The organism is Cronobacter sp. HA18006, from assembly GCF_011605445.1.
Taxonomy (GTDB): domain Bacteria; phylum Pseudomonadota; class Gammaproteobacteria; order Enterobacterales; family Enterobacteriaceae; genus Cronobacter; species Cronobacter sakazakii.
In genome coordinates, this window is sequence record NZ_JAANQB010000021.1 from 1 (window position 1) to 57,101 (window position 57,101).

The 57,101-nt window shown below is 56.5% G+C and carries 52 protein-coding genes, 1 tRNA gene and 2 rRNA genes (1 of these 55 running past the window's edge); 28 read left to right on the forward strand and 27 right to left on the reverse strand.

The annotated features are described in order from the left end of the window. Positions 1-3: 3 nt before the first annotated feature. From rrf (G9X48_RS12155) to rrf (G9X48_RS12165), 3 genes are all read left to right on the forward strand, one after another. A 5S ribosomal RNA gene (gene rrf / locus G9X48_RS12155) occupies positions 4-119 on the forward strand. Between the two features lie 14 nt (positions 120-133). Further along, positions 134-209: transfer RNA gene (locus G9X48_RS12160), tRNA-Thr, on the forward strand. 37 nt (positions 210-246) lie between these two features. Continuing rightward, positions 247-362: ribosomal RNA gene (gene rrf / locus G9X48_RS12165) — 5S ribosomal RNA — on the forward strand. Between the two features lie 405 nt (positions 363-767). Here the strand turns inward: rrf (G9X48_RS12165) and G9X48_RS12170 are convergent. From G9X48_RS12170 to G9X48_RS12200, 7 genes are all read right to left on the reverse strand, one after another. Continuing rightward, positions 768-1,526, reverse strand: coding sequence for an amino acid ABC transporter ATP-binding protein (locus G9X48_RS12170; RefSeq protein WP_097640650.1), 759 nt, complete (start codon positions 1,524-1,526; stop codon positions 768-770). 8 nt (positions 1,527-1,534) lie between these two features. Further along, on the reverse strand, positions 1,535-2,632 hold the full coding sequence (locus G9X48_RS12175) for an amino acid ABC transporter permease (RefSeq protein ID WP_004385333.1): 1,098 nt from the start codon (positions 2,630-2,632) through the stop codon (positions 1,535-1,537). 2 nt (positions 2,633-2,634) lie between these two features. Next, positions 2,635-3,816 (reverse strand): amino acid ABC transporter permease, encoded by a 1,182-nt coding sequence (locus tag G9X48_RS12180; protein WP_097640651.1) that lies wholly within the window; start codon positions 3,814-3,816, stop codon positions 2,635-2,637. 69 nt (positions 3,817-3,885) lie between these two features. Further along, positions 3,886-4,911, reverse strand: coding sequence for an amino acid ABC transporter substrate-binding protein (locus tag G9X48_RS12185; protein WP_004385331.1), 1,026 nt, complete (start codon positions 4,909-4,911; stop codon positions 3,886-3,888). A gap of 480 nt (positions 4,912-5,391) precedes the next feature. Beyond that, the gene (locus tag G9X48_RS12190) at positions 5,392-5,613 is read right to left on the reverse strand and encodes a hypothetical protein (protein WP_007766599.1); all 222 of its coding nucleotides are present in this window, start codon (positions 5,611-5,613) and stop codon (positions 5,392-5,394) included. A gap of 348 nt (positions 5,614-5,961) precedes the next feature. Continuing rightward, entirely contained in the window at positions 5,962-9,081 is a 3,120-nt protein-coding gene (locus G9X48_RS12195) for an efflux RND transporter permease subunit (protein ID WP_097648061.1), read from the reverse strand. A gap of 9 nt (positions 9,082-9,090) precedes the next feature. After that, the gene (locus tag G9X48_RS12200) at positions 9,091-10,233 is read right to left on the reverse strand and encodes an efflux RND transporter periplasmic adaptor subunit (RefSeq protein ID WP_014729783.1); all 1,143 of its coding nucleotides are present in this window, start codon (positions 10,231-10,233) and stop codon (positions 9,091-9,093) included. A 380-nt stretch (positions 10,234-10,613) separates the two neighbouring features. Here G9X48_RS12200 and envR point away from each other — a divergent pair, with 380 nt between their 5' ends. Next, entirely contained in the window at positions 10,614-11,255 is a 642-nt protein-coding gene (gene envR / locus G9X48_RS12205; protein WP_007872730.1) for an acrEF/envCD operon transcriptional regulator, read from the forward strand. Between the two features lie 51 nt (positions 11,256-11,306). On the opposite strand, the gene G9X48_RS12210 is transcribed toward envR, so the two are convergent. The 13 genes from G9X48_RS12210 to G9X48_RS12270 all read right to left on the reverse strand — a co-directional run bounded on the left by G9X48_RS12210 (position 11,307) and on the right by G9X48_RS12270 (position 23,501). Further along, positions 11,307-13,403, reverse strand: coding sequence for a bifunctional diguanylate cyclase/phosphodiesterase (locus tag G9X48_RS12210; RefSeq protein WP_007872731.1), 2,097 nt, complete (start codon positions 13,401-13,403; stop codon positions 11,307-11,309). A gap of 323 nt (positions 13,404-13,726) precedes the next feature. Next, a complete protein-coding gene (gene fis, locus G9X48_RS12215; protein ID WP_000462905.1) occupies positions 13,727-14,023 on the reverse strand; it encodes a DNA-binding transcriptional regulator Fis in 297 nt (98 codons plus the stop codon). Positions 14,024-14,048: 25 nt separating this feature from the next. After that, positions 14,049-15,014, reverse strand: a complete 966-nt coding sequence (gene dusB / locus G9X48_RS12220; RefSeq protein ID WP_004387847.1) for a tRNA dihydrouridine synthase DusB — start codon at positions 15,012-15,014, stop codon at positions 14,049-14,051. A 99-nt stretch (positions 15,015-15,113) separates the two neighbouring features. Further along, positions 15,114-15,377, reverse strand: coding sequence for a hypothetical protein (locus tag G9X48_RS12225; protein WP_014729781.1), 264 nt, complete (start codon positions 15,375-15,377; stop codon positions 15,114-15,116). Between the two features lie 214 nt (positions 15,378-15,591). Then, positions 15,592-16,473 carry a 50S ribosomal protein L11 methyltransferase gene (prmA, locus tag G9X48_RS12230; protein WP_041460620.1) on the reverse strand — a complete coding sequence of 294 codons (882 nt, stop codon included), beginning with the start codon at positions 16,471-16,473 and terminating at the stop codon, positions 15,592-15,594. Positions 16,474-16,481: 8 nt separating this feature from the next. Continuing rightward, complete coding sequence (gene panF, locus G9X48_RS12235) at positions 16,482-17,936, reverse strand: sodium/pantothenate symporter (RefSeq protein ID WP_032989006.1); 1,455 nt, start codon at positions 17,934-17,936, stop codon at positions 16,482-16,484. Continuing rightward, positions 17,926-18,168 (reverse strand): YhdT family protein, encoded by a 243-nt coding sequence (locus G9X48_RS12240; protein ID WP_004387843.1) that lies wholly within the window; start codon positions 18,166-18,168, stop codon positions 17,926-17,928. Before G9X48_RS12240 ends, panF begins: the two co-directional genes overlap by 11 nt. Before the next feature lie 105 nt (positions 18,169-18,273). Then, positions 18,274-19,623 (reverse strand): acetyl-CoA carboxylase biotin carboxylase subunit, encoded by a 1,350-nt coding sequence (gene accC, locus G9X48_RS12245; RefSeq protein ID WP_007704799.1) that lies wholly within the window; start codon positions 19,621-19,623, stop codon positions 18,274-18,276. A 10-nt stretch (positions 19,624-19,633) separates the two neighbouring features. After that, positions 19,634-20,110: an acetyl-CoA carboxylase biotin carboxyl carrier protein gene (accB, locus tag G9X48_RS12250; RefSeq protein ID WP_004387841.1), complete on the reverse strand. Its 477-nt coding sequence runs from the start codon at positions 20,108-20,110 to the stop codon at positions 19,634-19,636. A gap of 21 nt (positions 20,111-20,131) precedes the next feature. Further along, a complete protein-coding gene (gene aroQ, locus G9X48_RS12255) occupies positions 20,132-20,584 on the reverse strand; it encodes a type II 3-dehydroquinate dehydratase (protein ID WP_004387840.1) in 453 nt (150 codons plus the stop codon). Positions 20,585-20,815: 231 nt separating this feature from the next. Next, entirely contained in the window at positions 20,816-21,418 is a 603-nt protein-coding gene (gene msrQ, locus G9X48_RS12260; protein ID WP_166499954.1) for a protein-methionine-sulfoxide reductase heme-binding subunit MsrQ, read from the reverse strand. After that, positions 21,419-22,423, reverse strand: coding sequence for a protein-methionine-sulfoxide reductase catalytic subunit MsrP (gene msrP / locus G9X48_RS12265; RefSeq protein ID WP_012125991.1), 1,005 nt, complete (start codon positions 22,421-22,423; stop codon positions 21,419-21,421). It abuts the gene before it with no gap. Between the two features lie 103 nt (positions 22,424-22,526). Further along, entirely contained in the window at positions 22,527-23,501 is a 975-nt protein-coding gene (locus tag G9X48_RS12270; protein WP_097640654.1) for an MDR family oxidoreductase, read from the reverse strand. A 233-nt stretch (positions 23,502-23,734) separates the two neighbouring features. On the opposite strand from G9X48_RS12270, the gene csrD reads away from it, so the two are divergent. The 8 genes from csrD to tldD all read left to right on the forward strand — a co-directional run bounded on the left by csrD (position 23,735) and on the right by tldD (position 36,035). Beyond that, on the forward strand, positions 23,735-25,675 hold the full coding sequence (gene csrD / locus G9X48_RS12275; RefSeq protein WP_032989002.1) for an RNase E specificity factor CsrD: 1,941 nt from the start codon (positions 23,735-23,737) through the stop codon (positions 25,673-25,675). A gap of 307 nt (positions 25,676-25,982) precedes the next feature. Then, complete coding sequence (mreB, locus tag G9X48_RS12280) at positions 25,983-27,026, forward strand: rod shape-determining protein MreB (protein ID WP_004385136.1); 1,044 nt, start codon at positions 25,983-25,985, stop codon at positions 27,024-27,026. Between the two features lie 61 nt (positions 27,027-27,087). Continuing rightward, positions 27,088-28,095 (forward strand): rod shape-determining protein MreC, encoded by a 1,008-nt coding sequence (gene mreC / locus G9X48_RS12285; protein WP_007872749.1) that lies wholly within the window; start codon positions 27,088-27,090, stop codon positions 28,093-28,095. Next, complete coding sequence (gene mreD, locus G9X48_RS12290; RefSeq protein WP_004385134.1) at positions 28,095-28,583, forward strand: rod shape-determining protein MreD; 489 nt, start codon at positions 28,095-28,097, stop codon at positions 28,581-28,583. Before mreC ends, mreD begins: the two co-directional genes overlap by 1 nt. A 9-nt stretch (positions 28,584-28,592) precedes the next feature. Then, positions 28,593-29,168 carry a nucleoside triphosphate pyrophosphatase gene (locus G9X48_RS12295; RefSeq protein ID WP_097648065.1) on the forward strand — a complete coding sequence of 192 codons (576 nt, stop codon included), beginning with the start codon at positions 28,593-28,595 and terminating at the stop codon, positions 29,166-29,168. Positions 29,169-29,173: 5 nt separating this feature from the next. Beyond that, complete coding sequence (gene rng / locus G9X48_RS12300; RefSeq protein ID WP_004385132.1) at positions 29,174-30,643, forward strand: ribonuclease G; 1,470 nt, start codon at positions 29,174-29,176, stop codon at positions 30,641-30,643. A 60-nt stretch (positions 30,644-30,703) separates the two neighbouring features. Then, positions 30,704-34,504 (forward strand): AsmA2 domain-containing protein YhdP, encoded by a 3,801-nt coding sequence (gene yhdP, locus G9X48_RS12305; RefSeq protein WP_097640656.1) that lies wholly within the window; start codon positions 30,704-30,706, stop codon positions 34,502-34,504. Between the two features lie 85 nt (positions 34,505-34,589). Continuing rightward, positions 34,590-36,035: a metalloprotease TldD gene (gene tldD, locus G9X48_RS12310; protein ID WP_007888214.1), complete on the forward strand. Its 1,446-nt coding sequence runs from the start codon at positions 34,590-34,592 to the stop codon at positions 36,033-36,035. Between the two features lie 40 nt (positions 36,036-36,075). On the opposite strand, the gene aaeR is transcribed toward tldD, so the two are convergent. Beyond that, entirely contained in the window at positions 36,076-37,020 is a 945-nt protein-coding gene (gene aaeR / locus G9X48_RS12315; protein WP_004385129.1) for an HTH-type transcriptional activator AaeR, read from the reverse strand. A gap of 174 nt (positions 37,021-37,194) precedes the next feature. Here aaeR and aaeX point away from each other — a divergent pair, with 174 nt between their 5' ends. The 5 genes from aaeX to G9X48_RS12340 all read left to right on the forward strand — a co-directional run bounded on the left by aaeX (position 37,195) and on the right by G9X48_RS12340 (position 42,167). Then, a complete protein-coding gene (gene aaeX / locus G9X48_RS12320; RefSeq protein ID WP_004385128.1) occupies positions 37,195-37,398 on the forward strand; it encodes a p-hydroxybenzoic acid efflux pump operon protein AaeX in 204 nt (67 codons plus the stop codon). Between the two features lie 7 nt (positions 37,399-37,405). After that, positions 37,406-38,338 carry a p-hydroxybenzoic acid efflux pump subunit AaeA gene (gene aaeA, locus G9X48_RS12325; RefSeq protein ID WP_097640657.1) on the forward strand — a complete coding sequence of 311 codons (933 nt, stop codon included), beginning with the start codon at positions 37,406-37,408 and terminating at the stop codon, positions 38,336-38,338. Between the two features lie 5 nt (positions 38,339-38,343). Then, positions 38,344-40,311, forward strand: coding sequence for a p-hydroxybenzoic acid efflux pump subunit AaeB (gene aaeB / locus G9X48_RS12330; protein WP_097640662.1), 1,968 nt, complete (start codon positions 38,344-38,346; stop codon positions 40,309-40,311). An 83-nt stretch (positions 40,312-40,394) separates the two neighbouring features. Beyond that, on the forward strand, positions 40,395-41,849 hold the full coding sequence (locus G9X48_RS12335; protein WP_004385125.1) for an NAD-dependent succinate-semialdehyde dehydrogenase: 1,455 nt from the start codon (positions 40,395-40,397) through the stop codon (positions 41,847-41,849). 45 nt (positions 41,850-41,894) lie between these two features. Then, complete coding sequence (locus G9X48_RS12340; protein WP_004385124.1) at positions 41,895-42,167, forward strand: hypothetical protein; 273 nt, start codon at positions 41,895-41,897, stop codon at positions 42,165-42,167. 70 nt (positions 42,168-42,237) lie between these two features. Here G9X48_RS12340 and yhcN (G9X48_RS12345) read toward each other — a convergent pair whose 3' ends face one another. The 3 genes from yhcN (G9X48_RS12345) to argR form a co-directional block, all read right to left on the reverse strand. Further along, complete coding sequence (yhcN, locus tag G9X48_RS12345) at positions 42,238-42,504, reverse strand: peroxide/acid stress response protein YhcN (RefSeq protein ID WP_004385123.1); 267 nt, start codon at positions 42,502-42,504, stop codon at positions 42,238-42,240. A 114-nt stretch (positions 42,505-42,618) separates the two neighbouring features. Next, on the reverse strand, positions 42,619-42,882 hold the full coding sequence (gene yhcN / locus G9X48_RS12350) for a peroxide/acid stress response protein YhcN (RefSeq protein WP_004385122.1): 264 nt from the start codon (positions 42,880-42,882) through the stop codon (positions 42,619-42,621). 361 nt (positions 42,883-43,243) lie between these two features. Then, positions 43,244-43,714 (reverse strand): transcriptional regulator ArgR, encoded by a 471-nt coding sequence (gene argR / locus G9X48_RS12355; RefSeq protein WP_004385120.1) that lies wholly within the window; start codon positions 43,712-43,714, stop codon positions 43,244-43,246. A 436-nt stretch (positions 43,715-44,150) separates the two neighbouring features. Between argR and mdh the strand changes: the two genes are divergently transcribed. After that, positions 44,151-45,089: a malate dehydrogenase gene (gene mdh, locus G9X48_RS12360; protein WP_004385118.1), complete on the forward strand. Its 939-nt coding sequence runs from the start codon at positions 44,151-44,153 to the stop codon at positions 45,087-45,089. A 61-nt stretch (positions 45,090-45,150) separates the two neighbouring features. On the opposite strand, the gene degS is transcribed toward mdh, so the two are convergent. The 3 genes from degS to zapG form a co-directional block, all read right to left on the reverse strand. Further along, positions 45,151-46,218 carry an outer membrane-stress sensor serine endopeptidase DegS gene (gene degS, locus G9X48_RS12365; protein WP_004385116.1) on the reverse strand — a complete coding sequence of 356 codons (1,068 nt, stop codon included), beginning with the start codon at positions 46,216-46,218 and terminating at the stop codon, positions 45,151-45,153. 90 nt (positions 46,219-46,308) lie between these two features. Further along, on the reverse strand, positions 46,309-47,676 hold the full coding sequence (degQ, locus tag G9X48_RS12370) for a serine endoprotease DegQ (RefSeq protein ID WP_004385114.1): 1,368 nt from the start codon (positions 47,674-47,676) through the stop codon (positions 46,309-46,311). A 172-nt stretch (positions 47,677-47,848) separates the two neighbouring features. Continuing rightward, complete coding sequence (gene zapG, locus G9X48_RS12375; protein ID WP_004385113.1) at positions 47,849-48,247, reverse strand: Z-ring associated protein ZapG; 399 nt, start codon at positions 48,245-48,247, stop codon at positions 47,849-47,851. Positions 48,248-48,450: 203 nt separating this feature from the next. Between zapG and zapE the strand changes: the two genes are divergently transcribed. From zapE to nanQ, 10 genes are all read left to right on the forward strand, one after another. Then, on the forward strand, positions 48,451-49,587 hold the full coding sequence (gene zapE / locus G9X48_RS12380; protein WP_166499955.1) for a cell division protein ZapE: 1,137 nt from the start codon (positions 48,451-48,453) through the stop codon (positions 49,585-49,587). Between the two features lie 250 nt (positions 49,588-49,837). Beyond that, positions 49,838-50,266 (forward strand): 50S ribosomal protein L13, encoded by a 429-nt coding sequence (rplM, locus tag G9X48_RS12390; RefSeq protein ID WP_002437467.1) that lies wholly within the window; start codon positions 49,838-49,840, stop codon positions 50,264-50,266. Between the two features lie 14 nt (positions 50,267-50,280). Next, complete coding sequence (gene rpsI, locus G9X48_RS12395; RefSeq protein ID WP_000829818.1) at positions 50,281-50,673, forward strand: 30S ribosomal protein S9; 393 nt, start codon at positions 50,281-50,283, stop codon at positions 50,671-50,673. Between the two features lie 313 nt (positions 50,674-50,986). Continuing rightward, complete coding sequence (gene sspA / locus G9X48_RS12400) at positions 50,987-51,628, forward strand: stringent starvation protein SspA (protein ID WP_004385111.1); 642 nt, start codon at positions 50,987-50,989, stop codon at positions 51,626-51,628. Positions 51,629-51,633: 5 nt separating this feature from the next. Then, positions 51,634-52,125 (forward strand): ClpXP protease specificity-enhancing factor, encoded by a 492-nt coding sequence (gene sspB, locus G9X48_RS12405; RefSeq protein ID WP_004385110.1) that lies wholly within the window; start codon positions 51,634-51,636, stop codon positions 52,123-52,125. A gap of 99 nt (positions 52,126-52,224) precedes the next feature. Beyond that, positions 52,225-53,016, forward strand: coding sequence for a transcriptional regulator NanR (gene nanR / locus G9X48_RS12410; protein ID WP_063265433.1), 792 nt, complete (start codon positions 52,225-52,227; stop codon positions 53,014-53,016). Between the two features lie 134 nt (positions 53,017-53,150). Next, positions 53,151-54,053: an N-acetylneuraminate lyase gene (nanA, locus tag G9X48_RS12415; protein ID WP_063265434.1), complete on the forward strand. Its 903-nt coding sequence runs from the start codon at positions 53,151-53,153 to the stop codon at positions 54,051-54,053. A gap of 96 nt (positions 54,054-54,149) precedes the next feature. Further along, positions 54,150-55,640: an MFS transporter gene (locus G9X48_RS12420; RefSeq protein WP_097640658.1), complete on the forward strand. Its 1,491-nt coding sequence runs from the start codon at positions 54,150-54,152 to the stop codon at positions 55,638-55,640. 154 nt (positions 55,641-55,794) lie between these two features. Then, positions 55,795-56,670, forward strand: a complete 876-nt coding sequence (locus G9X48_RS12425; RefSeq protein WP_097640659.1) for an N-acetylmannosamine kinase — start codon at positions 55,795-55,797, stop codon at positions 56,668-56,670. Then, on the forward strand, positions 56,667-57,101 hold the 5' portion of the coding sequence (gene nanQ, locus G9X48_RS12430; protein WP_012125977.1) for an N-acetylneuraminate anomerase. Its footprint extends 30 nt past the window's final position; 435 of the gene's 465 nt are visible here — the first part of the coding sequence; its start codon is at positions 56,667-56,669; its stop codon lies off the right edge, out of view. The genes G9X48_RS12425 and nanQ overlap by 4 nt, the downstream gene beginning before the upstream one ends.

Genomic DNA, 57,101 nt, shown 5'->3' on the forward strand with positions numbered 1-57,101 from the left:
TTGCCTGGCGGCTGTAGCGCGGTGGTCCCACCTGACCCCATGCCGAACTCAGAAGTGAAACGCCGTAGCGCCGATGGTAGTGTGGGGCCTCCCCATGCGAGAGTAGGGAACTGCCAGGCATCAAATTTAGTGTGCTGATATGGCTCAGTTGGTAGAGCGCACCCTTGGTAAGGGTGAGGTCCCCAGTTCGACTCTGGGTATCAGCACCAGTTTTTCGGTTAATGTTCGGCATTTAAAAAGAATTTGTCTGGCGGCTGTAGCGCGGTGGTCCCACCTGACCCCATGCCGAACTCAGAAGTGAAACGCCGTAGCGCCGATGGTAGTGTGGGGCCTCCCCATGCGAGAGTAGGGAACTGCCAGACATCAAATAAAGCAAAAGGCCCAGTCTGTCGACTGGGCCTTTTGCTTTTGCGTTGCTTGTCGGTGAATCGCCAGCTTAAGAAGAATAAATCCACCACACCTGGATTTTAACGTTTCGAGCAACGCTCCCGAAGATAGCGAACAGAGCACTGGCTCCAGCGTCTCGACATTAACAGAAAATCTTTCAGCCCAATTGTGCAGGGTTTTACTTTTGAGCGCTTCACCGCTTCATTGTAAAAGCCGACCGATCAACTTCCCGCCTTATCCCTGTTCTTACACCTGAATAGCAGGACACGTTCTCCAAACGCTAATTCGAAACGGCAAAAAAACGGCGCACTCCAGCCACATCGTCACGGTAAAAGAAAAAAGAGAGTACGCCCCACCAGAACGGCAGGGCGAAAGACCGATTAATGAATAACCTGAGAGAGAAAAGCGCGGGTACGTTCTGACTGCGGATTTGAGAAAAATGTCTGGGGCGGTGCCTGTTCGACAATCTCGCCGCGATCCATAAAGATCACCCGGTCTGCCACCGTGCGCGCAAACCCCATTTCATGCGTGACACACAACATCGTCATACCTGACTCCGCGAGACCAATCATCGTGTCGAGTACCTCTTTGACCATCTCCGGATCGAGCGCTGATGTCGGCTCATCAAACAACATAATTTTCGGCTTCATACACAATGAGCGAGCTATCGCCACGCGCTGCTGCTGTCCACCGGAGATCTGCCCCGGAAATTTATGCGCATGTTCTGCGATGCGTACTCTTTCCAGATAATGCATCGCCAGCGCTTCCGCCTCTTTTTTCGGAAGCTTACGCACCCAAATCGGTGCCAGCGTACAGTTCTGCAATACGGTCAGGTGCGGGAACAGATTAAAATGCTGAAACACCATCCCCACTTCTGTACGAACTTTTTCGATATTGCGCAGATCGTCGTTCAGCTCAATGCCATCGACCACGATGCGCCCCTGCTGATGTTCTTCCAGATGATTGATACAGCGGATCGTGGTCGATTTACCGGAGCCGGATGGCCCGCACAGTACGATGCGCTCCCCCTGTTTCACCTTCAGGTTAATATCTTTCAGCACGTGAAACTGACCGTACCATTTATTCACGTTTTCCAGCGTAATCATCGTGTCGGCAGGCTGCAGTGTAATTTGACTCATGGTTATCCTCAGTGCGGCGTACGCCCGGTGTGAAAGCGCTTTTCCAGATGCTGGCTGTAGCGCGACATGCTAAAGCAGAAGATCCAGTAGATCAGCGCGGCAAAAACATAGCCCTCCGTCGACATCCCGAGCCAGGCGGGATCGACGGTTGCTTGCTGGACGCTGCTGAACAGATCGAAAAGCCCGATAATAATGACCAGACTGGTGTCTTTAAAAAGGGCGATGATGGTATTGACCAGGCCCGGTATCACGAGTTTCAGCGCCTGGGGCAGGATCACCAGCCCCTGCGTTTTCCAGTAGCCCAGCGCCAGCGATTCCGCGGCCTCGTACTGGCCTTTGGGAAGCGCCTGCAGGCCGCCGCGAACCACTTCGGCCACATAGGCGGACTGGAACAGAATCACCCCGACCAGCGCGCGGATAAGCTTATCGATGCTTGTCCCTTCCGCCATAAAGAGCGGCAGCATGACAGATGACATAAACAGCACCGTAATAAGCGGAACGCCGCGCCAGAACTCAATAAAAATCACTGACAGCACGCGCACCACTGGCATCCGGGAGCGACGCCCCAGCGCCAGCAGGATCCCCAGCGGCAGCGCGCCGGCTATCCCCACCGAGGCGATAATCAGCGTCAGCGTAAGCCCGCCCCACTGACGGGTTTCAACCCGCTCAAGGCCCAGAAAACCGCCATACATCAGCCACCACACCACAAGGGGATACGCGATGGCCCAGCACGTGATGTAACGACCACGCTGCGGCAGGCCTTTCCAGAACATCGGCACAATCGACACCAGACCGACAATCAGCGCCAGATTAATGCGCCAGCGTTCGTCATGCGGATAAAGCCCATACATAAACTGGCCGAAGCGAGCGTGAATAAATACCCAGCAGGCACCTTCTTTGGTGCAGTCGGCGCGGGTGCTGCCCACCCAGTTGGCCTGCAAAAACGCCCAGTTCAGCAGCGGCGGGATCAGCTCCCACATCATCCAGAGACAGAACAGGGTCAGCAGGCTATTACTCCAGCTGGAGAACAGATTTTTGCGCATCCAGACCAGCGCGCCGCGGTTAACCGGACGCGCAGGAGCAGGCGATATCGCATTCGTCGTCATGATTAACGCTCCACCAGGGCTATACGCCGGTTATAAAGGTTCATCAGCAGCGAAATCGACAGGCTGATAATGAGATACACCGACATCGTGATAGCGATCGTTTCAATCGCCTGTCCGGTCTGGTTCAGCACCGTACCGGCAAACAGCGACACCATATCGGGGTAACCGATAGCGGCCGCCAGCGACGAGTTTTTCACAATGTTCAGATACTGGCTGGTTAACGGTGGAATAATGACGCGCATCGCCTGCGGGATAATGACCTGGCGCAGCGTGACCGGGTTTGGGAGACCTAACGAGCGGGCCGCCTCATGCTGGCCGTGCGGTACAGATAAAATCCCGGCGCGGATAATCTCAGCAATAAAGGCAGAGGTATAAACCGAAAGCGCCAGCGTTAGCGCCGCCAGCTCCGGTATAAGCGCCAGCCCGCCGTTGAAGTTAAATCCGCGCAGCACAGGCACATCCCAGTGCAGCGCCGGGCCGAATATCAGATGCGCCAGCAGCGGTAGCACGACAATCAGCAGTAAAAGCGAAGGCCAGGTACGCCGCAACTGGCCGGTTTTCATCTGGTGTTTCTTATTGAAACGATACATCCCGGCGGACAACGCGACCGCGATGACCAGCGCCGCCACAAAAGCCAGCGCGCCTTCCCCCGCCTCGGGCGAGGGCAGGTAAAGCCCGCGGTTGCTTAAAAACGCCAGATCGAACGCGCTGACTGCCTGCCGTGGGCCTGGCAAGTTGCGCAGCACTGCGAAGTACCAGAAGAAGATCTGTAACAGCGGCGGAATATTGCGGAACGTCTCAATATAAATCGTAGAGAGTTTACGCAGCAGCCAGTTATCAGAAAGCCGCGCAAGGCCGATAAAAAAACCGAGAAACGAGGCGAAAACGATACAGAGCGCGGAAACCAGCAGCGTATTCATCAGACCGACCAGGAAAACGCGGCCATACGTATCGCCTTCCTGGTAATCAATCAGATGCTGAACAATGCCAAACCCGGCGCTGCGATCGAGAAACGCGAATCCTGAGGTAATGCCCCGATTATTCAGGTTAGTAATGGTGTTATGAATTAAATACGCGGCGATGCCAAGCACGACAGCAATCGCCACAATCTGGTACAGCCATGCGCGAACCGCAGGGCTGGAAAGGGAAAGAGGGCCTTTCACGCCAGGGCGTCGATGGAACATAGGTAAACCTCAGGCAACCATAACTCTGGGCTGGGCGCCGCAACCGCGACGCCCGTAACGGCATACTGCTTAACGTACCGGCGGCGCGTACTGAATCCCGCCTTTATTCCAGAGATTGTTCTGGCCACGTTTGATCTTCAGCGGGCTTTCCTGGCCCACGTTACGCTCGAAGATCTCGCCATAGTTACCGACCTGCTTGATGATGTTATATGCCCACTTATTGTCGAGCTTCAGATCCTTGCCGTAGTCGCCTTCTTTGCCTAACAGGTGCGCCATATCCGGTGTGGAAGGGTTAGCCGCTTTAGCATCGACGTTTTTAGAGTCGATGCCCATCTCTTCGGCGTTCAGCATGGCAAACAGCGTCCAGCGCACAATGGAGAACCACTCGTCATCGCCGCGGCGAACGACCGGGCCCAGCGGCTCTTTGGAGATAACTTCCGGCAGAACAATCCATTCGGCCGGGTTGCTGAGCTTAATGCGCAGCGCGTAAAGCTGAGACTGGTCAGACGCCAGCGTATCGCAGCGCCCGGATTCCAGCGCCTTGGCTGACTCATCGGAGCGATCGAAAGTCACCGGCGTATATTTCATATTGTTGGCTTTGAAATAATCCGCCACGTTCAGCTCGGTGTCGGTACCGGCCTGAATACAGACGGTCGCGCCATCCAGCTCTTTTGCGCTTTTAAGGCCCGCTTTGTTGTGGGTCAGGAAGCCGATGCCGTCGTAATAGGTAACGCCGGTGAACGACATGCCCATGCCTGCATCACGGGATGATGTCCAGGTCGTGTTACGGGACAGCACATCCACTTCACCGGATTGCAGCGCGGTGAAACGCTCTTTCGCGGTCAGCGGGGTATATTTCACTTTTGAGGCGTCGCCAAAGACAGCAGCAGCCACGCCGCGGCAGACATCAACGTCAATACCGGTAAACTTGCCGCCGGCATCCGCATAGGAAAAGCCCGGCAAACCGTCACTGATGCCGCACTGTACAAAGCCTTTCTTTTTCACACTGTCCAGCGTGGCGCCCGCATGGGCCTGGTTAGCAACGGCGAACAGCGCGCCCGCGGCGGCCAGAGTGGCGATCATCATCTTCTTCATAATGCATCCTGTGTGGCGAGAATTATCGTTATAGATATAAGGCGACCGGGAGGCGCCAGTTTGCTGTCTGTGGCATAAGCCGCAGGGGATAAAGCAAAGGGAATGCCAGGTTTACATCAGGCATAAAAAGCCGCGCGCTGATGTAATAAGCGAAGTGTAGACAGAAAAGAAAAAAATAAGCGCACTGAAAAAGTGCAAAAAGACAATGCGCGCCACATTTTGGAGCAAAATAAGGAGCGTTTTATCGGTGCGGGAATAAAGATGATTCCCTGCGTTAATATTGCGGGGTCAATTACAGAAGAAACCTGTGAGATAACTCACGCAGGGAATTAAATTAACAATACATTCAGTCTTAAAAACGCGTCTGATAATGATGGCATTTTTATTATGCGCCAAAGCAATGCCAAAATTTTACTTTATAAAAATCCTCTGCACCGTTTTAAGGCAGAGAGGCGGGCGCTCTGGCCCGCCGATATCCGTTTATTTACTCAGCGCGATGATACCCATCGTCAACCCGGCGAGCGCGGCAGCACCGCCCGCGACGGCACCTGCGGTTTCCCAGTTATCCTGAGTCGTGCCTTTCATACAGGTATTGGTATGCACCAGACGGCCCTGATCGTCATAAACCGGCACGCAAGGGGAATCATGGGCGCAGCCAGCCAGTAACGTACACAGCAATGCGGCGGGAATTACTTTTTTCATCATGCACCTCTACAGAATAAATCGCCGTCCCGAAACGATTCGAATTAATAAATCGTGCATCAGCATCGGCCAATAAAAGAAGGTTATCACGCGTTCTGTCGTACGTTGAGCAGACAATAATTGCAATTCATGTGAAATGTAAAAATGATGGATGAACAGGGCGTGAAACGGGGTTAATGTGAAGAAAATATGAAGAATGGCGCTTTACGTTATCACGCACCGTTACGATGCCGGGAATAATAAGCTAATGGCAATAAGGGGTTATGGTGTTTGCAATGATAAAACAAAATATAAAATCAGATAAGCGGAATAAAACAAGGCGCCATGCTGGCGCCCTGTAATTCGCATTCAGGCATTGCCGTTCGGTTTTATAAAACGTCGGCGGATCACCACAAAAAAGACCGGCACGAAGAAAATCGCCAGCAGCGTGGCGCTCAGCATGCCGCCCATGACGCCAGTGCCGACCGCGTTTTGCGCGCCGCTGCCCGCGCCGCTATTCAGCACCAGCGGCAGTACGCCGAGAATAAACGCCAGCGATGTCATCAGAATCGGACGCAGACGTAAGCGCACCGCCTCAAGCGTCGCTTCCATCAGGCTGTGGCCCTCTTTTTCCATCAGATCTTTGGCGAACTCCACAATCAGAATGGCGTTTTTCGCAGAGAGTCCAATGGTCGTCAACAGGCCGACCTGGAAATAGACGTCGTTATTAAGACCGCGCAGCGATGCCGCGAGCAGCGCGCCGATAATCCCCAGCGGCACGACCAGCATCACCGAGAACGGAATCGACCAGCTTTCATAAAGCGCCGCCAGACACAGGAACACTACAATCAGTGAAATGGCATACAGCGCCGGCGCCTGATTGCCGGAGAGCCGCTCCTGATAAGAGAGCCCGGTCCAGTCATAGCCGATGCCTGTAGGCAGCTTAGCGGCGAGGCTTTCCATCAACGCCATCGCTTCGCCGGTACTTCTGCCAGGTGCCGCCTCGCCGAGGATTTCCATCGACGGCATCCCGTTATAACGCTCCAGGCGCGGCGAACCGTAGATCCAGCGAGACGTGGTAAATGCGGAGAGCGGCACCATATCGCCGCCGCTGCCGCGCACGTACAGCGTATTGATATCTGATGGCAGCATGCGGAATGGCGCATCGGCCTGTACGTAGACTTTTTTCACGCGGCCACGGTCGATAAAGTCGTTCACGTAGGTGCCGCCCAGCGCTGTCATGATGGTCTGGTTGATATCCGGAATCGACACGCCCAGCGCCTGCGCTTTCTCCTGATCGACATCCAGTTTGAACTGCGGCGTATCCTCAAGCCCGTTCGGGCGCACGCGCGTCAGCAGATCCGGATGTTCGCGTACCATACCGAGTAGCTGGTTACGCGCCTGAGTGAGCGCATTATGCCCAAGGTTGGCCTGATCCTTCAGCTCGAAGTCAAAGCCGGTCGCGGTGCCCAGTTCAAGAATAGCCGGAAGGTTAAACGGAAATACCAGCCCGTCCTGAATTTTGCCGAATGCCCGCCCCGCGCGGGCGACAATGGCTTCGACGCTGTTTTCATGGCCGGGGCGTTCTTCCCACGGTTTCAGGCTGATAAACGCAATCCCGGCGTTCTGGCCCTGGCCGCTGAAGCTAAAGCCGCTGACGGTAAACACCGATTCCACATTCGCTTTCTCATCGTTGAGATAGTAATGGGTTACCTGGTCGAGAACCTGCTGGGTACGCGCCTGCGTCGCGCCTGACGGCAACTGCACCATCGTCATGAAGACGCCCTGATCTTCCTCCGGCAGAAAGGAAGTCGGCAGGCGCACAAACAGCACCGTCATACCGGCGACAATGAGCAGATAAAGCACGAGATAGCGCCCGGTTTTATGCAGGATGCCGCCCACACTCTGCGTGTAGTGATTAACGCTTAAATCAAAACGCGCATTGAACCAGACGAAAAATTTCGCTTTCTTCGCGTGATGATCGTCACTTACCGGTTTGAGCAGCGTGGCGCACAGCGCGGGGGTGAGGATCAGCGCTACCAGCACGGAAAGCGCCATGGATGAGACGATGGTGACAGAAAACTGCCGGTAGATAGCGCCGGTAGAACCGCCAAAGAACGCCATCGGCACGAAAACGGCGGAGAGCACCATCGCGATACCCACCAGCGCGCCCTGAATCTGGGACATCGACAGCTGTGTCGCCTCTTTGGGCGGCAGCTTTTCTTCCACCATCACGCGCTCGACGTTCTCGACCACCACAATGGCATCATCAACCAGCAGCCCTATCGCCAGCACCATGCCGAACATGGTCAGGGTATTAATGGAATAGCCGAACGCCGACAGCACGGCGAACGTACCGAGCAGTACGACGGGCACGGCAATGGTAGGGATGAGCGTCGCCCGCAGGTTTTGCAGGAACAGATACATCACCAGGAAAACCAGAATGATGGCTTCAAACAGGGTTTTCACCACTTCGTGAATAGAGATTTTCACAAACGGCGTGGTGTCGTAGGGGTAAACCACTTTCATGCCCTGCGGGAAATAGCGCTGCAGGTCGGCAAGCGTGGTTTTAATCGCCTTTGCGGTATCCAGCGCGTTGGCGCCGGTAGCGAGTTTGATCCCAAGCCCGGTGGCAGGCTGACCATTAATTTTGGTCAGCATATTGTAGTTCTCACCGCCAAGCTCAATGCGCGCCACGTCGCGCAGACGCACCTGCGAGCCGTCCGGGTTAACCTTCAGCATTACCCGGCCAAACTCCTGCGGATCTTTCAGACGCGTCTGGGCGATGATCGAGGCGTTAAGCTGTTGTCCCGGTACGGCAGGCGTGCCGCCAAGCTGGCCTGCGGCTATCTGGTTATTCTGCGCTTTCAACTGGTTGATGATATCCAGCGGCGTCAGCTGATAATTATTCATCGCATGCGTATCGAGCCAGATGCGCATGGCGTACTGCGCGCCGAACAGCTGCACGTCGCCGACGCCGTTGGTACGGCTGATGGTATCTTTCACATCGGAAGAGACGTAGTCGGCGATATCTTCCTGCGTCAGCAACGGGTTGTCGCTGATAAAACCGGCGACCAGCAGAAAGCTGCTACTGGATTTCTCGACGCTCACGCCCTGTTGCTGAACCTCCTGCGGCAGCAGCGGCATGGCGAGCTGCAGTTTATTCTGAACCTGCACCTGGGCGATATCCGGATCTGTCCCGGAGGTAAAGGTGAGCGTAACCGTCACGCCGCCCGCGGAGTCGCTGGTGGAGGACATATACATCAGGTTATCGATGCCGTTCATGTTCTGTTCGATAACCTGCGTCACGGTGTCCTGTACCGTCTGCGCGTCTGCGCCCGGATAGGTGGCTGAGACGGCGATGGCCGGTGGAGCGATGGTCGGGTACTGGGCGATGGGCAGTTGCAGAATCGCCAGCGCGCCCGCCATCATCATGATGATCGCCAGAACCCAGGCGAAAATGGGGCGTTGAATAAAAAAGTTAGCCATGACGTCACCTTACTTCGCAGGCGCAGAAACAGGCGTGACAACAGCGCCTGGATGCGCTTTTTGCAGCCCGCTGACAATCACTTTTTCGCCCGTTTTGAGGCCGCTTGTGACAAGCCAGGTATCGTTAATCGCCTGGCTTGTGGTCACGCTGCGGTTTTCCACCTGGTTTTTTTCATTAACCACCATCACCATCGCCTCGCCGCGTGGCGTACGCGTCACGCCCTGCTGCGGTACCAGAATCGCGTCAGGCTGAACGCCTTCGTGAATGCGGGCGCGTACAAACATGCCGGGCAGCAGAAGATGCTGCGGGTTCGGGAAAATGGCGCGCAGGGTAATCGAGCCGGTGCTCTCATCCACCGTCACATCAGAGAACTGCAACTGGCCTTTCAGCGGGTAGGTGTCGCCGTTTTCCATCACCAGTTCGACGTTGCCGTCATTGGCTTCTTTTTCAACGTTCCCCTGCGCCATCGCGTTTTTCAGGCGCAGGAAATCGGTGCTGGACTGGGTGACGTCCACATACATCGGATCGAGCTGCTGAACGGTCGCCAGTTCGCTCGCCTGGCTACTGGTGACAAGCGCTCCTTCGGTGACGTTCGATTTGCCGATGCGACCACTGATTGGCGAGGTCACTTTCGTCCAGGCAAGATTGATTCTGGCGCTCTCCAGCGCCGCTTTGGCCGCCGTCACGCTCGCCTCGGCCTGATGCGCGTTCGCCACCGCCTCGTCATATTCCTGTTTGCTGATGTACTGCGTGCCCGTCAGCGCCGCGTAGCGTTTTACGGTCAGGCGGGCCATCTCGGCGGCTGCCTGCGCTTTCGCGAGACTGCCTTTGGCGTTCTGCCACGCGGCCTGGTACACCGCTGGATCTATCTGGTACAGCGAGTCACCAGCGTTCACATCCGCGCCTTCAGTAAAGTTACGGCTGAGGATAATACCGCTCACCTGCGGGCGAACCTGGGCTATGCGAAAAGCGCGGGTGCGTCCCGGCAATTCGGTCACGACCGCGACGGGAGAGGGTTTTACGATATGCACGGTCACTTGCGGTGCGGCAGCGGCAGGTGCTTCATTCGTTTGATTATCACAACCTGTCATCCCTGACACACAGAGGTACAGGCCAAGGGGCATAAGCAGAAGCCTGGCATAATTGGTCATTGCTGTTCCTTGATTAGCATAAATACAAAATCCACCGTCGGGCCGGTAGCAGGAATACGGGTGAGATAAAATTAACAGGGCGCTATCGTACAAATAATTTTGCGTCTGTGTCAGTATTCCTTATTTATTCGGACGGGGAAAAGCACCAGAAAGCAAAGGAAGCGCTTCATTTATTTTTGTTTTTATGATTTCCGAAAAGCTTTTGTTACCAGCTGCGAATAAGTCTTTCTGGGTTGAAATATATTTATTGTTTTTATTTTATTATTTCAAATATCACCAAAATCTATATATAAAAATCACACGCTTCAACATTAAAGCTGTGATAAAAAACGACGGCAATTATTTGATTCGTCCCCCGCCAGGAAAAGGCAAGGTGATTTATGGCCCGGAGAACCAAACAAGAGGCGCTTAAGACGCGTCAGCAGCTCATCGATGCCGCCATCTTTACGTTCGCTGAGCGCGGTGTCGCGCATACCACGCTTACGGACATCGCGCAGGCCGCGCAGGTGACGCGCGGCGCGGTGTACTGGCATTTCGCCAGCAAAGCGGAGCTGTTTAATGAAATCTGGCAGCAGCAATTACCCGTCAGGGAGATTATTCGCCCAAACATTCCGGAAGAGGCATGGCGGGATCCATTACGATTATTACGCGAAACGTTTATTGCCGTGCTGCAATATATCGCCAGCAGTCCGCGACAGCGCGCGTTGTTGCAAATTCTTTATCGTAAATGTGAATTTGATGAAGAGATGATGCCGGAGAGTGAAATCCGCGAGCGAATTGGTTTCAGTCGGCATTATATTGGGGAATTATTACGGCGGGGCATTGCGGATAAACAGATAGCCGGTTCTCTGGATGTCGATATTATGTTAACGATTTTACACGGCTGCCTGAGTGGTATTCTTAAAAACTGGTTATTTCAGCCCGACGCGTGCGATCTTTTCAGACAAGCTCCCGCGCTGGTGGACAACATTTTGCGCATGCTGCCGCGACCGGAAAATAACGGCTCTCAATCGGGAAAATGAAAAATAACCGTCACGCCAGCCGTGCCGTCGCCGCTGGCGTGACGGTTAGCGTTATCCGTTTTCTTCGGTGGCCGTGGCTGACTGCGGATGCTCAAGATTGTCGCCTTCACGGGTGATTACTTCCGGTGCCAGCGGTTTACCGAGCAGATAGCCCTGTAAGGTATTGCAGCCAAGTTCAGTAAGGAACTGCTGCTGCTCAACGGTTTCCACGCCTTCCGCGACCACCCGCAAATTCAGGGTTTTCGCCAGCGCCACGATGGCGGAAACAATAGTCGCGTCTTCGCCCTCGGCACGCAGCTCATTAACAAACGCGCGGTCGATTTTCAGCTCGCTGGCGGGCAGCCGCTTCAGATAGAGCAGGCTCGAATAGCCCGTGCCGAAATCATCAATCGACGCTTTAACGCCAAGCTCGGTAAGCCGGGTCAGCAGGCGCACGCTTTCATCCGGATTGCTCATCGCCGTGGTTTCGGTCACTTCCAGAATCAGTTTCTCCGGCGCTATCTGATGACGCTCAAGACAGCTCATCACCATCTCCACCAGACCGGGCTGTTCAAACTGCATGGTCGAGAGATTGACCGCGACCGACCAGGCGTTGTGGCCCGCCTGATGCCATTCATTCAACTGACGGCAGGCTTCGTCCAGCACCCATTCGCCAATGCTGATAATCATCCCGGTTTTTTCGGCGAGCGGGAGAAATGCGTCAGGTGACAGTAATCCGTATTGCGGATGCTGCCAGCGCAGCAGCGCCTCAAAGCCCACTACCGGTCCGGACGGTGCCTGGAATTTTGGCTGATAAACAAGGCGCAGCTCTTTACGCTCGCGCGCAAGCCAAAGATCGTTCATCAGCTGCAGCTGGGTCTGCGCCTGGGTATTCATCGACGGCTGGAAAAAGCTATAACCGTTACGGCCGGTATGTTTGGTGTGATACATCGCGGCGTCAGCATTAAACAGCAGTTCGCGGCCATTTTTGCCGTCGTGCGGGTAGAAGGCGATGCCGATGCTGATAGTCACTACCAGTTCATAGGGCTCAACGGCAAAAGGACCGTCAATCGCGTGCACCAGCGCGTTGGCGAGCGCCGCCGCGTCGTTGGGCTGATCGGTTTCCGCGAGCAGGACAAACTCATCGCCGCCGATGCGCGCAAGCGTAAATTGTCCTTTGAGTTGCTCCTTGAGACGTTCGGTCACGGCAATCAGCAACTGGTCGCCTGTGTTATGGCCGTAGGCGTCATTGACGGCCTTAAAACCGTCGAGATCCATAAACATCAATGCAAAGCGGCTTCCTTCACGATCGGCTTTGCGAATCGCCTGATCGAGACGATCTTCCAGCAGAATACGGTTCGGCAGTCGCGTGAGCGTATCGTGCAGCGCGAGCTGGGCGAGCTCTTTATTGGCTTCTGCAAGTGAAGAAGCGAGCAGCGAGGTGCGCGCTTGTAAACGCGCATCGAACATTGAGACGAGCAGTGAAATCGCGAGGATGGCGAGCGTCACCAGCGTCACGACCAGCGCCAGCCAGCGGGTGTTGACGCCCATATGTGTGGCGTGCGTATGGCCGGGGAAATTGGCCGCCATCATGCCGGTATAGTGCATACCCGCGATGGCAATCCCCATAATAATGGCGGCGCCTGCGCGCATCAGCGCGACGTTGCCGACATCCTGACGCAGCCGAAATGTCAGCCACAGCGCGGCGACGGAGGCGAGCAGAGCAATGACTATCGACAGCGCCACCCATCCCCAGGCCCAGACAATCCCAGGCTCCACCAGCAACGCTGCCATACCGGTATAGTGCATCGCCGCAATCCCGCATCCCAGCACCAGCGAGCCCGGGATCAGTCGCGACACTTTCAGTTCAGCACCGCACACGAGCCACAGTGCAAACAGCGCAGAGCCGATGGCGATAAGCAACGATGCCGCGGTAATCAGAGGGTCATAGCTCAGCGTGACGGGCAGGCTCATCGCCAGCATGCCGATAAAATGCATCGCCCAGATGCCGATGCCCATTGCGACGCTGCCGCCGACCAGCCAGATGCGTGCTGCGCTGCCGCTGCTGGTGGTGACGCGACCGGCCATATTCAGCGCGGTGCTTGACGCCAGAATGGCGACAACAAACGAGGTGACAACAAGAATATGGTCGTAATGACTAACCAGCATGGCGTCTCATCCAAAATAGGGTCGTGCATCCTCAGGCCTTGCCTGGCGGGCCTGCGGGGTAGAGAGGAGCGCTGAACATTATCACTGCCGAAAATCCGGCGAAAGCGATTTAAGACCCCTTAATGACAATGGATTTGACAGGTATAACCGTGTTCAGCAATGTCGCTACGGCGCCGATATTTCTGGCACGATACTGTCATTAGTGTAGCGCGGAGCGGGTATTTGTCAGGCCAGGCGGGAGAGCGGCGGCGGGAGAGTGGAAAACAAAAAAGGCGCTTCCCCATGCCGGTTCGCGCCTTTTTAATCAGCTTAACTAAGCGAACTTAGTTCATGCCGTATTTTTTCAGTTTCTTACGCAGCGTACCGCGGTTGATACCCATCATCAGCGCAGCGCGGGTCTGGTTGCCGCGGGTGTATTGCATCACCATGTCCAACAGGGGCTGTTCTACTTCAGCCAGTACCAGCTCATACAGGTCATTCACATCCTGACCATTCAGTTGAGCAAAATAGTTCTTCAGTGCCTGTTTTACCGAGTCACGCAGGGGCTTTTGAGTCACCTGATCCTGAGAGTTAACGGTAGAAACGGTCAGTACGTCAGAATTTACGCGTTGTTCGAACATAGTTCTGTCAGCTCTTTATTTCTGTTTACGCAAAATTTTCGAAGTATGCCTCCAACGCCTCCAGCTGTTCGCTGGCATCCTCTATGGCGTTGAATGTGCGCCGAAACTGGTCATCTGGAGCATGTTCCTGGAGATACCAGGCCACATGTTTACGCGCGATTCGGTACCCCTTTGCCTGGCCGTAAAAGTCATGCAATTCCCGAACGTGCGCGCAAAGCAAACGCTTAACCTCTGCCAGAGGCAGAGGGGGCAGCAACTCCCCAGTGTCCAGATAGTGCTGGATTTCCCGGAAGATCCAGGGTCTTCCCTGAGCCGCGCGACCTATCATCAGAGCATCAGCCCCTGTATAGTCGAGCACAGCCCTGGCTTTATGCGGGGAAGTAATGTCGCCATTCGCAATAACCGGAATGGAAACCTTCTGCTTAACTGTCCGAATGCTGTCGTATTCTGCGTTGCCCTGAAACAAGCAGGCGCGCGTGCGGCCATGAATCGTCAGCGCCTGAATACCACATTCTTCAGCCAATTGGGCAATTTCTACACAGTTACGGTTAGCCGGATCCCAGCCGGTGCGAATTTTCAGCGTAACGGGAACGTCCACTGCGTTGACTACCGCGGTCAGGATAGACTTCACCAGATCGGGGTATTGCAGAAGGGCTGAACCAGCCAGCTTGCGATTCACTTTCTTAGCCGGGCAACCCATATTGATATCAATAATCTGGGCGCCGTTATCCACATTAATACGTGCGGCTTCCGCCATCTCTTCGGGTACGCTGCCGGCGATTTGCACGGTGCGAATACCCGGTTCATCCACATGTACCATCCGCAACCGGGATTTATCGCTCGCCCAGACTTCCGGGTTAGAGGACATCATCTCAGAAACGGTTAATCCTGCTCCCATCTCGTAGCACAGCGTCCGAAACGGTCTGTCTGTAATGCCAGCCATCGGGGCTGCGATCAGGCGATTTCTGAGCTGGTAGTGTCCGATACGCATGAGTGAAGAAATGACCATACTGTGCCTGCAAGGCGGCGTATATTACGCATTTTTTGCACGAGATGAAAGGCCAAACTTTGAACAATCCGATGCGACAGATCAATGAATCGGCATCTGTACCGATTCCCCTAATAAATTAAACTTAACAATCATAAAGTTAAGAAGAATCGCCGAAAAAACGTGCGCAAAAAAAATCCCTGAAATCGTGCTTTTTTTAACGAAACGGCAGGCGCGCAAGCGGGATAAACGGCGATAAATTGCGCAAATCAGGCGATAAAATGCGATCCGTGTCTCGTTGTTGGCATGGTGAATCGTTCTGTGAAGGGCATCGGCGCTGGGGAAAAGGGATGTGAAGGTTTTCACCCGTAGTGAATTATTCTGCTTCCTGTGTGGGTTGAAGTAATGCTCTCCATTGCATATTGATGTGGTGAATCATTACCCGTTTGACGGCGCGCGGCTCCCTGTGAACAACACTGCGTGCCGATAAACTATCAGCATGTCAGACCGTGAGAGAAATAAAAAAGCGCGGACAGGCCGCGCTTTTCAGCTCATCACGCTTTCAGAAGGCGTGGCAACCTTAGCGCTTCACGCCGGTAATACGGCACCACTCTTCTTTTTCCACGACCGGATCGAGCGTAAACAGCGGCTCATAGGCCTCGCATACGCTCTGTGCCTGGCTTGCCAGGATACCGGAAAGCCCGAGTAAGCCGCCCTGTACCGGCAGCACACTAATCAGCGGTGCCAGTTCGCGCAGCGGGCCTGCGAGAATGTTGGCGACCACGACGTCGGCCCGCATATCGGCAGGCTGGTTTTCCGGCAGATACAGTTCCAGACGCTCCGAGACGCCGTTGCGCTCGGCGTTATCGCGGCTCGCCTGAATCGCCTGTGGATCGATATCCACACCGATCGCTTTCGCCGCGCCAAGCTTCAGCGCGGCGATAGCCAGAATGCCGGAGCCGCAGCCGAAATCGATAACGGTTTTACCAGCCAGATCCAGCCCGTCGAGCCATTGCAGGCAGAGGGAAGTGGTGGGGTGTGTGCCGGTGCCAAACGCCAGGCCCGGATCGAGCATCACGTTTACAGCGTTTTCATCCGGCACGTCGCGCCAGCTCGGGCAGATCCACAGACGCTCGCCGAAGCGCATCGGGTGGAAATTGTCCATCCACTCGCGCTCCCAGTCTTTATCTTCCAGCTGCTCGATTTTATGGGCGAAGCCCGCACCGAGAAGCGGGGCGTTTTCCAGCATGGCGACCACGTCCTGCATGTCCGTTTCCGCGTCAAAAAGGCCGATCACGTCCGTATCGCCCCACAGGCGCGTTTCACCCGGCAGCGGCTCGAACACCGGCGTGTCGTGGGTGTCCTGGAAGGTCACGGAGACCGCGCCGCTTTCCATCAGCGCATCGCTAATCTCTTCGGCATTAGCGCCAGTGGTGTTTATTTTCAGTTGGATCCAGGGCATGGCATTACTCATTCATTAACAGAGGAAACAGGCGCGGCCTGCGGAACCGGGCGACCAAAAAGGTTGCCCACCACAAAAGCCAGCAGACTTAGCAGCAGGGACGGCACAATCGGATGAAAGCCGAACAGCTGTATTTTAAACGTGGCGAGCAGTGCGTAAAGCACGCCGCCGACAATCATGGCCGAAAGCGCGCCTGCCGCATTGGCACGCTCCCAGTAGAGGCCCAGCACCAGCGGCCAGAGGAACACGGCTTCCAGACCGCCAAAGGCCAGCAGATTGAGCCAGATAATCATTTCAGGCGGACGCCAGGCGGCCAGCAACAGCAGGACGCTCAGGATTATCGTAATCAGCGACGACATCCGCTTGAGGCGTTTCTCGTTGTGGATCTCCGCCGGACGCAGGTTCAGCCACAGATCTTTGACGATCGTCGCGGAGGACTGCAACAGCTGCGCGTTGATCGTCGACATGATCGCGGCCATCGGCGCGGCGAGGAAGATCCCGGCGGCGAAGGGCGGCAGCACGGTCACCATGAGTGTTGGGATAACCAGATCCGGAACGTGCAGGTCAGGCAGCACCGCGCGGCCCAGCGCGCCGGCGAGATGCATCCCCAGCATCAGTATCGCCACGACAATCGTGCCGAGAATAATGCCGCGATGCACTGCTTTGCTGTCTTTATACGAGATACAGCGCACCGCCGTGTGCGGCAGGCCAATCACCCCAAAGCAGACCAGCACCCAGAATGAAGTCATAAACGTTGGCGACAGAATATCGTCCGCGCCCTGCGGCGATACCAGCTTCGGATCGATATGCTGAAGTTTATCGACCGCGTCGTGCAGGCCGCCCGCCGCATGGACTACGCCCACCAGCAGGACGATAGTGCCGATAAGCATCACCAGCCCCTGAAGCGTGTCATTGAGGACACTGGCGCGAAAGCCGCCGAACGCGGTGTAGAGCGCAATACTGATGCCGAAAATCAGCAGGCCGGTTTCGTAAGGGATCCCCGCCGCCGTTTCCAGCAGACGTGCGCCGCCGATGAACTGCACCGTCATAGCACCAATGAAAGCGACCAGCAGACTCAGGCTCGCCAGCCACACCAGCAGGCGGCTCTGAAACCGCGCGTAGAGCATATCGTTGAGCGTCACGGCGTTATAGCGCCGCGCGAGGATAGCGAATTTTTTACCGAGAATGCCGAGCGACAGCCAGACGGCGGGCAACTGGATCATGGCCAGCAGCACCCAGCCGAGCCCATATTTATAAGCCGCACCCGGCCCGCCGATAAACGAGCTGGCGCTGATATAGGTCGCGGTCAGCGTCATCGCCAGCACCACACCGCCCATCGAACGGCTACCGAGGAAATATTCGTTCAGGAAATTGCCGCTGCTGCGGCGCTTCATCGCATACAGCGACAGGCCAAATACCACCAGCAAATAGGCGACAAGCGGCACTATGACGTCATGCTGCATCGTTATCCTCCAGAGGAATATCGCGGAAAATCACGCGCACCATGAGCCAGCAAAGCAGAATAAACAGCAGCGGCACCAGCAGGCAGGCCATCTCAAACCAGTGCGGCAGGCCGGTGAAGCCCTGTTGCGAATCAGGTAAGTAAGCGGCCACCAACCAGGCGGCGAGATAGAGGAGGGTCAGCCACAGCGCCCAGCGCGCTTCTTTGTGGGCCTGAACAAAGCGTTTGTCCATTGTCATACCCTGTCAGTGAAGAAAGCGGCGATTGTACCCTGGCACTTTCGGGGAGGCACAAAAAATAAAGGCCAGCAGAGCTGGCCTTGTGCAGGGAAACGGGGCTTATTTCTCTTGCAGGCCCAGTTTCTTCTCCAGATAGTGGATGTTTGTGCCACCGTGCTGGAAGTTTTCATCGTTCATGATGCGGGTTTGCAGATCAACGTTGGTTTTGATGCCGTCGATGATCAGCTCCTGCAGGGCGTTACGCATACGGGCCAGCGCCACGTCGCGGTTTTCGCCATAGCAGATGAGCTTGCCGATCATGGAATCGTAATACGGCGGTACGGTATAACCGGCGTAGATATGCGATTCCCAACGAACGCCAAAGCCGCCCGGCGCATGGAAGCGCGTGATTTTACCCGGGCTTGGCAGGAACGTGTTCGGGTCTTCGGCGTTGATACGGCACTCGACCGCATGGCCTTTAACTACCACTTCTTCCTGTTTGATAGAGAGCGGCTGACCGGCAGCGATACGCAGCTGCTCTTTGATCAGGTCAACGCCTGTGATCATCTCGGTCACCGGATGCTCTACCTGAATACGGGTATTCATCTCAATGAAGTAGAACTCGCCGTTTTCAAACAGGAACTCGAACGTACCCGCGCCGCGGTAGCCGATATCGACACACGCTTTCGCGCAGCGCTCGCCGATGTAGCGGCGCAGTTCCGGGGTAATGCCCGGTGCCGGCGCTTCTTCGACGACTTTCTGGTGACGACGCTGCATGGAGCAGTCGCGTTCCGCCAGATAGATAGCGTTGCCCTGACCGTCCGCCAGCACCTGAATTTCGATGTGACGTGGGTTTTCCAGGTACTTCTCCATGTAGACCATATCGTTGTTGAAAGCGGCTTTTGCTTCCGCTTTGGTCATGGAGATAGACTGCGCCAGTTCAGCATCGCTGCGCACAACGCGCATACCGCGACCGCCGCCGCCGCCAGACGCTTTGATAATGACCGGGTAGCCGATGCGTTTCGCATGGGCGCGGTTCTTATCCATATCATCGCCCAGCGGGCCGTCGGAGCCCGGTACGGTCGGTACGCCCGCTTTCTTCATGGCAGTAATCGCAGACACTTTGTCGCCCATCAGGCGAATCGTGTCGGCTTTCGGGCCAATGAAGATAAAGCCGGACTGCTCAACCTGCTCGGCAAAGTTGGCGTTCTCAGAGAGGAAGCCATAGCCCGGGTGAATCGCCACGGCGCCGGTAATTTCAGCGGCAGCGATGATGGCCGGGATGTTCAGGTAACTTTTGACTGACGGCGCCGGACCGATACACACGGTCTCGTCTGCCAGCAGTACGTGTTTCAGGTCGCGATCCGCGGTGGAATGCACAGCGACAGTCTTGATGCCCAGTTCTTTACAGGCACGAAGAATACGCAGTGCGATTTCGCCGCGGTTAGCGATGACAATTTTATCCAGCATGTTCGCCTCGTTATTCGATGACAACCAGCGGCTCGTCAAATTCTACTGGCTGACCGCTTTCCACCAGGATCGCTTTCACGACGCCTGCTTTGTCGGATTCGATCTGGTTCATCATTTTCATCGCTTCAACGATGCACAGGGTGTCGCCTACGTTGACTTTCTGGCCTACTTCCACAAACGCTTTCGCATCCGGGCTCGGGGTACGATAGAAGGTACCAACCATCGGGGAACGTACGATGTGACCACTGACTTCTGCGGCAGCCGGCGCTTCTGCTGCCGGAGCGGCGGCAGGAGCAACAGCGTTGGACAGGGCTTGCGGCTGCTGCTGCATCATCGGCGCGGCATACGCCTGCTGCATCACCGGGAAGCCTGTATTGGCCGGGGAGCGGCTGATACGTACAGACTCTTCGCCTTCAGAAATTTCCAGTTCAGCGATGCCTGATTCTTCAACCAGCTCGATCAGTTTTTTAATCTTACGAATATCCATGAGTGGGTTCCGTACTCTTGTTTAGTGTGATTGTGACAGGCGTTTGACCGCCGTCTGTAACGCATAGGTATAGCCATCGGCACCTAATCCGCAGATGACGCCGGCGGCAATATCCGAAAGGTATGAATGATGCCGGAAAGGCTCTCGGGCGTGCACATTGCTCAGGTGGATCTCGATAAACGGGATATTCACCGACAGCAGCGCGTCGCGCAGCGCCACGCTGGTATGCGTAAACGCGGCCGGATTGATCAGGATATAGTCAATCTTGTCTTTAGCCTGATGAATTCGGTCAATAAGCGCATATTCAGCGTTGGATTGCAGGTGATCGAACGAGACATTCAACTGCTTTGCAACAGCGGCGAGCTCGTTAACAATTTGTTCAAGCGTCTGTGTACCGTACTTCTCCGGCTCACGCGTGCCCAGCATGTTAAGGTTCGGGCCGTTTAAAAGCAAAATGTGAAATTTCTCGGTCATCCTGGCGCTATCTCCTGCCATCTTCCGGTAAATGTCAAAATATACCTTCATCGTCTGGTTGTCACCCGTCGGCGTGTAAAAAGCCGTGGGTGAAAAACCAAAGTCGCACATTATAACGATTTCGTAGCATTTGGCAGCTAAATACTGGTCTTATCAGGGAAGATTATCAACCACCCTCAGGAAAACGTTATCGGGTAATAACAGAAGTGCGGGAAAACGCACATAAACGCGTCACGTTCGCCACCATTGGCGCAGCTTTTTATAGCGCCATGCCAGCAGAACGAGCGCGCCCAGTGCGTAAAGGACAGGTTGCGGCGACAGAATCTTCACTGACCACAGGTAGTGAATCGGGGCGAGGATCGCAACCAGATAGATGAAGTTATGCAATGTTTGCCACCGGCGACCCAGTTTTCGCTGCGCCGCCTGGAAAGAAGTGAGCGCCAGCGCCAGCAGAATAAGCCAGCTGACAACACCCAGCGTCAGGTAAGGGCGCGAAACCAGTTCGCTGCCAAGCAGCGACAGATTGCTAAGCCCTAGCTCCAGCAGCGAATAGCTCACCAGGTGCAGCGTCGCCCACGCAAAACACCATAAGCCCAGCAGACGCCGGGTGCGGATAAGCAGCGGCTGCTTAAGAAGGCGCGTCAACGGCGTCACCAGAAGCGTGGCGAGCAACAGTTTTAGCGCCATTCTGCCGGTAAAATGCTGAATATCTTTCGCCGGATCGGCGCTGAACAAGCCCTGGCTTGCGGCATAAAAAAGCCACACCAGCGGTAAAAATGCGGCGAGATGCAGCGCCACTTTCAGCCAGGTAATCTGTTTTGCCGTTAAACGCACTCAGAAGTTCTCCCGCAGATCGAGGCCTTTATAGAGCGACGCCACCTCATCGGCGTAGCCGTTAAAAAGTAGCGTCGGCTGGCGCTTCACATCGAGCACGCCGCCTGAGCCTATCACGCGCTCGCTGGCTTGCGACCAGCGCGGATGATCGACATGCGGATTCACGTTGGCGTAAAAACCATATTCATCCGGTGCCGCCATATTCCACGTCGTTGGCGGGCGCTCGCGGGTCAACGTAATGCTGACGATCGATTTAATGCCTTTAAAGCCATATTTCCACGGTACGGTGAGACGCACCGGCGCGCCGTTTTGCGGCGGCAGGGCTTTACCGTAGACGCCGGTCGTCAGCATCGTGAGCGGGTGCATCGCCTCATCAAGGCGCAGCGCCTCGACGTACGGATACTCCAGCCCGCCGCCGATGAAGCGGTCTTTCTGGCCCGGCATAATATCGGGCGCGTAGAGCGTTTTGAACGCGACATATTTCGCATTGCTGGTGGGCTCCACCAGCGCGAGGAGTTTATGCAGCGGGAAACCTATCCACGGCACCACCATCGACCAGGCTTCGACGCAGCGCATCCGGTAGATGCGCTCTTCCAGCGGAAACTTTTTAGTGAGGTCGTCGTGATCCAGCGTCAGCGGTTTCGCCACTTCTCCGCCGATTTTCAGCGTCCACGGGTTGGTTTTCAGACTGCCAGCGTTCGCGGCCGGGTCGGCTTTATCCAGCCCAAATTCGTAGAAGTTGTTATAGCCGGTGACTTTATCTTCCGGTGTCAGGTCAAGCTTCGCCTGGTATTGCGCAGGGCGCGTGAAATCAAGCGGCGCACCGGCGGGCGCTTTAGGCCGGTCGTTTCCTTTAAACCAGGAGAGCACATCCGCGTGTGCGGCGGTGGGCAGCGAGAGCGCTGCGGTAGTGATACCCAGGGCTTTCAGCACCTGACGGCGCTGCATAAAGAAAGCCGACTCGGCGGTGACATCGGCTTCGGTTAAACGGCTGACTTTTTTCATGACCGGCTCCGCAAAAACGATACGTAACGCTACCGCTTAATCATGACAGGGCTCAAGTCAGCCTGCGAGTGAAGAGGTTAATTATCTGTAAATAAATTTTAGCTTAGCGAATTTTTACCAGCGTCCGGCCCTGCGCGCGGTTGCTGATAATGGCTTCAGCGAATTCAGCCGCCTGATCGAGCGTGATTTCGGTCGCGCTCTGCTGATAAAACGAGGCCGGTAGATCGCGCACCAGGCGCTGCCATGCTTCAAGACGGCGCGGCGCAGGCGTCATTACGGAATCCACGCCCTGGAGGCGCACATTGCGCAGGATAAAAGGCATCACCGTGGTGGGCAGCGCAAAACCGCCCGCCAGACCACAGGCTGCCACACAGCCGCCGTAATTCGTCTGCGCCAGCACTTTCGCCAGAACTTTATCGCCGACGGTGTCTACCGCGCCTGCCCACAGCTGTTTCTCCAGCGGGCGGCTTTCTGTGAATTCGTCACGGCCCACAATCCGGCTGGCGCCGAGGCTTTTCAGGTAATCATGTGTGCTTTCACGCCCGGAAACCGCCACAACCTGATACCCGAGGTTATGCAACAGCGCCACCGCCGTACTGCCTACGCCGCCGCTTGCGCCGGTGACAAGCACCTCGCCGCTTTCCGGTTGCACACCCGCGTCTTCCAGCGCCATCACGCACAGCATCGCGGTAAAGCCCGCTGTGCCGATAATCATCGCCTGACGGCCATCCAGCCCCTGCGGCAGCGGCACCAGCCAGTCGGCTTTTACTCGCGCCGTTTCGGCAAGGCCGCCCCAGTGGTTTTCGCCCACGCCCCAGCCGGTCAGCAGCACCTGCTGGCCTGGCGTAAAGCGCGCGTCCGCGCTGTCGCGCACGACGCCCGCGAAATCGATACCCGGCACCATCGGAAATTCACGAATGATTTTGCCTTTGCCGGTAATCGCCAGGGCGTCTTTATAGTTAAGGCTTGACCAGTCGATATCGACCGTCACTTCTGCCTGCGGCAGCATCGCTTCTTCTACTGGTTTCACGCAGGCCAGCGTTTTGCCATCCTGCTGTTCGAGAAGTAACGCCTTCATGTTAACGCTCCTTAAAAACGACTTAAGTGGGAAAATCATTCCTGAGGACTATACTCGCATATTGAAACGTTATGCCGATTTGCCGCAAGAAAACTGCATAGCCGCGCCACCATTTCTGGTAGTATGCGCGGTTCGATATTCAAAGTTAGCACTCACTTTCAACCTGTCCATTAGCGTGAAGAACCGAAAGGCGGTTCCCCCGCGTGACACCCAACCACGGAGTTAACACAAGGATGCGCTTAACGACGAAATTCTCCGCCTTTGTCACGCTGCTGGTCGGTATGGCGATGCTGGTGACGCTGCTTGGCTGCTCACTCAGCTTTTTTAACGCCATTCAGCATAAAGTGACGCAGCGCGTCGCGTCGGTGGCTTCCATTGTGGATAACGAACTGGTTTCCCAGTCTCCGCAGATGATGCAGTCCCGGCTTGATGAAATTATGGTGCCGCTGGATATCGTGCGAATCGAGTTCGCGCTGGGCGATAAAATTGTGTTCAGCCATACGAGACCCGAAAGCTATCGGGAATCGCCCTTTCAGACCCGTGCCCGCCAGCTTTCTGTTCCTTTGATCAAACACCCCGGCATGACGCTGCGTTTAACCTGGCAGGATCCGCTGGCCAACTATTATCGTTCTCTGTTAACTACCGCGCCGCTGACGCTGGCTTTTGCCCTGATGGTCATCATCATTTATATCTCCGTACGCTGGATCAAACGCCAGCTTGCAGGCCAGGAACTGCTGGAAGGCCGCGCGGTGCGCATCCTCAATGGCGAACGTGGCGCGAATGCGCGCGGTAATATTCATGAATGGCCCACCCACGCCAGCAGCGCGCTGGATGTCTTGCTGACCGAATTACAGCGTGCCGGAGAACAGCGCAGCCGCATGGATACGCTGATCCGTGCCTTCGCAGCCCAGGATGCCAAAACCGGGCTGAGCAACCGCATCTTCTTTGATAATCAACTGGCGACCCTGCTGGAAGAGCAGGATAACGCCGTGACGCACGGCGTGGTGATGATGATCCGCCTGCCAGATTTCGACATGCTGCGTGATAGCTGGGGAAAAACCGCCGTTGAAGAGTATCTCTTCACGCTTATCAACATGCTTTCTACTTTTATTATGCGCTACCCCGGCGCGCTGCTGGCGCGGTATTTCCGCAGCGATTTTGCCGTACTGTTGCCGCATCGCACGCTTAAAGAAGCCGACAGCATCGCCAGCCAGTTACTGAAAGCGGTGGGGGCGCTGCCGCCGACCCGGATGCTGGACAGCAGCGATATGCTGCATATTGGCATCTGCGCCTGGCGTAGCGGACAGACGACAGAACAGGTGATGGAACACGCCGAAGTGGCGGCCCGCAACGCGGTATTGCAGGGCGGCAACGGCTGGGCGGTCTATGACAGTACGCTGCCGGACAAAGGGCGCGGTAACGTGCGCTGGCGCACTTTAATTGAAAACGCACTGCAGCGCGGCGGCCCGCGTTTTTATCAAAAACCGGCCGTATTGCGCGACGGCTATGTGCATCATCGCGAATTAATGTGCCGTATTTTTGACGGTGAAGAAGAGGTGCTGGCGGCAGAGTATATGCCGATGGTGCAGCAGTTTGGTCTGGCAGAACAGTATGATCGCCAGCTGATTACCCGCGTTCTGCCTTTCCTGCGCTTCTGGCCGGACGAAACGCTGGCGCTGCCGGTCACGGTCGAGTCGCTGATCCGTCCGCCGTTCCAGCGCTGGCTGCGCGACACATTGATGCAGTGCGAAAAATCGCATCGAAAACGCATTCTTTTTGAACTTGCCGAGGCAGATGTTTGTCAACATCTCAGCCGTTTACAACCGGTTGTGCGTTTAATCAGGGCGCTTGGGCTTCGCATCGCGGTGGTCCAGGCGGGATTAACGGTGGTCGGCACGGCCTGGATAAAAGCGCTGGATGTGGAAATCATCAAGCTGCATCCGGGGCTGGTGCGGGATATCAACAAGCGCACCGAAAACCAGCTTTTTGTACAGAGTCTGGTGGAGGCGTGCAACGGAACGCAGACGCGGGTTTTTGCCGCCGGCGTCAGAACCAAAAGTGAATGGCAGACGCTGGTCGAGCGTGGCGTAACGGGAGGTCAGGGCGATTTTTTTGCCGCCTCGCAACCTCTCGATACTAATGTGAAAAAATATTCGCAAAGATACTCGGTTTGACCTGCCGTTTAACTTGTTTTCACGTAGAATAACGCGCGCTGCATCTTAAGGGGGCGTACGCCTGCCGGCCAGAGTGTCGCAGCATATTAACGCAGGCTTTCATTCTTCACGTATAAGACGTCGTCGGGCCAGCAACGCTCACGAAATCGTCAGCCGGAAAGGCCGGGGCGACGACGGTTTAACAGAAGAAAAGCCGCACTATTTTTCACCGATGCAGAACATTTTTTGCGCCTTGTCGCTGCTTCGTGTGGTTGGTAAAGTAAGCGGATTTTGTTTTCCGCCCCAGCTTTCAGGATTATCCCTTAGTATGTTTAAAAAATTTCGTGGCATGTTTTCCAATGACCTGTCCATTGACCTGGGTACCGCGAATACCCTTATCTATGTAAAAGGGCAAGGCATCGTACTGAATGAGCCTTCCGTGGTCGCCATTCGCCAGGATCGTGCCGGCTCGCCGAAGAGCGTCGCGGCCGTTGGTCATGAAGCGAAGCAGATGCTTGGCCGTACGCCGGGCAATATCGCCGCTATCCGCCCGATGAAAGATGGCGTGATCGCCGATTTCTTTGTCACGGAAAAAATGCTTCAGCACTTCATTAAGCAAGTGCACAGCAACAGCTTTATGCGCCCGAGCCCGCGCGTGCTGGTGTGTGTGCCGGTCGGCGCGACTCAGGTTGAACGCCGTGCTATCCGCGAATCCGCACAGGGCGCAGGCGCGCGTGAAGTGTTCCTGATTGAAGAGCCGATGGCGGCCGCGATTGGCGCGGGTCTGCCGGTGTCTGAAGCGACCGGTTCTATGGTGGTGGATATCGGTGGTGGTACGACCGAAGTGGCGGTTATCTCCCTGAACGGCGTGGTGTACTCCTCCTCCGTGCGTATCGGCGGCGACCGCTTTGACGAAGCCATCATTAATTATGTGCGCCGTAACTACGGCTCGCTTATCGGTGAAGCCACCGCTGAGCGTATCAAACATGAAATCGGCTCCGCCTACCCGGGCGACGAAGTCCGCGAAATCGAAGTTCGCGGCCGTAACCTGGCAGAAGGCGTTCCGCGCGGTTTCACTCTGAACTCTAACGAAATTCTCGAAGCGCTGCAGGAACCGCTGACTGGTATCGTCAGCGCCGTTATGGTCGCGCTGGAACAGTGCCCGCCAGAACTGGCTTCCGACATCTCCGAGCGCGGCATGGTACTGACCGGCGGCGGCGCGCTGCTGCGTAACCTTGACCGTTTGCTGATGGAAGAGACCGGCATTCCGGTCGTGGTGGCGGAAGATCCGCTCACTTGCGTGGCCCGAGGCGGCGGCAAGGCGCTGGAAATGATCGACATGCACGGCGGCGACCTGTTCAGCGAAGAGTAACAGCCGCAGGAAAGGGCAACTCCGGTTGCCCTTCTTGTTGGTTTGGGAATACGCATAGCCTATGAAGCCAATTTTTAGCCGTGGCCCGTCGCTACAGATTCGCCTTATTCTGGCGGTGCTGGTGGCGCTTGGTGTCATCATCGCCGACAGCCGCCTCGGTACGTTCAGTCAGATTCGGACGTACATGGATACCGCCGTCAGTCCTTTCTACTTTATCTCCAACGGTCCACGTGAATTACTCGACAGCGTCTCGCAAACGCTGGCGTCCCGCGATCAGCTTGAGCTGGAAAACCGGGCGCTGCGTCAGGAGTTGCTGCTGAAGAACAGCGAAATTCTGATGCTTGGCCAGTACAAGCAGGAAAACGCGCGCCTGCGCGAACTGCTCGGCTCGCCGCTGCGTCAGGATGAACAGAAAATGGTGACGCAGGTGATCTCGACCGTCAACGATCCTTACAGCGATCAGGTCGTGATCGATAAAGGCAGCGTCAATGGCGTTTATGAAGGCCAGCCGGTCATCAGCGATAAAGGCGTGGTGGGTCAGGTGGTCGCCGTGGCGAAACTTACCAGCCGTGTGCTGCTTATCTGCGACGCCACCCACGCGCTGCCTGTTCAGGTGCTGCGTAACGACATTCGCGTCATTGCGGCCGGTAGCGGTTGTACCGACGATTTACAGCTGGAGCATCTGCCTGCCAATACCGATATTCGCGTCGGCGATGTGCTGGTGACCTCCGGTCTCGGCGGCCGTTTCCCGGAAGGGTATCCGGTTGGCGTGGTCTCATCCGTGAAGCTCGACACCCAGCGCGCGTATACCGTCATTCAGGCGCGTCCGACCGCCGGTCTGCAACGTCTGCGCTATCTGCTGCTGCTGTGGGGAGCCGATCGCGAAGGTAAAAATCCGATGACGCCGGAGGAAGTGCATCGCGTGGCGAACGAACGCCTGATGCAGATGATGCCGCAAGTACTTCCATCGCCGGATGCGATGGGGCCGCCTGCGCCTGCTGCGCCAAACGCGGGATCACCCACCGCGACGCCGTCTGGCGGCGCGACTCCCGCACAGGGAGGACAGTAGTGGCGAGCTACCGTAGTCAGGGGCGCTGGGTTATCTGGCTCTCTTTTTTAATCGCGCTGCTGTTGCAGATTATGCCCTGGCCGGATGCGATTATCGTCTTCCGGCCTAACTGGGTGCTGCTGATTCTGCTCTACTGGATCCTTGCGCTGCCGCATCGCGTAAATGTTGGCACGGGGTTTGTGATGGGTGCCATACTTGATCTTATCAGCGGCTCTACGCTGGGGGTTCGCGCCCTTTCACTGAGTATCATCGCCTATCTGGTCGCGCTGAAATTTCAGCTTTTCCGCAACCTGGCGCTCTGGCAACAGGCGCTGGTCGTGATGCTGTTGTCGCTGGCGGCGGATATTATCGTCTTCTGGGCGGAATTCCTGGTTATCGATGTGGCTTTCCGGCCTGAAGTCTTCTGGAGCAGCGTTGTGAATGGCGTGCTCTGGCCGTGGATATTCCTGCTGATGCGCAAAGTACGCCAACAGTTTGCTGTACAATAAAGGACAGATATGACAGATCTTTATCTCGCCTCGGGCTCACCGCGTCGTCAGGAGCTGCTGGGAATGCTGGGCGTTACGTTTGAACGTCTGGTGCCGGGAGTTGAGGAACAGCGCGGCGCGCAGGAAGCGCCGCAGGATTATGTCACCCGTCTGGCCCGCGACAAAGCCCGCACTGGCGTCGCGCTGGCCGCGCGCGATCTCCCTGTGCTTGGTGCCGATACGATCGTCGTGCTGGATGGCGACGTGCTGGAAAAACCGCGCGACGCCGCCCATGCGGCAGAGATGCTGCGCAGGCTCTCCGGGCAAACGCATGAAGTGATGACCGCCGTCGCGCTTGCTGATAAACAGCGCGTGTGTGAGCGTCTGGTCATTACCCGCGTGACGTTCCGGGCGCTGACGGTGCAGGATATCGCGGCGTATGTCGAAAGCGGCGAGCCGATGGACAAAGCGGGCGCATACGGGATTCAGGGGCTGGGCGGCTGTTTTGTCAGACGTATAGAAGGAAGCTACCACGCGGTGGTAGGGCTTCCGCTGGTAGAAACCTGGGAATTGCTGAGCGAATTCAACTCACTGCGTGAGGGATAAACAAGATGACGGCTGAATTGTTGGTTAACGTTACCCCGTCGGAAACCCGGGTGGCGTACATTGATGGCGGTATTTTGCAGGAAATTCACATTGAGCGTGAAGCGCGCCGCGGGATAGTAGGCAATATCTACAAAGGTCGGGTCAGTCGCGTTCTTCCGGGAATGCAGGCGGCATTTGTAGATATTGGCCTCGATAAAGCCGCGTTTCTTCACGCCTCCGACATCATGCCGCACACCGAATGCGTGGCGGGCGACGAGCAGAAAAACTTCACCGTTCGCGATATCTCAGAGCTTGTGCGCCAGGGGCAGGATCTCATGGTGCAGGTGGTGAAAGATCCGCTCGGCACCAAAGGCGCGCGTCTCACTACCGATATCACGCTGCCGTCGCGCTATCTGGTTTTTATGCCGGGCGCGTCACACGTCGGCGTCTCTCAGCGTATTGAGAGCGAAACCGAGCGCGAGCGCCTGAAACGCATCGTGGCGGATTATTGCGACGAGCAGGGCGGTTTTATTATTCGTACCGCCGCCGAAGGCGTCTGCGAAGAAGATTTGGCGTCTGATGCCGCCTACCTGAAACGCGTCTGGACCAAAGTGATGGAGCGTAAAAAGCGCCATCAGACGCGCTATCAGCTCTACGGCGAACTGGCGCTGGCCCAGCGTGTACTGCGTGATTTCGCGGTCGCCCAGCTTGACCGCATCCGTGTCGATTCCCGTCTGACCTATGAAATGCTACTGGAATTTACGGCGGAGTATATGCCGGAGATGACCAGTAAGCTTGAGCACTACAGCGGCCGCCAGCCGATTTTCGATCTCTATGACGTTGAGAATGAAATCCAGCGCGCGCTGGAGCGTAAAGTTGAACTGAAATCCGGCGGGTATCTGATCATCGATCAGACCGAAGCGATGACGACGATTGATATCAACACCGGCGCTTTTGTCGGCCATCGCAATCTCGACGACACCATTTTCAACACCAATATTGAAGCGACACAGGCGATTGCCCGCCAGCTGCGCCTGCGCAATCTCGGCGGCATTATCATCATCGACTTTATCGATATGAGTAATGAAGATCACCGCCGCCGCGTGCTGCACTCGCTTGAGCAGGCGCTGAGCAAGGATCGCGTGAAAACCAGCATCAACGGCTTCTCGCAGCTCGGCCTGGTGGAAATGACCCGCAAACGTACCCGCGAAAGTATTGAACATGTGCTGTGTAATGACTGTCCAACCTGTCATGGTCGCGGCACCGTGAAAACGGTAGAAACCGTCTGCTATGAAATCATGCGCGAAATCGTGCGCGTGCATCACGCTTACGACTCTGACCGCTTCCTGGTTTACGCGTCGCCTGCGGTGGCGGAGGCGCTGAAAAGCGATGAATCCCATGCGCTGGCCGAAGTGGAGATTTTTGTCGGTAAACAGGTTAAGGTGCAAATCGAACCGCTCTATAACCAGGAGCAGTTCGACGTGGTCATGATGTAGCGCACAGCGGTCGACTGTGTGAGTGAAGGTACCGCCGCGGCGGCTGACAAGGAGAGAAGGGTGAGGCGACTGCCGGGCATTTTGCTACTCACAGGCGCAACGCTGATTGTTATCGTCGCACTGATGGTGAGTGGACTGCGCCTCGCGCTGCCACATCTCAACACCTGGCGGCCCGCGCTGCTGGAGAAAATCTCCAGCGCGACCGGCGTTCCCGTACAGGCGAGCCATGTTGACGCCGCCTGGCAAACTTTCGGCCCGACGCTCGACGTGCGTGATATCCGCGCGCAGCTCAGCGACGGCGGCAGCGTGTCCGTCAGGCGCGTCACGGTCGCGCTGGATGTCTGGCAAAGCCTGCTGCATCTGCGCTGGCAGTTTCGCGATCTCACCTTTTACCAGCTCCAGGTGCGTACCAACACGCCAATCAAACAGCGCGAAGGCGGCAACCCGCTGGAAGGCAACAAACTCAGCGATCTCTTCTTCCGTCAGTTCGATCACTTCGATCTGCGCGACAGTACACTCAGCTTTATCACGATATCCGGCCAGCGCGCCGAACTCGCTGTTCCTCAGTTAACCTGGCTTAACGGGAAAAATCGTCACCGCGCCGAAGGCCAGGTCAGCCTCTCCAGTCTTACCGGTCAGCATGGCGTGATGCAGGTGCGCATGGATCTGCGCGATGACAACGGCCTGCTGAATCGCGGTACGGTCTGGATGCAGGCGGATGATGTGGATGTTAAGCCCTGGCTTGGCCAGTGGATGAAAGATAACGTCGATCTGACCAGCGCGCAGTTCAGCCTCGAAGCATGGATGACGCTGCGTGACGGCGAGGTGGAAGGCGGCGATATCTGGCTCAAGCAGGGCGGCACCACCTGGCGCGGCGAGGATCGCAGCCACCGTCTTTCGGTGGATAATCTGACCGCGCACATCAGCCGTGCCGATGACGCCTGGCAGGTCGCCATCCCGCAGACGCGCGTGACCGTGGACGATAAGCCCTGGCCCGCAGGTTCGCTGAATCTGGCCTGGCTTGCCGATCAACCGGTCGACGGCGACAAAGTCCGGCGCAGCGACGAACTGCGCGTACGCGCCAGCAACCTTGAGCTGAGCGGACTGGAAGGGTTTTTACCACTTGCAACAAAGCTTGCGCCGTCGCTTGGCGAAGTGTGGGGCAGCACGCGCCCGAAAGGGAAAATTGATGCGCTGGCGCTCGATATCCCGCTTCAGGCGACCGACAAAACGCGTTTTCTGGCCCGCTGGAGCGATCTCTCCTGGCAGCAGTGGAAACTTCTGCCTGGCGCGGAGCATTTTTCCGGCTCGGTTTTCGGCACGCCGGCGCATGGCCAGGCGACGGTCAATATGACTGACGCCCGGATGCCGTACCAGACGGTGTTCCGCGCGCCGCTTGAGATTACGCGCGGCGAGGCGACGCTGGACTGGCGCAACGATGCGCAAGGCTTCACGCTTGCCGGTAAACATCTTGATGTGCAGGCGCATTCCCTGTGGGCGCGTGGTGATTTCCGCTATCAGCAGCCGAAAAACGGCCAGCCCTGGCTGGAAATACTGGCAGGCATTAAGACCTCCGATGCCGCACAGGCCTGGCGCTACTTCCCGGAAAACCTGATGGGTAAAGATCTCGTCGATTACCTGAGCGGCGCGATTCAGGGCGGACAGGTGGAGAACGCCACGCTGGTCTATGTCGGTAACCCGCAGCACTTCCCATATAAACAAAACGACGGTCAGTTTGAAGTCTATGTGCCGCTGCACAACGCCACCTACGCGTTCCAGCCGGACTGGCCCGCGCTGAAAGATTTCGCTATTAATCTCGATTTTCGCAATGACGGGCTGTGGATGGCGGCGCCGCAGGTCATGCTTGGCGGCGTTACGGGTAAAAACCTGACGGCCGTTATCCCGGACTACTCGCAGGAAAAACTGTTTATCGATGCCGATATTGCCGGACCGGGTAAAGCAGTCGGGCCTTACTTTAAAGAGACGCCGCTTGCGGATTCTCTGGGCACGACGCTGGACGAGCTCCAGCTCGACGGCGATGTGAATGCTCGCTTACATCTCGACATTCCGCTGGATGGCACCATGACGACCGCGAAAGGCGACGTCTGGTTGCGCAATAACGCGCTATTTGTGAAGCCGCTCAACAGCACGCTGCATAACCTGAACGGCAAATTCAGCTTCGTTAACGGCAATCTGCAGAGCGAACCGTTAACGGCCACCTGGTTTAACCAGCCGCTGAATATCGACTTCTCGACCCGTGAAGAGCCGAAAGCTTATCAGGTAGAAGTGAACATGAACGGCGACTGGCAGCCCACCCGCACCGGTCTTCTGCCGAAGCCGATGAACGACGCGCTCAGCGGCAGCATTCCCTGGAACGGCAAAGTGGCGATTTCGCTGCCTTATCATGCGGGTGTGAATTATCAGGTCGACATTAGCGGCGATCTGAAGAATGTAAGCAGTCACTTACCTGAGCCGGTTGAAAAGCCCGCAGGTAAAGCGCTGCCGTTTAAAGTGCGCGCGAAAGGCGATCTCAAAAGCTTTGATGTGACCGGCAACGCCGGGGCAGAAAACCATTTCAACAGCCGCTGGCTGCTGGGCCGCAAGCTGACGCTGGACAGGGCTATCTGGGCCTCTGACAGCCGCACCACGCCGCCGCTGCCGGAAAACCGCGGCGTTGAGCTGAATCTGCCTGCGATGGATGGCGCGCAGTGGCTGGCGCTCTTTAACCAGGGCGCGGCCGAGAAGGTCAGCAGCACGACGCTGTTCCCGGAGGCGATAACGCTGCGCACCCCGGCGCTGACCTTCGGCGGACAGCGCTGGAATAACCTCAGCATCATGACGAAGCCGCAGACAGGCGGTACGGAAGTTTCCGCTCAGGGCCGTGAAATTAACGGTCGCCTGCTGATGCGCGACGGCGCGCCGTGGCTTGCGAATATCGACTATCTCTATTACAACCCGAGCCACGCGGATGAAGCGACCACGGTGTTGACCACGCCCTCCGGGCAAAAAACGCAGGCCGTGGACTTCAGCCAATGGCCAAATCTGGCGCTGCGCTGCGCCGAGTGCTGGCTGTGGGGACAGAAATATGGCCGCATCGACGGCGATTTCACCATTAACGGCGATACGCTGTCGCTCGCGAACGGTCTGCTGGATACCGGCTTCGCGCGCCTGACGATGGAAGGCGAATGGGTTAACCGCCAGGATGCCATGCGCACTTCAGTCAAAGGCGTGCTGAAGGGGAAACAACTGGATGCGGCGACCAATTTCTTCGGCGTGAAAACGCCGCTTCAGGGATCGTCGTTTAATGTCGATTACGATCTCCACTGGCGCGACGCGCCGTGGAAACCGGATGAAGCTTCACTGAATGGCGTGCTGCATACTCGCCTCGGCAAAGGACAAATCGCCGATCTGGGCACCGGCCACGCGGGGCAACTGCTGCGCCTGCTGAGCTTCGACGCGCTGCTGCGCAAGCTGCGCTTTGACTTCAGCGATACCTTCGGCGAAGGTTTTTATTACGATTCGATTCGCAGCACGGTCTGGATCAAAGACGGTATCATGCACACTGAAGATACGCTGGTGGATGGCCTGGAAGCGGATATCGCCATGAAAGGCTCCGTTAACCTGCCTGCCCGGACGCTGGATATGGAAGCGGTCGTGGCACCGGAGATTTCCGCAACGGTCGGCGTGGCGGCGGCGTTCGCCGTGAACCCGATTGTCGGCGCGGCGGTGTTTGCCGCCAGCAAAGTGCTTGGCCCGCTGTGGAATAAAATCTCCGTACTGCGCTATCACATCACCGGGCCAATCGATAAGCCGCAAATCAATGAAGTGATGCGCCAGCCGCGTGCGCAAGCGGCGCAATGATTTGACGCCGCGGCGGAATTACCGCAAGCTCGCCTGATAACCTTTTTCATTGCCCGTGCGGGCAGGACCAAGAGAGTAGCAAATAATGAGTCTGAACCTGGTAAGTGAGCAGCTACTGTCTGCCAATGGCCTGAGCCATCAGGATCTCTTCTCCATCCTGGGCCAGCTTTATGAGCGCCGCCTGGATTACGGCGATCTTTACTTTCAGTCCAGTTATCACGAATCCTGGGTTTTAGAAGACCGTATCATCAAAGACGGCTCTTACAATATCGACCAGGGCGTTGGCGTACGCGCCATCAGCGGCGAGAAAACCGGTTTCGCGTATGCCGATCAGATTAGCCTGCTGGCGCTGGAGCAGAGCGCGCAGGCCGCGCGCAGCATCGTGCGCGAGCAAGGCGAAGGGCGCATTAAAACCCTGAGCGCCGTGGACTATTCGCCGCTCTACACCACGCTCGATCCGCTGCAAAGCATGAGCCGTGAAGAGAAGCTCGATATTTTGCGCCGTGTCGATAACGCCGCGCGCGCCGCCGACAAGCGCGTCCAGGAAGTAAGCGCGAGCCTGACCGGCGTCTATGAACTGATTCTGGTGGCGGCGACGGACGGTACGCTGGCGGCTGACGTGCGCCCGCTGGTGCGCCTTTCCGTGAGCGTACAGGTGGAAGAAGACGGCAAGCGTGAGCGCGGCTCCAGCGGCGGCGGCGGCCGTTTCGGCTACCAGTGGTTTATGGAGAATACCGACGGCGAAATACGTGCTGAAGCCTGGGCGAGAGAAGCGGTGCGCATGGCGCTGGTAAACCTGAGCGCGGTGGCGGCACCTGCCGGCACGCTGCCGGTTGTGCTGGGCGCGGGCTGGCCGGGCGTGCTGCTCCATGAAGCCGTCGGTCACGGTCTGGAAGGCGACTTCAACCGTCGCGGCACGTCGGTTTTCAGCGGTCAAATGGGCGAGCTTGTGGCGTCTGAACTCTGTACTGTGGTGGATGATGGTACGCTTGCCAATCGCCGTGGTTCTCTCGCGATTGATGACGAAGGCGTGCCGGGCCAGTACAACGTGCTGATCGAAAACGGCATCCTGAAAGGTTATATGCAGGATAAGCTCAACGCGCGCCTGATGGGCGTCGCGCCGACCGGTAACGGCCGCCGCGAATCTTACGCGCACCTGCCGATGCCGCGCATGACCAATACTTACATGCTGGCCGGGAAATCCACGCCGCAGGAGATTATCGAATCCGTGGATTACGGGATCTTCGCGCCGAATTTCGGCGGCGGCCAAGTGGATATCACCTCCGGTAAGTTCGTCTTCTCGACGTCGGAAGCGTATCTCATCGAAAACGGTAAAGTGACGAAGCCGGTGAAAGGCGCGACGCTTATCGGCTCCGGCATCGAGGCGATGCAGCAGATTTCGATGGTCGGTAACGACGTGAAGCTTGATAACGGCGTCGGCGTCTGCGGTAAAGAAGGCCAGAGCCTGCCGGTGGGCGTCGGTCAGCCGACGCTGAAGGTCGATAACCTCACGGTCGGCGGCACGGCGTAAGCATGTGGTATAGCCCCTCCGTTTGCGAGGGGCGAGACACTCAGGCGCGGCTCTCTTTTCCCTTCACGTTTCTTCCCCGCATCTCCTGGTATACCTGCGCCACTTTCACGAAATAGTCGTTGAGCGCGTTTATACACACTTGCACCTTAAGCGGCAGTTTGTCCTTTTCGGTATAGAGCGCGTAGACCGGACGCGGGTCGGACTGGTAGCGCGGAAACAGGATCTCCAGTTCTCCGCTGTTGATCTCGTCGATCACCCACATCAGCGGCACATACGCAATGCCGGCGCCCGCCTTCAGCCAGCGTGAGAGGGTCATCGGATCGTTAGTGACAAAACGTCCCTGCGGCAGCAGACGGGTGGAAATGCCTTCCGGCGCGATAAGCTCGAATTCATTATCCGGGCGTACGCTATATTCAAGCCATGAATGATTGGCGAGGTCGGCGGGTTTTTCCGGCGTGCCCGCCTGGGCGAGATAGCTTTTGGCCGCGCAGACGACCATCGGCATCGAGCCGAGGCGCTTCGAAAACAGGCTGGAATCCTGCAGCGCACCGACGCGGATCACCACGTCCAGCCCGTCGGCGATGAGATCGGGCGCCGGAATACCGGTCACCAGGTTGACCGACAGCCCGGGATAGTCGCGCAGCATTTCGGCGGTCAGAGACGCCAGCACATTTTGCGCCATGGTTGAAGAACAGCCGATCCGCAGCGTGCCGATAGGGCTATTATTAAAAGCGTATAACTGTTCATGCACTTCCTGTACTTCATGCAGCATACGACGGCAGCCCTGATAGTAGATCCGGCCTGCCTCGGTTAAGCCAATGCTGCGGGTGCTGCGGTTTAACAGCTTGACCTGCAACTCATCTTCCAGTTTCGATACCGTCTGACTGATAGAGGAGACGCTCATCTCAAGCTGCCTGGCGGCGCTGGTAAACGAGCCCAGCTCCACCACTTTGGCGAACACCGACATTCTTTTTAGTCGTTCCATTATTCACTCTGGCTTAAAAGTGATTTAGATCACATATCATAGATAACTTACTATCAGTTACGCTAATATATTATTTCCAACATAACTACACCGCACTCTCGCCCGGCCATTCCTGGTCACTCGTTGCGGAATATAGTTTAAAAATCAATCGCCTGCACGCAAATCAAGGTCAACATGAGTCTTTTTCCGGTCATTGTGATATTCGGTCTTTCCTTTCCGCCGATCTTTTTTGAGCTTCTGCTGTCGCTGGCGATTTTCTGGCTGGTGCGCCGCGCGCTGATCCCGACCGGGATTTACGATTTCGTCTGGCATCCGGCGTTATTTAATACGGCGCTCTACTGCTGTCTGTTTTATCTGCTGTCGCGCTTGTTTGTCTGAGGTTGATGTGAAACTACTAACAACAAAAATCACCCGCACAGCCATCACCGTGGTGCTGGTCGTGCTCGCCTTCATCGCCATTTTTCGCGCCTGGAGTTTTTATACCGAATCGCCCTGGACGCGTGATGCGCGCTTCAGCGCCGATGTGGTCGCCATCGCGCCCGACGTCGCCGGGCTTATCACGTCGGTGGACGTGCATGACAACCAGCTGGTGAAAAAAGATCAGGTGCTTTTCACTATAGACCAGCCGCGCTACCAGAAGGCGCTGGAAGAAGCCGAAGCCGATGTCGCGTATTACCAGGCGCTGGCCAATGAAAAACGCCGCGAGGCGGGCCGCCGTAATAAGCTTGGCATTCAGGCGATGTCACGTGAAGAGATAGACCAGGCGAACAACGTGCTGCAAACCGTGCTGCATCAGCTGGCGAAAGCCGAAGCGACGCGCGATCTGGCGAAGCTTGACTTGCAACGCACCGTGATCCGCGCACCTGCGGATGGCTGGGTTACCAACCTTAACGTTTACACCGGCGAATTTATTACGCGCGGCTCCACGGCGGTGGCGCTGGTTAAGGAGAACAGCTTCTACGTTCAGGCTTATATGGAAGAGACCAAGCTTGAAGGCGTGCGTCCTGGCTTTCGCGTAGAGATTACGCCGCTTGGCAGCAATAACGTGCTGCACGGCACCGTCGACAGCGTCTCGGCAGGCGTGACAAACGCGAGTAGCACCCGTGATGCCAAAGGCATGGCGACCGTCGATTCCAACCTTGAATGGGTGCGTCTGGCGCAGCGCGTACCGGTACGCATTCGCCTCGATAAACAACCCGGCAACCTCTACCCGGCTGGCACGACGGCGACCGTCGTGGTGACGGGAGAGCGGGATCGTGACCGCAGCCAGGAATCGGCTTTTAACAAGCTGATGCACCGTCTGCGCGAATTCGGCTAATGATGATGGGCTTTTTATCAATCGATCCCCGGCATCTGCGCTTTGCGATAAAGCTTGCGACCGCCATTGTGCTGGCGCTGTTCGTCGGGTTTCACTTTCAGCTTGAGACGCCGCGTTGGGCCGTGCTGACCGCGGCGATTGTAGCCGCGGGTCCGGCGTTTGCCGCTGGCGGCGAGCCGTGGTCCGGCGCTATCCGCTATCGCGGGATGCTCCGCATCATCGGTACGTTTATCGGCTGTATCGCCGCGCTGGTGATGATCATTGGCACCATTCGCGCGCCGGTCGTGATGCTGACGCTTTGCTGCATCTGGGCCGGTTTCTGCACCTGGGTCTCGTCGCTGGTGAAAGTCGAAAACTCGTACGCCTGGGGGCTTGCGGGTTATACGGCGCTGATTATCGTCATCACGATCCAGACCGAACCGCTGCTCGCGCCGCAGTTCGCGCTGGAGCGCTGCAGTGAAATCGTGCTCGGGATCTTCTGCGCGATTATCGCCGATCTACTGTTCTCACCACGCTCCATTAAAAAAGAGATCGACCGTGAACTGGACGCGCTGCTGGTGGAGCAGTTTCGCCTGATGCAGCTCTGCATGGCCCACGGCGACAGCGAAGCGGTGGACAAAGCCTGGGGCGCGTTGGTGCGCCGCACCGCCGCGCTCGACGGCATGCGGGTGAACCTGAATATGGAGTCTTCGCGCTGGGTGCGTGCGAACCGCCGCCTTAAGGCGCTCAATACGCTCTCGCTGACGCTCATTACCCAGGCCTGCGAGACGTATCTCATCCAGAACACCCGCCCGGAGTCGATAGCGCCGGAATACCGCGAGCTGTTTGTCGAGCCGGTGGAAACCGCCGCTGATGTGCACCGCCGCCTGAAATTCATCCGCCGCGTGCTCTCCTGGACCGGCGAGCACGACACGCCGGTGACGATTTACACCTGGGTGGGCGCGGCCACACGTTATCTGCTGCTCAAGCGCGGCGTGATCACCAACGCGAAAATCAGCGCGGTGGAAGAGGACGTATTGACCGACGAAGTGGTGGTTAAAGCGCCGTCGGCGGAGCGCCACCACGCCATGATCAACTTCTGGCGCACGACGGTGTCGTGCCTGCTGGGCACGCTTTTCTGGCTGTGGACCGGCTGGACCTCCGGCAGCGGCGCGATGATCATGATTGCGGTCGTGACGGCGCTGGCGATGCGCCTGCCGAACCCGCGCATGGTATCGCTCGATTTTCTCTACGGGATGCTCGTCGCGCTGCCGCTCGGGGCGTTATATTTTCTGGTCGTGCTCCCTTCGACTCAGCAGAGCATGTTGCTGCTGTGTATCAGCCTGGCGCTGCTCGGCTTTTTTATTGGCATCGAAGTGCAAAAGCGGCGGCTCGGCTCCATGGGCGCGCTGGCGGGCACTATCAATATTCTGGTGCTGGATAACCCGATGACGTTCCATTTCAGCCAGTTCCTCGACAGCGCGCTCGGGCAACTGGTGGGCTGTGTGCTGGCGATGATGGTGATTCTGGTGATCCGCGATAATTCGCAGGCGCAGACGGGCCGCATGTTGCTGAACCAGTTTGTCTCGGCGGCAGTCTCGTCGCTCACCACCAACAAAGCGCGGCGCAAAGAAAACCATCTGCCTGCGCTGTATCAGCAGCTCTTTCTGCTGCTAAGCAAATTCCCGGATGACGTGGCGAAGTTTCGCCTGGCGCTGAATCTCATCATCGCGCACCAGCGTCTGCGCGAAGCGCCGGTGCCGGTCAATGACGATCTCTCGGCGTTTCACCGTCAGTTGAGACGCACGGCGGACCGGGTCATTTCCGCCTCCAGCGATGAAAAACGACGCGCGACGTTCCGCCAGTTGCTGGATGAGCTGGCGGTCTACCAGGAGAAGCTGCATGTCTGGGCGGCGCCGCAGTCGGTGATTGATTCTGTGAAGCGGCTGACCGATATGCTTCATAAATATCAGCAGGCTTTTACCAACACGTAATGCCAAAACCGACGCCCAAAGCGTCGGTTTTTTTCTGTCTATACTTACCTCCATCCACGGAATTTCACGTGCAGGAGGGGACAATGACCGCACAAGCATTTGCAGAATATGCGTTTTTCAAAACCGGCTATTTTGTCGACGGGAAATGGCACAGCGCGCAGGAGACCTTCGATGTGCTGAACCCGGCGACGGGCGACGTCATCGCGCAGGTTGCGAAAGCGGGCAAAAAAGAGACCGAGGCCGCTATCGCCGCCGCCAGCCGCGCTTTCCCTGCCTGGCGCGCCAAAACCGCGAAAGAACGTTCTGAAATTCTCTATCGCTGGTATCAACTCATCATTGAAAACAAGCGCGCGCTTGGCGAGCTGATGACGAGTGAGCAGGGCAAGCCGCTGAAAGAAGCCGAAGGCGAAGTGGAATACGCCGCGAGCTTTATTCAGTGGTTCGCCGAGCAGGCCAAACGCGCCAACGGCGAAATCATTCCACCCGTGAAGCCTGGCTCGCGTATCCTGGCGACCCGCGAGCCGGTCGGCGTGGTGGCGGCGATCACGCCCTGGAACTTCCCGATGGCGATGCTGACCCGCAAGCTTGGCCCGGCGCTCGCCGCGGGCTGCACCGGCGTGATTAAACCCGCTAACAATACGCCGCTCAGCGCCTTCGCGCTGGTGGCGCTGGCGCAACAGGCAGGCGTGCCGGACGGCGTGCTGAACGCGGTGGCGGGCAGTACATCGGAAATCAGCGACGCCATTATGGCAAGCCCGGATGTCCGCAAAATCTCCTTCACTGGCTCGACCGCTGTTGGCAAAACGCTGATGCGCAACGCCGCTGAAACGATGAAGAAAGTGTCGATGGAGCTTGGCGGCAATGCGCCGTACATCGTGTTTGACGATGCCGACATCGACGCGGCGGTCAAAGGCGCGGTCGCCAATAAATTCCGTAACGCAGGCCAGGTGTGCGTCAGCGTTAACCGTTTTTACATCCAGGAAGGCGTTTATGACCGTTTCGTTAATCAACTGGCGGAAGCGGTAAAAGCGCTGAAAGTGGGCAACGGCATGGAAGACGGCGTGATCGTCGGGCCGCTTATCGAGCAATCGGCGGTCGATAAAGTGCGTGAGCATGTGGAAGACGCGGTCGCGAAGGGCGCGAAAGTGCTGACCGGCGGCAAACCGCATGCGCTCGGCGGTAATTTCTGGCAGCCGACGGTGCTGATTGATGCGAACGACGATATGAAACTGGCGCAGGAAGAGACGTTCGGCCCGCTGGCGGCTTGCTTTAGCTTTAAAACCGAAGAGGAAGTTATCGCGCGGGCCAACAATACGCCTTATGGCCTCGCCGCTTACTTTTACACTCAGAATCTGCAGCGCGTGTTCCGCGTCTCACAGCAGCTGGAAAGCGGCATGATTGGCGTTAACGAATGTGCCGTTTCGACCGAAGTGGCGCCGTTCGGCGGCGTGAAGGAGTCAGGGCTTGGGCGCGAAGGCTCTGTGCTGGGCCTCGATGAGTTTATGGAAGTGAAAACGCTGCATCTTGGCGGGTTATAAGCGTGGGGGCGGCATCACAGCCGCCCGCTAAACGTGGTGGCGACAATGAAAAGCTACAGTTTTGATTTCAGTACGATTGCCAGTCAGCAGGATTTCTATCGGGCATTTGCCGACACGTTTGGCATCGGGGCCGCGCGCGTAACGGATCTGGATAGTCTGTGGAAGGTGGTGATGGAAGAGGGGCTGCCGTTACCGCTGGAGATTGTCTTCCTGCATGTGACGGCGGAAGTGAAACGCCGCTTTGGCGCGCTGATTCTGCTGTTTGATGAAGCAGAAGAGGAGCTGGAAGGTCAGCTCCTCTTCAATATCCGGCAATAGCCATACTCCAAACCCTCAAAAAGGCCCCCGCGAAGCAGGGGCAAAAGTCGTCGAAGAAGACGACGAGGGTTTATTTGTACAGTTCTGCCGTGGCGTGCCAGTGATCGCCCTGAGTCAGCTCAGTGATGCGATAGCTGCTTGCGCCTTCTTTTTCTGCTTTAGCGGCCAGTTGCTGGCGAACATCCATCGGCGAGCCGCTCAGCTGCGTCACGGAGACGGAGCCCATCGGCTGGAGATTTTGCGCCTGTTGCGCGTTGACCTGTTGAACTGCGGCGCTCGCACCAAATGAAAGTACGGATGCAAGGCCCAGAGCAGCGATGGTAAATGTCGTTTTCATCATTCATTCCTCATGCAGGTGTATTCAGCGGCCTTAATGGTTAGCGTACGGTTTTTATCGGGCCGCTGAGAGGTATTACTTTCGTCGTGCGTAAACGCCTGACGGTTATAACGCTTATTTATAAAGCTCGGCAGTGGCGTGCCAGTGGTCGCCAGTACGGGCTTCAATCACGCGATACGCGGTTGCGCCTTTCGCTTCTGCTTTTTCATTCAGCATCGCACGCAGATCCATCGGAGCCGCGTTTACGGCGTCAACAGAAACGGTACCGATAGACTGACGGTTCTGCGCCTGTTCTGCGTTGATGGAGTCCGCCGCGAAAGCGCCGAAGGACAGCATGGAGAGAAGTGTCAGGGCTGTTACAGTAGATTTAGTTTTCATGTTCTTTTCCTCGTCGTAATTGTTATCGGTGGGGTCTTATTGTGTGACCCTCATCACAAAAACAAGTATACACTAGTTACCCGAAAAATTAATACGATCCTAATTATTTACTATGAAACTTTGTTCGGTCCGGACATGGTTTTTATTACCGATCATTATAAAAGTGAGGGTAAAAAGTCCGTTTTCAGATCAATTTTTCGATAAATCAATAGATTGAGTGAATTTGACGATTTGTGCGGTCTTCAGACGTTCGCGCAGCCGTAGCGGCAAAAAACAGGTGGATGACGCGGTTCGGGTATTAAAAGAAAGTGGAAATACGAAGGGAAGAGGATAACCGCCGGAAGATCCGGCGGCACAGCGCTTAGAGTTCCTGCTCGAACAGTACCAGAATGGCTTCGTAGAGATCTTTCACCGTAAAGCCACGCGCGGGCGTGGTAAAGATAGTGTCGTCACCCGCAATGGTGCCCAGAATCCCTTCGGCTTTACCGAGTGAATCCAGCAGACGCGCGATAAGCTGCGCGGCACCGGGGCTGGTGTGAATCACCACCACTGCGTCGTTATAGTCGATATCCAGCACCAGGTTTTTCAGCGGGCTGGAGGTCGTCGGCACGCCAAGCTCAACCGGCAGGCAGTAGACCATCTCCATTTTGGCGTTGCGGGTACGCACGGCACCAAATTTCGTTAACATGCGGGAGACTTTGGACTGGTTGATGTTCTCGAAACCCTGATCCTGAAGCGCCTGGACGATTTCGCCCTGGGAACTGAACTTCTCTTCTTTTAGTAAGGCCTTGAAGGCTTTGACTAATTCTTCTTGTTTTGCGGAGCTACGCATATATCACCCGTATACAGGCCAATAAACAACATTATTATGCATTGTGATGAATTTTTATGCAAATGGTCTGCCTTGCGGCGGGCTGAAATAATGTTATGAAAGAGACGAATTTTATCAAATTACGTTATCGAGGAACATGCCTGCGTCACGACTCGCAAATAAGGCTTTAAGTAAACCAAATGTTATCAAAATGATGTTGTTTTGATGCTTAAAGAGGGTGTAATGTAACCGCCTGTTGAGATGTTGCTTCGGTAGTGACCCGGCGGTATTCGCGTCATCTGCACCCGGGCGAGAAGGCCGCATCGCTTTCAGTTAAACCGCGCTACGATCGCAAACTGCGGGCGAAAAGAGTGCTATAACTTCCTCCCAGGATGATTATGGTCGCCACCTCATGGAGTAACGGCACACAATTGCTAACCATAATAAGGAGTTTAGGATGAAAGTTGCAGTCCTCGGCGCGGCAGGCGGTATCGGCCAGGCGCTTGCCCTTCTACTCAAGACCCAACTGCCTTCAGGTTCAGAACTCTCTCTGTATGACATTGCGCCGGTAACCCCAGGGGTTGCGGTGGATTTGAGTCATATCCCGACCGACGTGAAAATCAAAGGTTTCTCCGGTGAAGACGCCAAACCGGCGCTGGAAGGCGCTGATGTGGTGCTGATCTCCGCAGGCGTTGCCCGTAAACCGGGTATGGATCGCTCTGACCTGTTCAACGTGAACGCAGGCATTGTGAAAAACCTGATTCAGCAGGTGGCGACCACCTGCCCGAAAGCGTGCATCGGCATCATCACCAACCCGGTGAACACCACTGTCGCCATCGCGGCAGAAGTGCTGAAAAAAGCAGGCGTATACGACAAGAACAAACTGTTTGGCGTGACCACGCTGGACATCATCCGCTCCAACACCTTTGTGGCGGAACTGAAAGGGAAAAAACCGGCTGAGCTGGACGTGCCGGTAATCGGCGGCCACTCAGGCGTGACCATTCTGCCGCTGCTCTCCCAGATCCCGGGCGTGAACTTCACCGACCAGGAAGTGGCCGATCTGACCAAACGCATTCAGAACGCGGGTACCGAAGTGGTGGAAGCGAAAGCGGGCGGAGGCTCTGCGACCCTCTCTATGGGCCAGGCGGCTGCGCGTTTTGGCCTCTCTCTGGTGCGTGCGCTGCAGGGCGAGCAGGGCGTGGTGGAATGCGCCTATGTGGAAGGCGACGGCGAATATGCCCGCTTCTTCTCTCAGCCGCTGCTGCTGGGTAAAAACGGCATTGAAGAGCGTAAACCGATCGGCACGCTGAGCGCTTATGAACAGCAAGCGCTGGAAGGCATGCTGGACACGCTGAAAAAAGATATCGCCCTGGGCGAAGAGTTCGTTAACAAGTAAGCGTTAATGGACGAAAAAAAACCGGAACTCAGGTTCCGGTTTTTTTATGCCTGCGATACCGCTATTCCGGCGTCGCCGGGTATTCCTGAATCGTCACCTGAATGGTGAGCTTGCGATCGTTTCGCATTACTTCCACCGGGATCACCGAGCCAGGACGGATTTCCGCCACCTGATCCATGGTTTCCAGCGCGGAGATGGCGGGCTTGTTGTTAACCGACACAATCACATCATTCACCTGAATGCCTGCGCGCGCGGCAGGACCGTCCTGCGCCACGTCGTTCACCACAATCCCCTGTATCTGATCGATACCCGCCGCTGGCGTGTGCATCGGCGTAATTTCACGTCCGCTGATACCGATATAGCCGCGGATCACGCGCCCGTCGCGGATGAGTTTTTCCATAATGCGCGTGGCAAGCTGTGTTGGGATCGCAAAACCGATGCCTTCCGGCGTTTCGCCGTCGTTGCTCTTATCAAAGGAGAGTGTGTTGATGCCCATCAGCTCGCCAAGCGAGTTCACCAGCGCGCCGCCGGAGTTGCCGTGGTTGATGGAAGCGTCGGTTTGCAGGAAATTCTGGCGTCCGGACGGGTTCAGGCCGATTCGCCCGGTGGCGCTGATAATCCCCTGCGTAATGGTCTGCCCGAGGTTGTACGGGTTACCTATTGCCATGACGACATCGCCAATATGCGGCATTCGCTGTGGGTTGATGGGAATTACCGGCAGGGCGGTCGCGTTAATTTTCAGCACGGCCAGATCGGTCAGGCTGTCTGAACCTACCAGCAGCGCTTCAAACACGCGGCCATCCTGCAGCGCCACGATAATCTGATCGGCGTCGTTGATGACATGTTTGTTAGTCAGAATATAGCCGCGCTGATCCATGATAACGCCGGAGCCGAGCGTGCGAATTTCCAGCTGGCTGCGATTGCTGCCGCCGAGGCTGCGGTTATAGACGTTCACGACCGCAGGCGCAGCACGGCGCACCGCCCGGTTATAACTCACGGGCGTTTCATCGACGCTGTCGAGCTTTTGCTGCAACAGCGGATTATAAGGGCGCAGGGAAGGTACGAGCGTCAGCAGCAACGCGGCGACAATTAACCCCGCAATAACCGAGCGTAAAAGCTTCAGAAACATGTGTATGGAATAAGTAGTCAGGGGACGGGCGCAGCATATCATGAGTTAAACGGACATCACACGCGGCGTGATGTCCGTTGTCTCAGTTTATTAACGCAGCAGCAAATAGAGGCTGTCGTTACCGCGCACAATATGCAGCGCGATGATGGCAGGCTTGCTTTCCAGCAGCTTGCGCATTTCAGCGATGGAGCTGACGCGCGCCCGGTTTACGCCAACGATCACGTCATCTTTTTGCAGGCCCGCCTGAGCCGCGGCGCTGCCTTTCTCGACGCTATTGATGGTAATGCCTTTGGTGCCGTCTTTAAGCTGGCCATCGCTTAACGTCGCGCCCTGTAAGGCTGGCGCGATGATATCGGCGCTGGCGGAAGAAGACGTGCTTTTATCGAGCGTCACTTCCACTTCCTGGGCTTTACCGTCGCGCAGCAGGCCCAGCTTCACTTTCGTGCCAGGCTCGGTGGTGGCGATGCGCGAGCGCAGTTCGGCGAAGCTGTTCAGCGGGCGGCCATTGAGGCTCACGATCACATCGCCCGCTTTAATGCCTGCTTTAGCGGAGCCTGAGTTCGGCAGCACTTCGCTAACGAACGCGCCGCGCTGGGTATTCAGGTTGAACGCTTTGGCGATATCAGCGCTCATCTCGGTGCCTTTAATGCCGAGCAGACCGCGTTTCACCTCGCCTGACTGCATCAGCTGTTTAGCGAGCGTCTGGGCCATATTCGCCGGAATAGCGAAACCGATACCGACGCTGCCGCCGCCCGGCGCGAGAATCGCGGTGTTGATACCGATAAGCTCGCCGTTGAGGTTCAGCAGTGCGCCGCCGGAGTTACCGCGGTTAATGGACGCATCGGTCTGAATAAAGTTTTCGAAGCCTTCGAGATTAAGCCCGCTGCGGCCTAACGCCGAGACAATGCCGGACGTCGCCGTCTGGCCGAGCCCGAACGGGTTGCCAACCGCCACCACGAAATCGCCGACGCGCAGTTTATCGGAATCCGCTATCTGAATTTGCGTCAGGTTGCTGGCGTTTTGCAGCTGGATCAGAGCGATATCGCTCTGGTCGTCGCCGCCAATCAGTTTGGCGTCGAACTCGCGGCCGTCATTGAGCTGAACGCTGATTTTCTGGGCATGATTAATCACGTGATTATTGGTGAGCACATAGCCTTTCGCGGCGTCGATAATCACACCGGAGCCGAGACCTTCAAACGGCTGCGCCTGCTGGTCTGGCATCGATTCGCCGAAAAACTTTTTGAGCTCTTCCGGCACGCGCTGTTCCTGCACGGCGGTGCCTTCCACCCGCACGCTGACAACCGCAGGCAGCACTTTTTCCAGCATCGGCGCGAGGCTTGGGATCGCAGGCTGGCCCGGCACCTGCGATGGCAGCGCAGCGAGCACCGGCGCGGGCGCCGACAGAGATAAACCGAGACTTAACGCTAACGCACTTAACAGCAGGGTTTGTTTTTTCATGAACGCAGCTCTCGCAACCTGGTTATAAAAGTCACCTGAAAACACGGATATTATTGAATTCTCAATGTCGTAACAATGCTGTCATCGGGACGGCAGCGCTCAGAATAAGCATAGTCAGCGCCCAAAGAAAAGCGGGCGCAAATGCGCCCGACGGTAAGGATAGTTAGCTGAATCAGTTGCGCTTCGCGCCGGTACGCAGCAGACCAGACGCGCTGTCCGAATAGTCGCGCGGCATCTGGACCGGCGCCTGATCGTTGCTCGCTTCCGATTCCGCAAGGCGATTGCGGAACGGGTTGGTCTCTGCGGACATTTCCGGCAGCAGGCTGCTGGAGCTTTTCGCCATGTGCTGATAAAGCTGACGATAGTCGTGCGCCATATTATCCAGCAGTTCGGCGCTGCGGGCGAAGTGGCTGACCAGTTCTTCGCGGTAGTCGTCAAGCTCCGCTTTGTTTTTCTCAAGCTCGTACTGCAGAGCCTGCTGTTGACGTAATTTGCGGTTACCGAAACGCATAGCGACGGCGCCGATAATGATGCCGACGACTAACCCAATAAGCGCATATTCCCAGGTCATGAACATCTCCCGTTGTCTTGTGATTCCGTAGGGTGGTAACGGCGAGGCTTGGTTTCTCGTCTGCGTGCCGTCGACCGGTAAACCCACTATAACCGCTAATTCAGGAGAAGTGGAATCCTGGAGCGGCATGGCGTAGTGTAGAGCGGCCTTTTTTTGGCCAAAATAACGCTGCGGCGAACGTTTTCAGGAAGTAAGAATAATATATGCAGAGCATCTCTCCGACATCGCGCTACCAACAGGCCCTGAAAGAGGGCACCCATCAGCCGGACGACGTACAGCATGAAGCGGTAAATCGTCTGAATCTTCTCTGGCAGGGGCTTTCGCAGAAAACCGACGCGCCTGCGCCTGCTCGTGGCGGCCTGCTGACCAAAGTCGGCAAGCTGTTTGGCAAACGTGAAGAAGCGCTCAGTGAAGCGCCGGTACGCGGCTTATATATGTGGGGCGGCGTCGGGCGCGGCAAAACCTGGCTGATGGATCTGTTCTTTCATAGCCTGCCGGGCGAGCGCAAACTCAGGCTGCATTTTCACCGCTTTATGCTGCGCGTGCATGAAGAGCTCGCCGCGCTGCAAGGGCAGACCGATCCGCTGGAAGTGGTTGCTGACGGTTTTAAAGCGCAGGCGGACGTTATCTGCTTCGATGAATTTTTTGTCTCCGATATTACCGATGCCATGCTGCTTGGTGGCCTGATGCAGGCGCTGTTTGCGCGCGGCATTACGCTTGTCGCGACGTCAAATATTCCGCCCGATGAGCTGTACCGCAACGGCCTGCAGCGCACGCGTTTTCTGCCGGCTATCGAGGCGATTAAAGCGCATTGCGATGTGATGAACGTCGATGCGGGTATCGATTACCGCCTGCGCACGCTGACTCAGGCGCATTTGTGGCTCTCGCCGCGCAGTGAAGAGACGGCGCGCCAGATGGACAAACTCTGGCAGGCGCTGGCGGGCGCACCGCGTAACGCCGCGGCGGCACCGTCGCTTGAGATTAACCATCGCCCGCTGCCGACGCTTGGTGTGGAAAACCAGACGCTGGCCGCGTCCTTCGCCACCTTATGCGTGGACGCGCGCAGCCAGCATGACTACATCGCGCTGTCGCGCCAGTTCCATACCGTGCTGTTGTTTGACGTGCCGGTGATGACCACTTCCACCGAGAACGCGGCGCGGCGCTTTATCGCGCTGGTGGATGAGTTTTATGAACGCCAGGTGAAGCTGGTGGTTTCGGCGGATGCGCCGCTGGATGACATCTATCAGGGCGAGCAACTGCAGTTTGAATTTAAGCGTTGCCTCTCGCGTTTGCAGGAGATGCAGAGCGAGGAATACCTCAAACGCCCGCATCTGGCCTGACGCCTGACCGCTCCTCTGCCCGCAGGGGAGCGAATTCGGGTACTTTCCTCATAAAAGGGGTCGATCTTTATACTCGACTTCTCTATAATCTTGCGACCCCACGTTACAACAAAGTTTTTTTCCCGAAACTTTTGTGTGCCGAAAACATATCCGAGGGGGTAGGTTTGCGGACTTTGTCGTGTGAACCTCAACTCAATTTAAGCGTTTGGGTGTTCGCCAACGTGTAACTCTATATTTGGGTAAGCTTTTAATGAAAACTTTTACAGCTAAACCAGAAACCGTAAAACGCGACTGGTACGTTGTTGACGCGACCGGTAAAACTCTGGGCCGTCTGGCTACCGAACTGGCTCGTCGCCTGCGCGGTAAGCACAAAGCGGAATACACTCCGCACGTTGATACCGGTGATTACATCATCGTTCTGAACGCAGAAAAAGTTGCTGTAACCGGCAACAAGCGTTCTGACAAAATGTACTACCACCACACTGGCCACATCGGTGGTATCAAAGAAGCGACCTTTGAAGAGATGATTGCCCGCCGTCCTGAGCGCGTAATTGAAATCGCGGTTAAAGGCATGCTGCCGAAGGGCCCTCTGGGCCGTGCTATGTACCGTAAACTGAAAGTTTACGCGGGCAACGAGCACAACCACGCGGCGCAGCAACCGCAAGTTCTGGACATCTAATCGGGATTATGGCAATGGCTGAAAATCAATACTACGGCACTGGTCGCCGCAAAAGCTCCGCCGCTCGTGTGTTTATCAAACCGGGCAACGGTAAAATCGTTATCAACCAGCGTTCTCTGGAACAGTACTTCGGTCGCGAAACTGCCCGCATGGTAGTTCGTCAGCCGCTGGAACTGGTCGACATGGTTGAGAAACTGGATCTGTACATCACCGTTAAAGGTGGTGGTATCTCTGGTCAGGCTGGTGCGATCCGTCACGGTATCACCCGCGCTCTGATGGAGTACGATGAGTCTCTGCGCTCTGAACTGCGTAAAGCTGGCTTCGTTACTCGTGACGCTCGTCAGGTTGAACGTAAGAAAGTCGGTCTGCGTAAAGCACGTCGTCGTCCGCAGTTCTCCAAACGTTAATCCTTTTCTGCTTTGGCAGAATCGAATTGGCGAAAAACCCGGCACAACGCCGGGTTTTTTTATGCCCGGAATTTTTATCTGGCCGCTAATCTACTGAAATCCCGCCCATTTACGGCAATCGGATAAAACCTCTCACCACAAGCTGCGCAAAATCTGGTAAACTATCATCCAATTTTGTGCCCAAATGCTGGTAACTGTTCACGTTTTGTTCGTTTTAGAGACGGAAGAAAGTTCGGCACGGAAGGGTGATTAATAAGGCCAGTCGTGTTTGCGGCTGGTAGCAGTAACTTTCTGAATATACCTGGAGGTTTTCATGGCTGTCGCTGCCAACAAACGTTCGGTAATGACGCTGTTTTCTGGTCCTACTGATATCTACAGCCATCAGGTCCGCATTGTGCTGGCTGAGAAAGGTGTCAGCTTTGAAATTGAGCATGTGGAAACGGATAACCTGCCGCAGGATCTGATTGACCTCAACCCAAATCAAAGCGTGCCGACGCTGGTAGACCGTGAACTGACTCTGTGGGAGTCGCGCATCATTATGGAATATCTTGATGAGCGTTTCCCGCACCCGCCGTTAATGCCTGTGTACCCGGTGGCCCGCGGTGAAAGCCGCCTGTATATGCACCGTATCGAGAAAGACTGGTACTCGCTGATGAACGTGATTGTCAGCGGTTCCGCCCAGGAAGCCGATAACGCGCGTAAACAGCTGCGTGAAGAGCTGCTGGCTATCGCGCCGGTATTCGGTCAGAAGCCCTATTTCCTGAGCGATGAGTTCAGCCTGGTGGATTGCTATCTGGCACCGCTGCTGTGGCGTCTGCCGCAGTTAGGTGTTGAGTTCAGCGGCGCGGGCGCTAAAGAGCTCAAAGGTTATATGACTCGCGTGTTTGAGCGTGATTCGTTCCTGGCTTCGCTGACCGAAGCCGAGCGCGAAATCCGTCTGCAAACCCGGGGCTAAACCTTATGGATATCTCTCAGCTCTCTCCACGTCGTCCTTATCTGTTGCGTGCCTTCTATGAATGGCTGCTGGATAACCAGCTGACGCCGCACCTGGTCGTGGATGTGACGCTGCCGGGCGTGCTGGTGCCGCTGGAGTACGCGCGCGACGGGCAAATTGTTCTCAATATCGCGCCGCGCGCGGTCGGTAATCTGGAACTGGCGAATGACGAAGTGCGTTTCAACGCCCGTTTCGGTGGCGTACCGCGTCAGGTCACCGTGCCGCTGGCAGCCGTGCTGGCTATCTACGCCCGTGAAAACGGCGCCGGTACGATGTTCGAGCCCGAAGCCGCTTATGATGAAGAGATGGCGAGCCTGAACGACGAAAACAGCGCGGAAGAGCCGGAAACGGTCATGTCTGTCATTGATGGCGATAAGCCTGACGATGCGGATGATAACGATCCGGGTGACGAGCCGCCGCCGCGTGGCGGACGCCCTGCGCTGCGCGTGGTGAAGTAATTCCTGACAGGCCCGATGGGCCTGTTTTGTTATCCGCCCGGTGTTTCGCCAGCCTGAAAATCCTGTGATAGGATGAGTAAAGTGTCACCTTTCAATAGCATGCCGTCTATGAACCCATTCGACTCACAATCTGAAGATGCTTCCGACGCTATCGGGCGCAGCCTGGGCCGCCGTCCGCTGACGCGCAAAAAGCTTTCTGAAATGGTAGAGGAAGAACTGGAGCAGATGATCCGCCGCCGTGAATTTGCGGAAGGGGAGCCGCTGCCTTCCGAGCGTGAGCTAATGGCTTTTTTCAACGTGGGGCGTCCTTCTGTCAGGGAGGCGCTGGCGGCGCTGAAGCGTAAAGGGCTGGTGCAAATCAGTAACGGCGAGCGCGCCCGCGTATCGCGCCCTTCCGCAGACACGATCATTAGCGAGCTCTCCGGTATGGCGAAGGATTTCCTTTCTCATCCGGGCGGCATCGCCCATTTCGAACAGCTACGACTGTTTTTTGAATCCAGCCTGGTGCGCTACGCGGCTGAAAAAGCCACCGACGAACAGCTCGAACGGCTGACCAAAGCGCTGGACATTAATCGCCAGTCGCTCGCGGATAACGCGCAGTTTATCCGCTCGGATGTAGAGTTCCATCGCGTTCTGGCTGAAATCCCCGGTAATCCCATTTTTATGGCCATTCATGTGGCCCTGCTGGACTGGCTTATCGCTGCGCGTCCTGCCGTGCCGGATGCCGAACTGATTGAGCACAACAACATCAGTTACCAGCAGCACATTGCGATTGTTGACGCTATCCGCAAACGCGATCCTGATGAAGCTGACCGCGCGCTACAAACGCATCTGAACAGCGTTTTTGCGACCTGGCAGACGCTCAGCCAGAAGAAGAAATCCCGCAAATAATTTCGATCCTCCCTGATCAAAGAGTGAAGCCGATCGCATAACCGCGCTTATGTGGCAGGCTGGTGAATATTTGATCTGGTATAACAGGTATAAAGGTATATAGTCATTCTCACTTAACAGATGAGGATGTTCTTATGACTGCACCATTACGCGGGGTGATGCCCGCACTTCTGACCCCTTTTGACCAGCAGCAGCGCCTGGACAAAGAGAGCCTGCGCCGTCTGGTGCGCTTTAACATCAGTCAGGGCATTGACGGCCTGTATGTCGGTGGTTCGACAGGGGAAGCCTTTATTCAAAGCTGCGCGGAACGCGAAGAGGTACTGGAAATTGTCGCTGAAGAGGCTAAGGGAAAAGTCACGTTGATAGCGCATGTTGGCTGCGTAAGCACGGCGGAAAGCCAGCAACTGGCCGCTGCCGCCAGTCGCTACGGGTTTGACGCGGTGTCTGCCGTCACGCCGTTCTACTACCCGTTTAGTTTTGAAGAACACTGCGACCACTACCGCGCCATTATTGCCTCAGCGGACGGCCTGCCGATGGTGGTTTATAACATTCCGGCGCTAAGCGGCGTCAGGCTGTCGCTTGATCAAATCAGCACGCTGGTCACGCTTCCTGGCGTCGGCGCGTTAAAGCAAACTTCAGGCGATCTTTACCAGATGGAGCAGATCCGTCGCGCGCATCCGGATCTGGTGCTTTACAACGGCTATGACGAGATCTTCGCATCCGGGCTGCTGGCAGGTGCCGACGGCGGCATTGGCAGCACTTACAACATCATGGGCTGGCGCTACATGCACATCGTGAAAGCGTTAAACGAAGGCGATATCGCCACCGCGCAACGGCTGCAGCGTGACTGCAATCAGGTTATCGATCTGCTTATCAAAACAGGCGTCTTTCGTGGCCTGAAAACCGTTCTTCACTACATGGATGTGGTTTCCGTGCCGCTATGTCGCAAGCCTTTTGCGCCAGTAGCGGAACAGTATCTGCCGGCACTCAAGGCGCTGGCGGCTCAGCTACAACAAGAAAAAGCACAGCTGAGCTAATGACCTCTGTCAGGCCTGTTTGTGTCAGGCCTGACTCCGCTTCACCCGGTACCTTACCTTACAGCGTATGGGCACAGCCCATCGCGGGAGCGTCATATGACTAAAACGACACAACTTATCCCGTGGTATCGCCACCTTAACCGGGCGCAATGGCGGGCATTTTCCGCCGCCTGGCTGGGTTATCTGCTTGATGGTTTCGATTTTGTCTTAATCGCACTGGTATTAACCGAAATTCAGGATGAATTTGGCCTCACTACGATTCAGGCAGCGAGCCTGATTTCCGCCGCGTTTATCTCTCGCTGGTTCGGCGGTTTAATGCTGGGCGCGATGGGCGACCGCTATGGACGACGCCTTGCGATGATCTCAAGCATCGTACTTTTCTCCGTCGGCACACTCGCCTGCGGTTTAGCGCCGGGTTATACCACGCTGTTTATCGCGCGTCTGGTGATAGGCATTGGCATGGCCGGTGAATATGGTGCCAGCGCAACCTATGTCATTGAAAGCTGGCCGAAGGCGTTGCGTAACAAAGCCAGCGGTTTTCTTATCTCAGGATTCTCTGTCGGCGCGGTTGTCGCCGCCTTTGTCTACAGTCTGGTGGTGCCGGTCTGGGGCTGGCGCGCGCTCTTTTTCATCGGCATTCTGCCGATCGTTTTTGCGCTCTGGCTGCGTAAAAATATTCCTGAAGCGCACGACTGGGAGGCGCGTCGTAGCGAAAAGACCCCGGTGCGCACGATGGTCGATATCCTGTATCGTGGCGAACACCGCATTATCAACATCGTATTAACCCTGCTCGCCGCGGTTTCACTCTGGCTCTGCTTTACCGGCGAGCTGGACAGCGCGGTTATTGTCGCGGCACTCGGGCTGGTCTGCGCCGCAATTTTTATCAGCTTCATGGTGCAAAGTAGCGGCCCGCGGTGGCCGACCGGCGTTACGCTGATGGTTATCGTCCTGTTCGCTTTTCTTTATTCATGGCCTATTCAGGCGCTACTGCCAACCTATCTTAAAACCGAACTGGCGTACGAACCGGCAACCGTGGCACGCGTTTTATTCTTCAGCGGCTTTGGCGCGGCGGTGGGCTGCTGCGTGGGCGGTTTTCTCGGTGACTGGCTCGGTACGCGCCGTGCCTATGTGTACAGCCTGCTGGCTTCGCAGGTACTCATCATTCCGGTTTTCGCGATTGGCGGCGCAAATGTCTGGGTGCTGGGCCTGCTGCTTTTCTTTCAGCAGATGCTTGGGCAAGGGATCTCCGGCATTTTACCGAAGCTTATTGGCGGCTATTTCGATACAGACCAGCGTGCCGCGGGGCTCGGGTTTACCTATAACGTCGGTGCGTTAGGCGGCGCGCTGGCTCCCGTACTTGGCGCGCTGATTGCCGAGCGGCTACATCTCGGCGCTGCGCTCTGTTCACTTTCGTTCGGCCTGACGTTTGTCGTTGTCCTGCTGATTGGGCTTGATATGCCTTCGCGGGTGCAACGCTGGCTTCGGCCAGAGGCGTTACGCACGCACGACGCGACGGACGGAAAGCCGCTTAGCGGCGCGCAGGCTGTTAGCGGGCGTAAGCGTGGTCTGGTCAAAAGTAAAAGTTAACCGGCGCCCGGCGGTGCGCCGGGGCGTCTCACCCACAAGGAGTGTCTATGCCTTTACTCTGTCTAATAAATAACGCCAGCGGTGTGTCACAGGCGCTTATCCGCGGGCCTGCGCATCGCCTGTGGTATTGCAATGTGATGCAAAAGGAGAGGCCATGAACGTACTGGCGATAGACATAGGTGGCACCAAACTGGCTGCCGCAACGGTTGATGCGTCACTGCGTATCACCGGGCGGCGGGAAATACCCACGCCTGCCAGCAAAACGCCGCAAGCGCTCAGCGCAGCGCTTGAGACGTTACTCTCCCCACTGAAAGCGTACGCAGATCGGGTGGCGATTGCGGCTACCGGTGTCATTCACCACGGCGTGCTGACAGCGATGAATCCCGACAATCTCGGCGGTCTTGCGCATTTCCCTTTGACTGAAACCGTGTCGCAGATGACCGGCTTACCGTGTCTTGCCGTCAATGACGCGCAGGCGGCTGCCTGGGCGGAATACCATGCGCGCAAAGACATGATGAGCGAGATGGTGTTTATCACGGTATCTACCGGCGTTGGTGGCGGCGTCATTATTCATGGGCAACTGCAGACTGGCCAGAGCGGCCTGGCGGGGCACTTTGGTCATACGCTTGCCGATCCTGGCGGGCCGCGCTGCGGCTGTGGACGAACAGGGTGTGTGGAGGCTATCGCCTCCGGCCGTGCGCTCGCGGCGGCGGCGACAGACACGCTTGCCGGGCTCGACACGAAAGCGATTTTTGCGAAAGCCAGCGAGGGCGAGCCTGCGGCGATAGCGCTCGTGGGGCGCTCTGCCCGGACGCTGGCGCGGCTGATTGCCGATCTCAAAGCGGTTACCGACTGTCAGCTCGCGGTGATAGGCGGCAGTATCGGCCTGGCGGACGGTTATTTGTCGCAGGTGCGCGACGCTCTTGCTCGTGAGCCTGCAGCGTTTCAGACGCCTCTTGCGGCGGCACATTATCGTCACGATGCTGGCTTAATCGGGGCCGCGCTACTCGCTCAGGGAGAAAACGTATGATTGCAGGACATATTAAGAAGGTTGATGCCGCAGGGCTGCCGCCGGTAATGATTGACGCTATCGTGCAGGCGCTGGAGAGCCATCCGGCGCACAAAGCGCCCGGCAGTTATGTGTTGGGCGAGCGGTTATTAATGAACGTGATGTGTTTTACAACACAGGCTGCGCAGGAAAAGCGTGCTGAACTTCATCAGGACTACATAGACATTCAGATTCTGCTGGAAGGTCAGGAACAGGTGCGTTATGGCCTCGCGGGCAGCGCACGGGAGTGCGGCGAGCGGCATGAGGCCGAGGACTATCAGCTTTGCGCGCGCATTGAGGCAGAGCAGACCATTATCATGGAGCCTGGCATGTTTATCGTTTTTATGCCGGGTGAGCCGCATAAACCCGGGTGCAGTATCAGGCAGCCAGCAGAAATCAAAAAGGTCGTCTTA

Excerpts from the sequence above, each read along its gene's own strand:
- G9X48_RS12170 (WP_097640650.1), bottom strand. The coding sequence starts at position 1,526 with ATGAGTCAAATTACACTGCAGCCTGCCGACACGATGATTACGCTGGAA.
- G9X48_RS12175 (WP_004385333.1), bottom strand. The coding sequence starts at position 2,632 with ATGACGACGAATGCGATATCGCCTGCTCCTGCGCGTCCGGTTAACCGC.
- G9X48_RS12180 (WP_097640651.1), bottom strand. The coding sequence starts at position 3,816 with ATGTTCCATCGACGCCCTGGCGTGAAAGGCCCTCTTTCCCTTTCCAGC.
- G9X48_RS12185 (WP_004385331.1), bottom strand. The coding sequence starts at position 4,911 with ATGAAGAAGATGATGATCGCCACTCTGGCCGCCGCGGGCGCGCTGTTC.
- G9X48_RS12190 (WP_007766599.1), bottom strand. The coding sequence starts at position 5,613 with ATGAAAAAAGTAATTCCCGCCGCATTGCTGTGTACGTTACTGGCTGGC.
- G9X48_RS12195 (WP_097648061.1), bottom strand. The coding sequence starts at position 9,081 with ATGGCTAACTTTTTTATTCAACGCCCCATTTTCGCCTGGGTTCTGGCG.
- G9X48_RS12200 (WP_014729783.1), bottom strand. The coding sequence starts at position 10,233 with ATGACCAATTATGCCAGGCTTCTGCTTATGCCCCTTGGCCTGTACCTC.
- envR (WP_007872730.1), top strand. The coding sequence starts at position 10,614 with ATGGCCCGGAGAACCAAACAAGAGGCGCTTAAGACGCGTCAGCAGCTC.
- G9X48_RS12210 (WP_007872731.1), bottom strand. The coding sequence starts at position 13,403 with ATGCTGGTTAGTCATTACGACCATATTCTTGTTGTCACCTCGTTTGTT.
- fis (WP_000462905.1), bottom strand. The coding sequence starts at position 14,023 with ATGTTCGAACAACGCGTAAATTCTGACGTACTGACCGTTTCTACCGTT.
- dusB (WP_004387847.1), bottom strand. The coding sequence starts at position 15,014 with ATGCGTATCGGACACTACCAGCTCAGAAATCGCCTGATCGCAGCCCCG.
- prmA (WP_041460620.1), bottom strand. The coding sequence starts at position 16,473 with ATGCCCTGGATCCAACTGAAAATAAACACCACTGGCGCTAATGCCGAA.
- panF (WP_032989006.1), bottom strand. The coding sequence starts at position 17,936 with ATGCAGCATGACGTCATAGTGCCGCTTGTCGCCTATTTGCTGGTGGTA.
- G9X48_RS12240 (WP_004387843.1), bottom strand. The coding sequence starts at position 18,168 with ATGGACAAACGCTTTGTTCAGGCCCACAAAGAAGCGCGCTGGGCGCTG.
- accC (WP_007704799.1), bottom strand. The coding sequence starts at position 19,623 with ATGCTGGATAAAATTGTCATCGCTAACCGCGGCGAAATCGCACTGCGT.
- accB (WP_004387841.1), bottom strand. The coding sequence starts at position 20,110 with ATGGATATTCGTAAGATTAAAAAACTGATCGAGCTGGTTGAAGAATCA.
- aroQ (WP_004387840.1), bottom strand. The coding sequence starts at position 20,584 with ATGACCGAGAAATTTCACATTTTGCTTTTAAACGGCCCGAACCTTAAC.
- msrP (WP_012125991.1), bottom strand. The coding sequence starts at position 22,423 with ATGAAAAAAGTCAGCCGTTTAACCGAAGCCGATGTCACCGCCGAGTCG.
- G9X48_RS12270 (WP_097640654.1), bottom strand. The coding sequence starts at position 23,501 with ATGAAGGCGTTACTTCTCGAACAGCAGGATGGCAAAACGCTGGCCTGC.
- csrD (WP_032989002.1), top strand. The coding sequence starts at position 23,735 with ATGCGCTTAACGACGAAATTCTCCGCCTTTGTCACGCTGCTGGTCGGT.
- mreB (WP_004385136.1), top strand. The coding sequence starts at position 25,983 with ATGTTTAAAAAATTTCGTGGCATGTTTTCCAATGACCTGTCCATTGAC.
- mreC (WP_007872749.1), top strand. The coding sequence starts at position 27,088 with ATGAAGCCAATTTTTAGCCGTGGCCCGTCGCTACAGATTCGCCTTATT.
- G9X48_RS12295 (WP_097648065.1), top strand. The coding sequence starts at position 28,593 with ATGACAGATCTTTATCTCGCCTCGGGCTCACCGCGTCGTCAGGAGCTG.
- rng (WP_004385132.1), top strand. The coding sequence starts at position 29,174 with ATGACGGCTGAATTGTTGGTTAACGTTACCCCGTCGGAAACCCGGGTG.
- tldD (WP_007888214.1), top strand. The coding sequence starts at position 34,590 with ATGAGTCTGAACCTGGTAAGTGAGCAGCTACTGTCTGCCAATGGCCTG.
- aaeR (WP_004385129.1), bottom strand. The coding sequence starts at position 37,020 with ATGGAACGACTAAAAAGAATGTCGGTGTTCGCCAAAGTGGTGGAGCTG.
- aaeX (WP_004385128.1), top strand. The coding sequence starts at position 37,195 with ATGAGTCTTTTTCCGGTCATTGTGATATTCGGTCTTTCCTTTCCGCCG.
- aaeB (WP_097640662.1), top strand. The coding sequence starts at position 38,344 with ATGGGCTTTTTATCAATCGATCCCCGGCATCTGCGCTTTGCGATAAAG.
- G9X48_RS12335 (WP_004385125.1), top strand. The coding sequence starts at position 40,395 with ATGACCGCACAAGCATTTGCAGAATATGCGTTTTTCAAAACCGGCTAT.
- G9X48_RS12340 (WP_004385124.1), top strand. The coding sequence starts at position 41,895 with ATGAAAAGCTACAGTTTTGATTTCAGTACGATTGCCAGTCAGCAGGAT.
- yhcN (WP_004385123.1), bottom strand. The coding sequence starts at position 42,504 with ATGAAAACGACATTTACCATCGCTGCTCTGGGCCTTGCATCCGTACTT.
- yhcN (WP_004385122.1), bottom strand. The coding sequence starts at position 42,882 with ATGAAAACTAAATCTACTGTAACAGCCCTGACACTTCTCTCCATGCTG.
- argR (WP_004385120.1), bottom strand. The coding sequence starts at position 43,714 with ATGCGTAGCTCCGCAAAACAAGAAGAATTAGTCAAAGCCTTCAAGGCC.
- mdh (WP_004385118.1), top strand. The coding sequence starts at position 44,151 with ATGAAAGTTGCAGTCCTCGGCGCGGCAGGCGGTATCGGCCAGGCGCTT.
- degS (WP_004385116.1), bottom strand. The coding sequence starts at position 46,218 with ATGTTTCTGAAGCTTTTACGCTCGGTTATTGCGGGGTTAATTGTCGCC.
- degQ (WP_004385114.1), bottom strand. The coding sequence starts at position 47,676 with ATGAAAAAACAAACCCTGCTGTTAAGTGCGTTAGCGTTAAGTCTCGGT.
- zapG (WP_004385113.1), bottom strand. The coding sequence starts at position 48,247 with ATGACCTGGGAATATGCGCTTATTGGGTTAGTCGTCGGCATCATTATC.
- zapE (WP_166499955.1), top strand. The coding sequence starts at position 48,451 with ATGCAGAGCATCTCTCCGACATCGCGCTACCAACAGGCCCTGAAAGAG.
- rplM (WP_002437467.1), top strand. The coding sequence starts at position 49,838 with ATGAAAACTTTTACAGCTAAACCAGAAACCGTAAAACGCGACTGGTAC.
- rpsI (WP_000829818.1), top strand. The coding sequence starts at position 50,281 with ATGGCTGAAAATCAATACTACGGCACTGGTCGCCGCAAAAGCTCCGCC.
- sspA (WP_004385111.1), top strand. The coding sequence starts at position 50,987 with ATGGCTGTCGCTGCCAACAAACGTTCGGTAATGACGCTGTTTTCTGGT.
- sspB (WP_004385110.1), top strand. The coding sequence starts at position 51,634 with ATGGATATCTCTCAGCTCTCTCCACGTCGTCCTTATCTGTTGCGTGCC.
- nanR (WP_063265433.1), top strand. The coding sequence starts at position 52,225 with ATGCCGTCTATGAACCCATTCGACTCACAATCTGAAGATGCTTCCGAC.
- nanA (WP_063265434.1), top strand. The coding sequence starts at position 53,151 with ATGACTGCACCATTACGCGGGGTGATGCCCGCACTTCTGACCCCTTTT.
- G9X48_RS12420 (WP_097640658.1), top strand. The coding sequence starts at position 54,150 with ATGACTAAAACGACACAACTTATCCCGTGGTATCGCCACCTTAACCGG.
- G9X48_RS12425 (WP_097640659.1), top strand. The coding sequence starts at position 55,795 with ATGAACGTACTGGCGATAGACATAGGTGGCACCAAACTGGCTGCCGCA.